40 protein-coding genes are annotated in these 40,827 nt (G+C 37.0%); 27 read left to right on the top strand and 13 right to left on the bottom strand.

The genetic code is table 11. From position 1 onward, the window contains the following. Positions 1-149 precede the first annotated feature (149 nt). Entirely contained in the window at positions 150-1,481 is a 1,332-nt protein-coding gene (locus V6256_RS08700; protein WP_341597815.1) for an MATE family efflux transporter, read from the bottom strand. A gap of 210 nt (positions 1,482-1,691) precedes the next feature. On the opposite strand from V6256_RS08700, the gene V6256_RS08695 reads away from it, so the two are divergent. The 5 genes from V6256_RS08695 to V6256_RS08675 all read left to right on the top strand — a co-directional run bounded on the left by V6256_RS08695 (position 1,692) and on the right by V6256_RS08675 (position 5,778). Further along, complete coding sequence (locus V6256_RS08695; RefSeq protein ID WP_341597813.1) at positions 1,692-2,615, top strand: ABC transporter ATP-binding protein; 924 nt, start codon at positions 1,692-1,694, stop codon at positions 2,613-2,615. Next, a complete protein-coding gene (locus V6256_RS08690) occupies positions 2,605-3,378 on the top strand; it encodes an ABC transporter permease (protein ID WP_341597811.1) in 774 nt (257 codons plus the stop codon). The genes V6256_RS08695 and V6256_RS08690 overlap by 11 nt, the downstream gene beginning before the upstream one ends. Then, a complete protein-coding gene (trmB, locus tag V6256_RS08685; protein WP_341597809.1) occupies positions 3,375-4,040 on the top strand; it encodes a tRNA (guanine(46)-N(7))-methyltransferase TrmB in 666 nt (221 codons plus the stop codon). The genes V6256_RS08690 and trmB overlap by 4 nt, the downstream gene beginning before the upstream one ends. A 72-nt stretch (positions 4,041-4,112) precedes the next feature. Next, complete coding sequence (msrP, locus tag V6256_RS08680) at positions 4,113-5,141, top strand: protein-methionine-sulfoxide reductase catalytic subunit MsrP (RefSeq protein ID WP_341597808.1); 1,029 nt, start codon at positions 4,113-4,115, stop codon at positions 5,139-5,141. Positions 5,142-5,160: 19 nt separating this feature from the next. Then, a complete protein-coding gene (locus V6256_RS08675; protein WP_341597806.1) occupies positions 5,161-5,778 on the top strand; it encodes a protein-methionine-sulfoxide reductase heme-binding subunit MsrQ in 618 nt (205 codons plus the stop codon). Positions 5,779-5,861: 83 nt separating this feature from the next. Here the strand turns inward: V6256_RS08675 and V6256_RS08670 are convergent, their stop codons facing one another. The 8 genes from V6256_RS08670 to dksA all read right to left on the bottom strand — a co-directional run bounded on the left by V6256_RS08670 (position 5,862) and on the right by dksA (position 12,846). Next, complete coding sequence (locus V6256_RS08670) at positions 5,862-7,001, bottom strand: glycerate kinase (protein ID WP_341597804.1); 1,140 nt, start codon at positions 6,999-7,001, stop codon at positions 5,862-5,864. Positions 7,002-7,157: 156 nt separating this feature from the next. Continuing rightward, complete coding sequence (gene panD / locus V6256_RS08665) at positions 7,158-7,538, bottom strand: aspartate 1-decarboxylase (protein ID WP_341597802.1); 381 nt, start codon at positions 7,536-7,538, stop codon at positions 7,158-7,160. Positions 7,539-7,606: 68 nt separating this feature from the next. Next, complete coding sequence (gene panC, locus V6256_RS08660; protein WP_341597800.1) at positions 7,607-8,455, bottom strand: pantoate--beta-alanine ligase; 849 nt, start codon at positions 8,453-8,455, stop codon at positions 7,607-7,609. A gap of 76 nt (positions 8,456-8,531) precedes the next feature. Then, a complete protein-coding gene (panB, locus tag V6256_RS08655; RefSeq protein WP_341597798.1) occupies positions 8,532-9,326 on the bottom strand; it encodes a 3-methyl-2-oxobutanoate hydroxymethyltransferase in 795 nt (264 codons plus the stop codon). Between the two features lie 60 nt (positions 9,327-9,386). Next, entirely contained in the window at positions 9,387-9,869 is a 483-nt protein-coding gene (folK, locus tag V6256_RS08650) for a 2-amino-4-hydroxy-6-hydroxymethyldihydropteridine diphosphokinase (protein ID WP_341597796.1), read from the bottom strand. Continuing rightward, complete coding sequence (gene pcnB / locus V6256_RS08645) at positions 9,862-11,310, bottom strand: polynucleotide adenylyltransferase PcnB (RefSeq protein ID WP_341597793.1); 1,449 nt, start codon at positions 11,308-11,310, stop codon at positions 9,862-9,864. The genes folK and pcnB overlap by 8 nt, the downstream gene beginning before the upstream one ends. A gap of 95 nt (positions 11,311-11,405) precedes the next feature. After that, on the bottom strand, positions 11,406-12,299 hold the full coding sequence (gene gluQRS, locus V6256_RS08640; protein ID WP_341597791.1) for a tRNA glutamyl-Q(34) synthetase GluQRS: 894 nt from the start codon (positions 12,297-12,299) through the stop codon (positions 11,406-11,408). A 97-nt stretch (positions 12,300-12,396) separates the two neighbouring features. Then, positions 12,397-12,846: an RNA polymerase-binding protein DksA gene (gene dksA, locus V6256_RS08635; protein WP_341597789.1), complete on the bottom strand. Its 450-nt coding sequence runs from the start codon at positions 12,844-12,846 to the stop codon at positions 12,397-12,399. Between the two features lie 238 nt (positions 12,847-13,084). Between dksA and hrpB the strand changes: the two genes are divergently transcribed. From hrpB to rlmF, 5 genes are all read left to right on the top strand, one after another. Further along, positions 13,085-15,562: an ATP-dependent helicase HrpB gene (gene hrpB, locus V6256_RS08630; RefSeq protein WP_341597787.1), complete on the top strand. Its 2,478-nt coding sequence runs from the start codon at positions 13,085-13,087 to the stop codon at positions 15,560-15,562. 63 nt (positions 15,563-15,625) lie between these two features. Then, positions 15,626-17,854 carry a penicillin-binding protein 1B gene (mrcB, locus tag V6256_RS08625; RefSeq protein WP_341597785.1) on the top strand — a complete coding sequence of 743 codons (2,229 nt, stop codon included), beginning with the start codon at positions 15,626-15,628 and terminating at the stop codon, positions 17,852-17,854. A 1-nt stretch (position 17,855) separates the two neighbouring features. Further along, the gene (locus tag V6256_RS08620) at positions 17,856-18,263 is read left to right on the top strand and encodes a SufE family protein (RefSeq protein WP_341597783.1); all 408 of its coding nucleotides are present in this window, start codon (positions 17,856-17,858) and stop codon (positions 18,261-18,263) included. A gap of 1 nt (position 18,264) precedes the next feature. Beyond that, positions 18,265-18,981, top strand: a complete 717-nt coding sequence (locus V6256_RS08615; RefSeq protein ID WP_341597782.1) for a DUF3108 domain-containing protein — start codon at positions 18,265-18,267, stop codon at positions 18,979-18,981. Positions 18,982-18,997: 16 nt separating this feature from the next. Next, positions 18,998-19,963, top strand: coding sequence for a 23S rRNA (adenine(1618)-N(6))-methyltransferase RlmF (gene rlmF / locus V6256_RS08610; protein WP_341597780.1), 966 nt, complete (start codon positions 18,998-19,000; stop codon positions 19,961-19,963). Between the two features lie 88 nt (positions 19,964-20,051). Here rlmF and V6256_RS08605 read toward each other — a convergent pair whose 3' ends face one another. Then, positions 20,052-20,630, bottom strand: coding sequence for an acetate uptake transporter (locus V6256_RS08605; RefSeq protein ID WP_341597778.1), 579 nt, complete (start codon positions 20,628-20,630; stop codon positions 20,052-20,054). Between the two features lie 269 nt (positions 20,631-20,899). On the opposite strand from V6256_RS08605, the gene V6256_RS08600 reads away from it, so the two are divergent. From V6256_RS08600 to V6256_RS08570, 7 genes are all read left to right on the top strand, one after another. Continuing rightward, the gene (locus V6256_RS08600; RefSeq protein ID WP_341597776.1) at positions 20,900-21,667 is read left to right on the top strand and encodes an ABC transporter ATP-binding protein; all 768 of its coding nucleotides are present in this window, start codon (positions 20,900-20,902) and stop codon (positions 21,665-21,667) included. Positions 21,668-21,738: 71 nt separating this feature from the next. Next, positions 21,739-22,512: an ABC transporter substrate-binding protein gene (locus V6256_RS08595; RefSeq protein ID WP_341597774.1), complete on the top strand. Its 774-nt coding sequence runs from the start codon at positions 21,739-21,741 to the stop codon at positions 22,510-22,512. Between the two features lie 290 nt (positions 22,513-22,802). Next, a complete protein-coding gene (locus tag V6256_RS08590) occupies positions 22,803-23,543 on the top strand; it encodes an ABC transporter permease (RefSeq protein WP_341597772.1) in 741 nt (246 codons plus the stop codon). A 2-nt stretch (positions 23,544-23,545) separates the two neighbouring features. Next, entirely contained in the window at positions 23,546-24,217 is a 672-nt protein-coding gene (locus V6256_RS08585) for an ABC transporter permease (RefSeq protein WP_341597770.1), read from the top strand. A 101-nt stretch (positions 24,218-24,318) separates the two neighbouring features. Next, on the top strand, positions 24,319-25,311 hold the full coding sequence (locus V6256_RS08580; protein ID WP_341597768.1) for a YheT family hydrolase: 993 nt from the start codon (positions 24,319-24,321) through the stop codon (positions 25,309-25,311). A gap of 206 nt (positions 25,312-25,517) precedes the next feature. Beyond that, complete coding sequence (gene udp / locus V6256_RS08575) at positions 25,518-26,282, top strand: uridine phosphorylase (protein WP_341597766.1); 765 nt, start codon at positions 25,518-25,520, stop codon at positions 26,280-26,282. 70 nt (positions 26,283-26,352) lie between these two features. Beyond that, positions 26,353-26,760 carry a cytidine deaminase gene (locus tag V6256_RS08570; RefSeq protein ID WP_424141055.1) on the top strand — a complete coding sequence of 136 codons (408 nt, stop codon included), beginning with the start codon at positions 26,353-26,355 and terminating at the stop codon, positions 26,758-26,760. Between the two features lie 43 nt (positions 26,761-26,803). Here the strand turns inward: V6256_RS08570 and V6256_RS08565 are convergent, their stop codons facing one another. Continuing rightward, the gene (locus V6256_RS08565; RefSeq protein ID WP_341597764.1) at positions 26,804-28,165 is read right to left on the bottom strand and encodes a hypothetical protein; all 1,362 of its coding nucleotides are present in this window, start codon (positions 28,163-28,165) and stop codon (positions 26,804-26,806) included. A 164-nt stretch (positions 28,166-28,329) separates the two neighbouring features. Between V6256_RS08565 and V6256_RS08560 the strand changes: the two genes are divergently transcribed. The 10 genes from V6256_RS08560 to V6256_RS08515 all read left to right on the top strand — a co-directional run bounded on the left by V6256_RS08560 (position 28,330) and on the right by V6256_RS08515 (position 37,686). Next, complete coding sequence (locus tag V6256_RS08560; RefSeq protein ID WP_341597762.1) at positions 28,330-28,500, top strand: XapX domain-containing protein; 171 nt, start codon at positions 28,330-28,332, stop codon at positions 28,498-28,500. 92 nt (positions 28,501-28,592) lie between these two features. Further along, on the top strand, positions 28,593-29,543 hold the full coding sequence (gene tal / locus V6256_RS08555; RefSeq protein ID WP_341597760.1) for a transaldolase: 951 nt from the start codon (positions 28,593-28,595) through the stop codon (positions 29,541-29,543). Positions 29,544-29,669: 126 nt separating this feature from the next. After that, positions 29,670-30,929 (top strand): NupC/NupG family nucleoside CNT transporter, encoded by a 1,260-nt coding sequence (locus V6256_RS08550; RefSeq protein WP_341597758.1) that lies wholly within the window; start codon positions 29,670-29,672, stop codon positions 30,927-30,929. A 125-nt stretch (positions 30,930-31,054) separates the two neighbouring features. After that, positions 31,055-31,828 (top strand): deoxyribose-phosphate aldolase, encoded by a 774-nt coding sequence (deoC, locus tag V6256_RS08545; RefSeq protein WP_341597756.1) that lies wholly within the window; start codon positions 31,055-31,057, stop codon positions 31,826-31,828. After that, positions 31,829-33,076: a phosphopentomutase gene (locus V6256_RS08540; protein ID WP_341597754.1), complete on the top strand. Its 1,248-nt coding sequence runs from the start codon at positions 31,829-31,831 to the stop codon at positions 33,074-33,076. 16 nt (positions 33,077-33,092) lie between these two features. Beyond that, positions 33,093-33,803 (top strand): purine-nucleoside phosphorylase, encoded by a 711-nt coding sequence (gene deoD, locus V6256_RS08535; protein ID WP_341597753.1) that lies wholly within the window; start codon positions 33,093-33,095, stop codon positions 33,801-33,803. A 152-nt stretch (positions 33,804-33,955) separates the two neighbouring features. Continuing rightward, positions 33,956-34,753, top strand: a complete 798-nt coding sequence (locus tag V6256_RS08530) for a nucleoside-specific channel-forming Tsx family protein (protein WP_341597751.1) — start codon at positions 33,956-33,958, stop codon at positions 34,751-34,753. A gap of 164 nt (positions 34,754-34,917) precedes the next feature. Continuing rightward, the gene (gene deoA, locus V6256_RS08525) at positions 34,918-36,252 is read left to right on the top strand and encodes a thymidine phosphorylase (protein WP_424141057.1); all 1,335 of its coding nucleotides are present in this window, start codon (positions 34,918-34,920) and stop codon (positions 36,250-36,252) included. Between the two features lie 97 nt (positions 36,253-36,349). Beyond that, a complete protein-coding gene (gene add, locus V6256_RS08520) occupies positions 36,350-37,351 on the top strand; it encodes an adenosine deaminase (protein WP_341597748.1) in 1,002 nt (333 codons plus the stop codon). Positions 37,352-37,470: 119 nt separating this feature from the next. Then, positions 37,471-37,686, top strand: coding sequence for a TIGR02450 family Trp-rich protein (locus tag V6256_RS08515; RefSeq protein ID WP_341597746.1), 216 nt, complete (start codon positions 37,471-37,473; stop codon positions 37,684-37,686). Between the two features lie 457 nt (positions 37,687-38,143). On the opposite strand, the gene V6256_RS08510 is transcribed toward V6256_RS08515, so the two are convergent. Both V6256_RS08510 and V6256_RS08505 read right to left on the bottom strand, forming a co-directional pair. Then, positions 38,144-38,863 carry a metal-dependent hydrolase gene (locus V6256_RS08510; protein ID WP_341597744.1) on the bottom strand — a complete coding sequence of 240 codons (720 nt, stop codon included), beginning with the start codon at positions 38,861-38,863 and terminating at the stop codon, positions 38,144-38,146. A 526-nt stretch (positions 38,864-39,389) separates the two neighbouring features. Continuing rightward, positions 39,390-40,724, bottom strand: a complete 1,335-nt coding sequence (locus V6256_RS08505) for a DUF2254 domain-containing protein (protein WP_341597742.1) — start codon at positions 40,722-40,724, stop codon at positions 39,390-39,392. Between the last annotated feature and the right edge of the window lie 103 nt (positions 40,725-40,827).

Below are 40,827 nucleotides of genomic sequence, written 5' to 3'. Positions count from 1 at the left end.
TATCATCTCCTTTGAATATGAACATTAGATCACATCTTTAACGGAATTGGTATTATAATTCAGCAACACATACATCACTTGATGCATGTGTTGGGTGATTACTTAGCTTTTACCTCGGCACAGCGATAAAGGAGAAAAGGGGGCGTATTTTAAACTAAACTTCTTTTCCACTTCCCACCCAACATTCTTAAGTGGAAGGGGACGCTTTTAATTATTTCTTCTAATAGGGTTAATGCGAATACCCAAAATACACTTAATTGCCAGTGAAGTACGAAGAGAGCTGAAAGAGGAACTATAATCAACCATTGTGTATAGGCATGTATTTTAAAAACATGTGTTGCATCTCCGCCTGCTCTTAATACATTGCCACAGAAAGTGTTAGTCGTTCTTACAAAAGCTAATATGAATAAAATTGGGACGAATTGCCAAAGGGTGTCCACTGTCTCTTGTTGAAGCTCTGGGTAAATGAGTTTGAAAAGATAAAACATTGTGACGTAAGCTAATGCAATGACAACACTGATATAAAATGAAACGCGCCAAGCTTTACTGATAACACCATCTACCAAATCTAATGATTTATTACCGAGTAATTGACCAACAATAATGCTGGTTGCTTGTGCCCAAGCCGTTGATAGTTGACCAGAGATTTTTACCCATGGTGCGATCAGTGTTAATGCTGCAAATTGATTAACACCGAGTTTTGCATAGATAAGCATACAAATACTAACCGCTATCACAGAGCTAACAAACGTACCTGCTATTGGTGTTGCATATTTGAGGTGATATTTAACGTTTTCTTTAGTCAGTTTTTGAGTATCAGTTTTTTTCTCATCTTGCTGTTTTAAATAGAACATTAATAAAAACAGTGTACGACAAGAGACTGCGACGGTACTACCAATTGCTGCGCCCACTAAACCAAGTTCTGGAAGCCCAATTAAACCGTAAATAAAGATAAGACTTACCACTACATTAACAGGAATTTCAATGATATTGGCATAAAATGGAATACGGCTATTACCTGTTGCATTAAAGTACACGGTAATATTTTGGGAGAGTGCTACACCAATAGTGACTAATGAAAAAGTTTGTAAGTAATGGTAAGACATTAATGCAATTGATTCGGAGTCTGCAATCATATTAATGAGAGGTTTTGATACAGTAAAAATAACAATAATACCAACCAACGATATAACACTGTTAACAAAACGTCCCGAACGAAAACCTTGGCTAACGGCTAGGTGATTTCCTGCACCAAAAGCTTGCGCGATAATAAGTTGCGTACCATTAGAAAAAGCAAATAAAAGACCTAAAATAATACCTGCTACGCTCGCTGCAATCCCCATAGCCGCTAATGCTTCTTCCCCTAGCGGCGTAACTAATACCGTATCAATAACTAATATTAATTGTAATAAAATGGCATTCATTGCGATAGGCCACGCTAGGCCGAATATTTTTTTATTTCCAGGGGCTTCTTTGTTCATATGTATTTGTAAACCTTAACTTCAATGGATCTAAATTGAGCTATTGTATGATGATTAATGTATTTTTTATAATAGCAAAGATCCTTGTTATTTGTCCGTTTAAACCTTATATCCTCATTATTTAATGATACAATTCTTGATTATTTATCTATTCCACTTATTACAGAAAAATCACTGTTTCTGTGCATATTTCATTAAGGCTTTTATTGTATGAATGCAATTGAACTGAACAATATTACCAAAACCTATAAAGGTGGGGTTATCGCTCTCAAAGGTGTTTCTCTGGAAGTAAAAGAAGGCGACTTTTATGCATTACTTGGCCCAAACGGGGCTGGGAAATCGACGACTATTGGGATTATTTCTTCTTTAGTTAATAAAACTACCGGCAGTGTTCGTATTTTTGGTTATGACTTAGACTCTCAACTAGAGCTTGCCAAAAGCCAAATTGGCTTAGTGCCTCAAGAGTTTAACTTTAATCAATTTGAGCCACCTCTACAGATATTAGTTAACCAAGCAGGTTATTATGGCACGCCACGTAAAGAAGCTTATATACGCGCTGAAAAGTACCTTAAGCAATTAGATCTTTGGGGTAAACGTAACGAGCCTGCGAGAGAATTATCTGGTGGGATGAAACGACGATTAATGATTGCTAGAGCATTAATGCATGAACCTAAATTATTAATTTTAGATGAACCAACCGCTGGTGTTGATATCGAGTTAAGACGTTCTATGTGGGACTTTTTAACAGATCTTAATAAGAAAGGCGTGACTATTATTCTAACGACACATTACTTAGAAGAAGCTGAAAGCTTATGTCGTAATATTGGGATTATTAATCAAGGTGAGTTAGTGATTAATACCAGTATGAAGAAGTTATTAAGTCGATTAGATAAAGAAACTTTTATTCTAGATGTTGATTCTTCGATTCAACTTCCTAAAAGTTCTGAATATAGTTTAAAGGCACTGGATGAATCGACCGTTGAATTAGAGTTAGCAAATTCTCAATCATTAAATGAAGTGTTTGAGTTATTAACTGCACGCGGTATTTCAGTCAAAAGCTTAAGAAATAAATCTAATCGTTTAGAAGAGCTATTTTTAGAATTAGTAAAAAATGGAGTTATCGATGCTAAATAAGCAATATATCATCGCAGTAAAAAGTATTTGGACAAAAGAAATCAATCGTTTTTTACGTATTTGGATACAAACATTGGTGCCACCGGCAATTACAATGTCTTTGTATTTTATTATCTTTGGTAATTTAATTGGCTCAAGAATTGGTGAAATGAACGGCTTTAGCTATATGGCTTTTATTGTTCCTGGTTTAATTATGATGTCGGTGATTACTAATTCTTATTCTAATGTAGCTTCTTCATTTTTCAGCGCTAAGTTACAGCATAATATAGAAGAGCTGTTGGTTGCGCCTGTTCCTAATTATCTGATTATTTTAGGTTATATTGGGGGAGGTGTTGCACGTGGTTTGATGGTTGGGCTAATTGTTACTTTAGTGTCACTGTTCTTTGTTGATTTACATATACACAATATCTTTGTATTGATCGTGAGTGTGTTATGTACTTCAATTTTATTTTCACTGGGTGGTTTGTTAAATGCCGTTTTTGCTAAAACATTTGATGATATTAGTATTATCCCTACATTTGTTTTAACACCGTTAACTTATCTTGGTGGTGTATTTTACTCAATATCCTTGTTACCTGAGTTTTGGCAAGGGGTGTCACATTTTAACCCTGTTTTTTATATGATTAATGCATTCCGATACGGTTTCTTAGGTGTATCAGATGTACCAATTATGTGGTCATTTGTTGTGATTTTTAGTTTCATTGCTGTGACTTATTCACTGCTTTATATTCTGTTACAAAAAGGCATAGGTATCCGCACATGATTGAGACAGTAGGTGATTCAAGAGTGATCACATCTAATCAACAAGGTTTGAATGAAAAGCTGGATGAAGTTGTATTAAAACATCTGCAACATGACTTTAAAAAGCCTTATCAAACACATACATTAGAAGCTTTTAAAGAAGTTGAGAAGTGGGTGGAGCAGCAAGGAAAGCCGATAATTTTTGACTCGTGTTGTGGTGTAGGTGAAAGTACTTATCATATCGCGAAGATGCACCCAGAGGCAATTATATTGGGTATGGATAAATCTGCTGATCGCTTGTCTAAGCACCCCCTTGATAAAGAAGACTTAGGGAATTATCAGCTATTACAGGTTAATTTAAATGACTTTTGGCGTCTTGCTGTAGAGGCAAATTGGACGTTATCGCATCATTATCTTCTTTACCCAAACCCTTGGCCTAAAGCTAAGCATTTACAAAGACGATGGCATGGTAGTGCTGTTTTTCCTTCGATAATTAAATTGGGAGGGCAGTTAGACTTAAGAAGTAATTGGTTTACTTATGTTGAGGAGTTTCAACGTGCGTTGGCATTAGCTAATATAGAAAGTGATACTGAACTTTATACTGCTGAAAAAGCCATTACACCCTTTGAAAGAAAATATTGGGCAAGCGGGCAAGCATCATTGCGCCTAACAAGTGACTTGTAATTATTTTAAATAAAATGAAATTAAATAGGTGTTTTATAGGTCTATCTTAACTCAACTTAGAGAGGGTTAGATATGCTTATAAAACACACTAAAAAATCCCAGTTAAAAGAATCCCAGCTTACCAGCGAATCCGTTTATAAAGATCGTCGTAATATTATTAAAGGATTAGGACTAACTGCTTTATCTGCACCTTTCACCTCTTTTGCTAACGCCAGTGTTTTTGATCTTTTTTCAAGTGATGATAAGAGTGGAGGTGGTGACAGTGGTACCTTTAAACGCACTCCATTAAATGCCACGAAAAACGCTGATTTCCAATCATTAACGCCATTAACCCCTGAAGATAAGATACTGCAATATAATAACTTTTATGAGTTTGGTACAGGAAAGGGCGATCCATCTCAATATGGGCAACAGTTTCAAGTTGATCCATGGTCATTGTCTATTGAAGGTTTAGTTGATAATCCAATGACACTTTATTATGAAGATTTACTGAAAAAGTTTGAGATAGAAGAACGCTTGTATCGTATGCGTTGCGTAGAAGCTTGGTCAATGAATATACCTTGGTTAGGCTTTACTTTAGCCTCTTTATTAAAGCAAGCAGGCATTAAATCAAATGCCAAGTTTGTGCGTTTTGAAACGGTTTACGATCCTGAACAGATGCGCGGACAAAAATCTCGCTATGTAGGCGGAAGTATTGATTTTCCTTACGTTGAAGCCTTAACCATCGCAGAAGCGATGAACCCGTTGGTCTTAATGTCAGTTGGTTTATATGGAAAAACCTTAGCCCCACAAAACGGTGCACCTATTCGCTTAGTCGTGCCATGGAAATATGGTTTCAAAAGTATTAAATCGATCGTCAAGATCACTGTCACCGATAAAATGCCGATCAATACATGGCAAGCAATTGGACCTAATGAGTACGGCTTCTTTGCTAATGTTAACCCTAATGTAGATCATCCTCGTTGGAGTCAAGCAAGTGAACGGTTTATTGGTGAAGGCAATGTTTTTCAGCAGTCACGAAAACCAACGCTAATGTTTAATGGTTATGAAGAAGAAGTGGCTAGCTTATATAAAGATATTGATTTAAAACGTTATTTTTAATTGTGACCGGGTATTATAAATGTTTAAAATTCCACCATTAGCGATCACCTTAATAAAAGCTATTATTCATTTAGCTTCATTATCTACTTTATTATATTTTTATATATTGATTGATAGTAATCGTTTAGGTGCTGACCCAGTTAAGGAGATGATTCACTTTCTAGGGAAAACGGGGCTCAACTACCTATTAATTACACTTGCTATTACGCCGCTTGCTAAACGTTTTAAACAACCGTTACTAATAAGATTAAGAAGGGTGCTTGGTTTATACAGTTTTGTGTGGATTTGCTTACACCTTACTGCATTTATTTGGTTAGAGCTAAATTGGCAAGTAGGTTTATTAATCGAGGAGATAATCAAACGTCCTTATCTCACCTTAGGTATGGCAGCATGGAGTATCTTATTACTATTAAGTATTACTTCTATAAATGCAATCAGAAAGCGAATGAAGAAAGCTTGGTTTACCTTACATCGCTGGGTATATGTCGCTCTAGTATTAGGAATAGTGCATTATTATTGGTCTGTAAAATCCGGTTTAATAGAACCAAGCATTTACATTGGTTTATCGCTTCTTTTATTAAATGAGCGCCGACAATACTTTAAGTCGCTTTATCATTCATTATTTAAAAAGCCATAAAAGAGCGATTTACAGTTTATTATTGTGAATTAAAGAGAAACGCTATGTTGATTTTTCAACATAGCGTTATTTCTATATGCTTTTTATAGGGCCTTTAAAGACCATAGTTGCGCTATATTTTCAGCGACATTTTCAACATTAACTTTTGCATCTGCAAAGGCTTGTTGTAATGTCATTGCTCCAGGTACTGAAGCAAAAACAGCATCAATTCCACAACCATAAACGGCTTGATGATCTTTTCCTAAACTACCTGCAATACCGATCACGGGAATAGCGTATTCTTTAGCAACTTTTGCGACACCCATTGGTGTTTTTCCAAAAACAGTTTGATGATCAATACGACCTTCACCGGTGATCACTAAATCAGTCTCTTGCATATCTTCATGTAACTTGACAGCTTCTAATACTAACTCTATGCCTGGTTTTAACGTTGCTTTAGCAAAAGCCAATAAAGCCGCTCCCATCCCACCGGCTGCACCTGATCCCGGAGTGTGTAAGACATCAATAGAGAGTTGCTGTTGAATACACTGACCATAATGTAGTAAAGCCTTATCAAGCAATGCTATATCTTGATCTGTTGCCCCTTTTTGAGGGCCAAATACATGGGTGGCACCACGTTCTCCACATAAAGGATTATCAACATCACAAGCAACTAATACTTCACAATCTTGGAGTCGAGGATCTATTTCGCTTGTGTCAATTTTGACGATATCTTGTAAGCCGGCGCCATTCGCTGTAATGACTTGGTCATTTTCATCTAAAAAGCGAACGCCTAGCGCACTCATCATGCCCATACCACCATCATTGGTTGCGCTACCGCCTAAACCAATAATTATCTTTTTAGCCCCGTCATCTAATGCCGCCTTAATTAACTCACCTGTACCATAACTTGAAGTAAGTTTAGGATCTCTAGCATGTTCTGGTACATGATGTAAGCCGCTTGCTGCAGCCATTTCAATAACGGCAGTATTAGAGTTATCACCCAATAATCCATAAAAAGCATCTACAGCTTTACCAATCGGCCCGGTAACTTGCAGGTTATTGACTTGTCCTTGTGTTGCATCAACTAATGATTGCACTGTCCCTTCGCCACCATCTGCGACAGGCACTAATATATATTGAGCGTCAGGAAAGACTCTTTTGAAGCCTGTTTCAATAGCGATACAAACTTGTTTAGCAGTTAAACTTTCTTTATATGAATCAGGTGCGATAACTATTTTCATGTTGTTCCCTCGACTGAAAAGTATAAATCCATTGATTTAACGTTATCACATTTTTTGAGATTAGCCGATGGTGTATTTTTAATTACAAAAAAGGAAAGGCAATAAAAAAGCCGTTAAATTGATATTAACGGCTTAGAAAAGAGGGGGCTTGTTCGATTAAGCGACTTGTACAGGTACGTCTTTACTTGTGCGAACAATATTATTATCTTGATCTAAGTACACAAGGTTTGGTTTATGAGTGGCAATTTCTTCTGCGTCCATACTTGCATATGTACAAATAATAACACGATCGCCAACAGCTGCTTGACGTGCTGCAGCTCCATTTACAGAAATGATTTTAGAGCCGCGTTCTCCTACTATTGCGTAAGTGGAAAAACGGTTACCGTTATCAATATTGTAAATTTCAATTTGTTCATATTCTAAAATGCCAGCTTGCTCAAGTAACTCTTGATCAATTGCGCATGAACCTTCGTAATTTAACTGTGCTTCAGTCACACGTGCTTGGTGTAATTTACCCGTTAATAATGTTTTTTTCATACAAAACCTTTAATTATTTTAAAATGTATCGATACTCAATGTCGGCGACGACAAAGTGAAATTTAATATTATAAATCAATAACTAAGTTATCAATCAATCGAGTTTCACCTAAGAACGCAGCCATTAATACCACTGCTTGTTTACTATTGGCATTTAGTGGCGTTAATGTATTTGGTTCAACAACATGGATTTTATCTGTTTTAAAGCCAGCTTGATCTAAGATTTGACTAGCATCTTTGATGAATTGTTTATAATTTCTTAGGTCCGCTTTGATGTTGTGAGCGAGTTCGGTCATCACACTCGCTAGGTTGGGAGCTATTTGTTTTTCTTGAGCTGTTAATTTGCCATTTCGAGAGCTCATTGCTAAACCACTTTCTTCTCTTACGGTATCCACAGGGATAATCTCAATTGGCATAGCCAGATCAATTACCATCTGTTGGATAACGGCGAGTTGTTGGAAGTCTTTTTTACCGAAGCATGCGAGGTCAGGCTGTACTAAATTGAACAGCTTAGCAACAATAGTACTGACTCCTCGGAAATGACCAGGGCGTAATTCACCTTCTAAACGGTCAGAGATAACCGGTACTTCTACAAATGTTTGAGCGTTTAAACCATTTGGGTAAATAACATCAGCGCTAGGCGTAAACACAATATCAACACCAGCTTCTTTTAATTTACGGCAATCTTCTGTTAAAGTTTTTGGGTAATTAGCAAGGTCGTTGGCATTATTAAATTGTAATGGGTTAACGAAAATACTGACCACGCTTATGTTGGCGTATTCCTGCGCTTTTTTAACTAACGTTAAATGACCTTGGTGTAAATTGCCCATTGTTGGCACGAAACCAATTTCATGGCCTTGGCTTTTAAGCTTTTTAATTTCATTACGAAGTTGCTTTGGATCTTCAATGATTTGCATTACAAACCCTTAATCAGTATTTTGTCTATTCAAGTTTAATCACTCAGTGAATAGGTTTTTATCAATCTTATTTAGACTAGAAAAAGCTATGTTCAGCACCTGGGAAAATTTTGTTTTCTACTTGCTCTTTATAGAGTTCGACAGCACGTCTGATATCACCGGTTTCAACTAAGAAATTTTTAGAAAATTTTGGACAAAAACCTGCAGAAATACCAAATGCATCATGCATCACTAAAATTTGTCCATCAGTCTCAGTTCCTGCACCTATACCAATCACTGGGATATCTAAAGCCTCAGTAACACGTTTTGCTAGACCAACAGGCACACACTCTAGAACAAGCAATTGAATACCTGCTTCTTGTAAAGCAAGCGCATCATGGATTAATTTATCAGCTTCTCCCTTTTCACGACCTTGTACTTTATAGCCTCCAAATACATTGACAGATTGCGGCGTTAACCCTAAATGGCCACAAACAGGAATGCCTCGTTCAATTAAGCCGGCGATTGAGCTTGATAACCAAGTACCACCTTCTAACTTCACCATATTGGCGCCTGAGCGCATCAGTGTCGCTGCATTATTATAAGTTTGTTCAGGGGTGGAGTAAGACATAAAGGGTAAATCAGCAATGATTAATGACTTCTCAGTCGTGCTTGCCACTGAAGCTGTGTGATAAGCAATATCTTCAACAGTGACAGGCAGGGTTGAGTCATGCCCCTGTAGTACCATACCTAGTGAGTCGCCCACTAATAAAACTTGAATACCTGCTTGATCAAATATAGCAGCAAAGCTTGCATCATATGCTGTAATACAGGTGATTTTTTCTTGCTCTTGCTTCATTTTAGCTAAACGAGAAACGCTTATTTTAGCCATGATTGCTCCTAACTAGCTGTCGTTGATTGGTCAGTGATTTTACTGGGGGAATCAATAAATTCAACTGGTAATAGAGGTTAAACCATTTTTGTCGCAACGTTTAAGCATTTCGCTTAAAGCAGTCCCGTCAGGCATGGTTAATTCTGGTGCGATTTCAAATAAAGGATATAGTACAAACTCGCGTTCCTTCATCCCATAATGTGGGACAGTTAAGCGAGGTTGATCAATTATTTGATCAGCATAAAGTAGAATATCCAAGTCTAACGTTCTTGGTCCCCAACGCTCTTCTTTGCGTTCTCTACCTTGTGATTGTTCTATTGCTTGTAATGCATCTAATAACGCAATAGCAGATAAGTTAGTTTCTATTGCAGCGACTGCATTAATATAGTCAGGTTGATCTTGAGGGCCCATTGGAGCACTGCAATACAAAGACGAGCAACTAATTAAACTCGTCTCTTTAATATCATTAAGTGCTGTAATGGCTTGCTTTGCTTGCTGAATAGGATCCGCTTGATTACTGCCAATTGCAATATAACTAATCATGTTTTTTGCTCGCTGCAGGTTTACGTTTAGGTTTACTGTAACGGCGCTTTTTCGCTGGTTTGTTTGCATCAGGCTTAAATTCTTTAGCCTTGTTAACGTTATTACGCGCATAGTTATGCTCGGGTAGTTTGTTATGTACTTGGTACTCTTCCCACCATGCTGTTAACTCTGCTAATTCGCGACTTTGTTCAACACGAGCACGTAAAGATAAAAAGTCAAAAGCTGCTCTAAACTTTTCGTGTGCATAAACACGTTGAGCACGTTTGCCGCCAAACCTTGGTAAGCGCTGCTGTAATACCCAAATATCTCTGATTGCGGCAGTAAAACGTTTTGGAATAGCAATGGTTTTAACTTGGATATTTAATACTTCGTTCATTGCCAACATAAATGCATCGTGTAATTCGATACCACTTTCAAAGCTCATCTCTTGAGCGCGTTGCTCAAGTGGGTACCAAAGCATAACTGCATAAATATAAGCTGGTGTAACACGTAAACCTTTAGCAATGCGTTTGTCAGTATCAATTAATGCTTGTTCAATCATTTTAGTGGCTTTGTCATCTTCACCACCTTTAAATAAAATAGGGAACAAGACTGGCAATAACTTATATTCTTTTAACAGGCGGTAGGTTTCTAAGCCTTGCCCTGATAATAAAAGTTTGATCACTTCATCAAAGTGGCGTGCAGGTGGAATATCTTGCAATAATGACGCTAGGCGACGAATTGGCTCTGCACATTCATCGCTTATTGAAAGGTCCAATTTAGCTGCAAAGCGAATTGCACGTAACATACGTACAGGGTCTTCACGATACCTGACTTCAGGATCGCCAATTAGAGTTAAACGACGTTGAGCTAAGTCATTCATGCCACCACAGAAATCATAAAGAGAAAAGTCTGCAATATCATAGTATAAAGCATTGACGGTGAAATCACGGCGCTCTGCATCTTCTTCTAAAGACCCATAAACATTATCACGTAATAACATGCCTTCTTGAGATTGTTTTACTTTTTGTTTGTCTTGCTCTGCTTGATCATGATGGCCACGGAAGGTTGCAACTTCAATGATTTCTCTACCAAATAAAATATGCGCAAGACGAAATCGTCTTCCAATTAAGCGGCAGTTTCTGAACAATGCTTTCACTTCTTCAGGAGTTGCATTTGTGGTGATATCAAAATCTTTTGGTTTTAAACCTAATAAAAGATCGCGTACTCCTCCACCGACGAGTAGTGCTCGATAACCTGCATTATGTAAACGATATAATACCTTGAGTGCATTTTCATCAATATCGTTTCTAGAAATAGAGTGTTCAGAGCGCGGGATCTTATATTGATCTAGCGACACTTTTGTATCGGTTGTTTGTTTCTTTTGAAATACTTTTTTTACGAGTTTGCTTAAGCGTTTAATAGCTCTGTCCTCTGCATCTATATAGATGGAATTAGTCATAAAATAATGCGCTTATTTTATGTGCGATGAATAGTAAAAACAAATTAAATTTAAATATAGTAAAAGTGTTTCTATTTCAAACTGTTAATTAGTCTCTAAATTGGAATTTCTTGTTTTTTGGGTACTTTTTGCAATGACCAGTTTGCTATTGCCCAATTTAATACTTCTCTACAAGTGTGTTGAGGTATATGTTCAGGCACCGTATGACCTAAAAAAGCTAATACCTGTTTTAATGTCGGCACTGGATCTTGTTTATTAACAGCAACTGCATGGTTTTGTTTAGATAGTTTTAGCCCTGGCTCTGTCACTGCTAGTGGTAAATGAACATAAGTTGGGATATCTGCATCGAGTAACCGATATAAACTTATTTGTTTACCTGTTGTTTCAATGAGGTCTGCACCCCTGACTATTTCCGTGACACCTTGTTGTATATCATCAATAACGACTGCGAGATTGTATGCATATAAGCCATCTTTACGCTTAATAATAAAGTCATCATTAATTTGTGTTGGATCTAATGGCAGGTGGCCCTGTAATTGATCGATAAAGTAAGTTGTTTTGTTATTGATAGAAGATAAATTAATGCGTAATGCATTGCCAGTATGCGGATTTTGCTTATCACGGCAATCACCTTGATAATATCCACCACGTTGTTTAATCATTTTACGGGTACAAGAACAGGCATAACACAGCCCTCTACTCTTTAAATTATTAAGCACTTGTTCATAAAGGTGACTTTGTTGATGCTGATAAATAACCTCACCGTCCCATTGCAAACCATAAGCCTGTAACGTTTCTAAAATATCTGCGCTAGCACCTTCTACTTCTCTAGGAGGGTCTATATCTTCGATACGGACTTGCCAAGTGCCTTGTTGTGATTTGGCTTGCAAATAACTGCCAACGGCTGCAACTAAAGAGCCGAAGTGAAGGGCACCGGAAGGGGAAGGGGCAAAACGGCCGATATAAGGTTTATTATCGTTTAACAACATCTATCCTAAAAATAGAAAACGGCTAGCATTGGCTAACCGTTTTAGGTATTTAAAACAAAACAACTATTTACTTATAGCACTTTGAAGGCTGCCAGATTTAACCGATGCTTTGTTTCTCTTTGATTTCAGCTAATGTCTTACAGTCAATACATAAATCAGCAGTAGGACGAGCTTCTAATCGACGAATACCAATTTCGATACCGCATGATTCACAAAAACCAAAATCATCTTCTTCGATTTTTTTCATTGTTTTTGCAATCTTCTTGATTAAGCGACGTTCACGGTCACGAGCACGTAACTCTAAGCTAAATTCCTCTTCTTGCGTTGCACGGTCAACGGGATCTGGAAAATTAGAGGCTTCATCTTTCATATGATCAACAGTACGGTCAACTTCTTCACGTAGTTGAGTTGTCCAAGCTGAAAGAATGTTGGTAAAGTGAGCGCGTTGATCCGGACCCATGTATTCTTCACCAGGTTTTTCTTGGTAAGGCTCTACTCCAGCGATTGCTAATATACCGAGAGTTTTTTTGCTTGTAATTACTGACATAAATTTTCCTTCCTGGGATGCGTCTTGAAGCAATTCTTAAAGGCATCAAACGATTATAAATATAAACAATAGATTGAACAAACTTTGCTAAAATAGAGGCATCAGTTTTTTTCGGCAGTATCTATAGCAAATTCAATATTCTAAGTCAAACAAATAATTACAGTGATTACATGAGATAATGCTGACTTTTTGATTGTTTTTTGACCGTTATTTTTTAATTTTAAGGCTTGTTTTATCCATGTTACCTATTAAAAGTGTGTTATCTGATCTTAAAAATCAACTTTTGGTTAAATCACAAGTTATTCTGCAAGCCCCACCTGGTGCCGGTAAGTCGACTTACCTTCCATTAATGATGTTAAAAGAGAAGTGGCTTTCAGGAAAAATTATTATGCTAGAGCCTCGACGCTTGGCTGCTCGTAATATTGCTTGTTATTTAGCCAATCAGCTAGGGCAAAAAGTTGGAGAAAAAGTAGGCTATCGTCTTCGTGGTGAGTCAAAAGTGAGCGCTCAAACCCAACTTGAAATAGTCACAGAAGGTGTTCTGATTCGGTTATTACAACAAGATCCTGAACTCTCCGGTGTGGATTTAATTATTTTTGATGAGTTCCATGAAAGGAATATACAAGCAGATCTTGGCTTGGCACTGACCTTAGATGCACAATCAAGTCTGTGTGAGGATATATCATTATTGATTATGTCGGCGACCTTGGATAATCAAGGTTTACAGGCTCATCTACCTGACGCTGCTTACTTAAGTTGTGAGGGGAGAGCTTTTCCAATTGATTATGTTTATCAAACAGTGAAAAGTAATGCGACTCGACGTGATAAGCAGCAAGCATTAGTTACCTTAATTAAACGAGCTTACCAAGAGCAACAGGGAAATATTCTTGTTTTTGCGGCAGGCGTTAAAGAGATTATTGAATGTTGTCGTGAGTTAGAGAGCTGGATAAAAACAAATAACCTTCCAGTATTATTGGCACCTTTGTATGGCAGACTTAGCTTAGATGAACAGCAAAAAGCAATACAAACGCCACCGAACAATATCAGAAAAATTGTTGTTTCAACCAATATAGCAGAAACAAGCTTAACGATTGATGGTATTACTGTCGTTGTTGACTCTGGTATTGAACGGAATTTTCAATTTCAAGCACAAACGGGTATTGGTAAGTTAAAAGACCAAATGATCAGTGAAGCAAGTGCTATACAAAGAGCAGGACGAGCAGGGCGGTTAAGTGCTGGTACTTGCTATCGATTATGGGCAAAAGAAAAGCGTTTAACGGCACAAAATGAATCACCTATACTGAACAGTGAATTAACCTCATTATTACTAGAAGTTAGTGCATGGGGTGTCTCTGATACAAATCAATTACCTTTTTTGACTCAACCTAATAAACAAAATGCTCAAATAGCTAGGCAATTATTGCAGAGTTTAAAGGCGATTGATGACAAAGGCCGATGCACCAAACATGGCGAACAGATAATTGAGCTAGGTTTAACGCCACGTTTAGGGCATATGTTGTTATCTGCACAGCAATTAGAAATAAAATATCAACAATCCGGGTTAGTGGCGTTAGCTTGTTTACTTTGTGCATTTTTAGAAAGTAATGAAAAAAGCAGTGATGATATTGTCAGTGAGCTTAGTTCTGTTTCATATCAAGTTACAACACAATATCAAGTATTGTTAAGAAAATGCGCTGTTACTGCACCTTCTATTTTACCAACTGCTTATTGTGGTGTGTTATTAGCCATCGCATTTCCTGACCGAATTGCCGTGAACCGCGGAAACAATAAAAGTAATGAATATTTATTAAGTAATGGGGTTGGTGTTGGTTTAATGCAGAGCTCTGTCTTGGTCAATGAAAGTATGCTGGTGGTTGCTGACCTTGCATTACCAGAGTTGCAAACTAATAGCCTTATTTTTAAAGCTTGCCCTATTAATTTAGAGGATATAAAAGTATATCTTCCTGATTATTTAGAAAAGGTTAATTACCTTAATTGGTCTTTGAAAAATAATAAACTTATTGCTGAACGACGTTTAATGCTAGGTAAAGTGGTTATCCATAAAACGCCCTTATCTAATGTCACTCAACAACAGAAGTTAGATGCCTTGTTGAATGCGATTAAACAGGAGGGGTTATCGCTTTTATATTGGAATGATGTGAATCAATCTTTATTAACACGTCTACGTTACGCTTCTTTACAATATCAGTTGGCCGGTGATAAAGAGATGGTTGATTTTAGCGAAGCGACTTTATTAAGTGAGTTAGATGAGTGGTTAGCGCCTTTTTGTCTTTCGATAACGCAGCCAGAGCAATTTAAAAAAATAGATCTAAAGTCTGCATTATTATCTCGCTTAACTTGGCCTCAACAACAGAAGTTGGCTTCGCAGTTTCCAGTCACCTTTACCGTACCAACTGGTTCGAAGATAAAACTACAATATCGTGAACAATTGCCGCCTTTATTATCCGTTAGAATGCAGGAGTTATATGGCCAAGTTGACACGCCGACTATTTTCAATGGACGTATTAGTTTGCAAATTGCGTTATTATCGCCGGCCATGAAAACATTACAATTAACGCAGGATTTACATTCTTTTTGGTGTGGTGCTTATAGCGAGGTACAAAAAGAAATGAAAGGGCGTTACCCTAAGCACTTTTGGCCCGATGATCCAACGATTGCTATGGCGACCTCTAAAACTAAAAAATATTTATCTTGAAACATAATGTTAAGATATGAAATATAAAAGCAATTAATAAAAAACGAGTTAAATAAATCTGTTATGGCAAAAACCCCGAATAAACCGACGGCAAAAACACCCACTAAAAAAAGTGTTAAAACAGCAGCATCTAAAACGACGGCAAAGAAAACGACAGTTAAAAAGACCACTGCAAAGAAAAAAGTATCTACGCCAAAGAAAGCTAAACTTCCGCTTAAAACGCGCTTATTAAAAGGCTTATGGTCGATTACCTGGAAATTAGGGTTAGCCTTTATTGCTTTTATGGTTATTTCTGGGATTTATTTCGATAAAAAAATTGAAAACAGAATGGATGGTTCAACTTGGACATTACCTGCGACACTTTACGCTCGTCCATTAATCTTAGAGAAGGGGGTGTCATTATCTAAGAGCACGTTAATCAGTGAGCTTAGATTGCTTAACTACAGAGCGGTTAGGTCGGTGCAAGGCGCTGGGCAATTTGCGGTACAAGGCCAACAGGTTGTTATCTACAGACGTGCTTTTAACTTTCCGGATCGCGTCTCACCTGCACAATTAGTTTATGTTAATTTTGATGCAAATGGTGTGCATAGCCTAAAAAATCAAAAACAGGTGGAAATTAAACGTTTTCGCTTAGATCCTTTGTTATTAGATAGATTGAATAGCAAACAAATTCAAGATCGTGTTTTTGTTCCATTTGAAAAGATACCTGACTTGTTTATTAATACTCTTATTTTGATGGAGGATCGTGACTTTTATCATCATCAAGGTATCTCTCCTTTAGCTATTTTACGTGCGTTTATTGTCAACTTAAAAGCAGGACGAACTTTACAAGGCGGCAGTACATTAACGCAGCAATTAGCTAAAAACCTATTTTTAAGTCGAGAGCGTAGCCTTTGGCGTAAGTTTCAAGAAGCATATATCGCGGTACTGATAGATTATAAATACAGTAAAGATAAAATATTGGAGTCCTATTTAAACGAGGTTTATCTAGCCCAAAATGGCGCAACAGGTGTTTATGGTGTGGAGTTAGCGAGTGACTTTTATTTTGCTCGTCCTATCGATGAATTACGTGTTGAGCAAATAGCATTAATGGTCGCGATCATTAAAGGACCATCATATTATAATCCAAGGCGTAATCCTGAACGAGCGTTAGCGCGAAGAGACTTGGTATTACGTTTAATGTTACAAAATAATTATATTAGTACAGAGCAATATCGAATATCTGTTAAAGCACCTTTAAATTTAAGTAATGCTAAAGCACTTAATAATCGTGCAAATCCTGCTTTTGTTAGTTTACTGCATCGTGAACTAGAGAAAGAAGTGCCAGCGCGCATTAGCAAGCAGAGTGGTTTATCTATTTTTACGTCTATTTCTCCTATTGCCCAGAAGCATGCTGAAATGGCCATCCAAAATGGCATCAATAAAGTACAGAAAAAAAATCATAACGATTTACAAGGTGCAATGGTGGTTATTGATCGTAAATATGCCGAAGTACGTGCCTTGGTATCTGGTAAAGATGTTAAATTTAGTGGCTTTAATCGCGCCTTAGATGCAAGCAGACCAATTGGCTCTTTAGTGAAGCCGGCAGTGTATTTAACCGCACTAGATAATGGGTATCACTTATCAGATAAACTAAATGATAGAAGTATTGTCCTAAAGAATAGTACTGGGCAACGCTGGAGGCCTAAAAATTACGATAGAAAATTCCGAGGTGAAGTGACATTAGAAAAAGCACTGGTTAGTTCTTTGAATGTGCCTACGGTTAACTTAGGCATGAAGATAGGTTTAGATAATGTTATCGAAAGCTTATATAAAATGGGGGTTGAAGAAAAAATCCCTGCTTACCCATCTTTAGTATTGGGAAGTGTGTCATTATCGCCATTTCAAGTGGCACAAATGTATCAACCCATTGGTATGAGTGGCGTTTATAAGCCGTTAACAATGATTAGAACTATTGTATCAAGTCAGGGGATTCCTCTTTATCAGCGAAGTGCATCGGCTCGTCGCATTTTTTCAAGTGAAGCGGTTGGCGAGCTATCAACGGCTTTACATAAAGTGACCACTGAGGGCACGGCTCGTAGTCTAAGGTGGCGTAATCCAGGACAGTATTTTTATGGAAAAACGGGTACAACGAACAACCTAAATGATAGCTGGTTCGTTGGCTTTGATCAGGATGAAGTGGTAACAACTTGGGTTGGAAAAGACAATAATAAAAGTGCGGAGTTAACCGGTAGTAGCGGTGCATTGGTATTATTTTCAGGTTATATGAAAGAAAAAATAGGAAAAAAATAACGTGCAACTTAACGACGTACATAACAGCGAACAGTTGCAATGCTTGTTCGATGAAAATAAAGGTTGGGATAAGCAATATCGCTTGATTATTCAACTGGGTAAATTATTAACCCCTATGCCAGAACCGCTAAAACTAGAGGAGCATAAAGTTAAAGGCTGTGATAGCAGTGCTTGGTTAGTGATTTCAGAGAGAGATGGACACTATGATTTTTTAATGGACAGTGATACGCGTGTGGTTAAAGGGTTAATGAAAGTGGTTTCCTTGATGTTTCAGGGCAAAACAAAACAACAAATAGCATTGGTTGACTGTGAAGAAGTTTTTAGCAATTTAGGATTGTTACATCACTTAAGTCCATCTCGTGCAAACGGCATCTTTGCTATTATTAAAAAAATTCAAGGAGTTAATTAATTTGAATACAATTCGATTTTTTATGTTTATCAGCGGGTTATTGTTGTCATTGAGCCATGCCCATGCAGCGACGGTTGAAAAAGGTAAACCCAATCAACGTTTTACTTATGAGGTTTCTTACTTAGGTATGTCAATAGGTGAAATGACACAAGCTTACCAATGGCAAGGCTCAAAGGTATCTGTCGATTCTGCTGCAGATTTTTCTTTTATGCTTTTTTCCTTTGGAGGGAATCAACAGTCAGAGTTGGATTGGGATGAAGACAAAGGGCTTTTCTATAGTCGTTATTTTCAACGTGAAAGTGAAGGGTTTAGTACGGTAAAAATGACTGCGACATTTGATCAACTGGGCCAGAGCACTGAAATTGTAAATAATGGTGAAACATCAACTTTCACAAGTGATGGAAATCAAATTGTGGATTTTAATGCGATTAATTTACAAATTAGCGAAGGCTTGAAAAGAGGTCAAACGCTGTTTGAGTTTTATATGCAAACCTCTACTAAAGTGTCCCATTACTTTTTTGAAGTAAAAGGAAAAGAAATGGTGAAAACACCGTTAGGCGAGGTCGAGGCTTATCGAGTAGAGCAAATAAGAAAAAGTGATCGCACCTTCGTTACTTGGTTTGCACCTAAGTTTGATCATCAAATGGTGAAGTTCGAATATCAAAGAAGAGTCTTAGACATAGAAGGCGAATTAATTGATTACCGTAATGACATTTAAATAGATATAAATAATAATGAATAAAGCTAAGTTTAAAAAAGGGCAATTACACCCACGTAATAAACATCAAGGTCGTTATGATTTTCCTGCTTTAGTTCAAGCATGTCCTGAGCTGTCGAAGTATTTAGTGTTAACGCCAAGAGGTGAAGATAGCATTAATTTTAGCGATCCTAAGTCAGTGATGCTGCTCAATAAAGCATTATTAGCCTATTTTTATCAGATTGACTTTTGGCAAATCCCAGCGGGATATTTATGTCCACCTATTCCAGGAAGAGTGGATTACATTCATTATCTTGCAGATTTATTAGCTGGTAGTGTTGAATCTGGTTTGCTCACAGGCAGTCAAATAAAGGGGTTAGATATTGGTTGTGGTGCAAATTGTATTTATCCTATCTTAGGGGCCCGTAGTTATGATTGGTCCTTTGTTGGAGCTGATATCGATGCGCTTGCCGTTAAAACTGCGCGCTTATTAGTAAGCTCAAATGTAAATCTGAGAAACAAAGTGAGTATCCGTGAGCAGAAAGAAAAAGATAATATATTTACGGGCTTAGTAACAAAAAATGACCGCTTTGCTTTTTCTATGTGTAACCCTCCTTTTCATGCTTCTATGGAAGAGGCTGCGTCCGGGACACAATTAAAATTAAAGAATTTAAATAAAAAAGCAAAGCCAGCTGAGACCAATCATAAAACGGATAAAGTGACGCTTAACTTTGCGGGTCAGGCGCATGAATTGAGTTGTGCTGGTGGAGAGATTCAATTTGTGAAACAAATGATCAAAGAGAGTTTATTGTTTAAACAACAAATTTGTTGGTTTACTTGTTTAATCTCTAAAAGCGCTAATCTTGCTCCGCTTAAACAGCTATTGGAGAAGCAAAATGTCCAGCAACTGAAAGTGGTAGAAATGGCTCAAGGGCAAAAGATAAGTCGCTTTATTGCTTGGACTTACTTAGATCAGCAGCAACAAAAAGATTTTTTTGCTTAATTTTTCTTTAATAAGGTATGTTACTGAAGGTGCAGTATACAGACAAAAAAACGAGCTAAAAAGCTCGTTTTTTATTAATTGTAAGTTGTTATTTTTCGCCGATAGGCAATACAGTGCGGCCAAACTGCTCATTGATGACTTCTGCCATTGCTAAGTAGATAGCACTTAAACCACAGATAATGCCTTCGTAACCAGCAATTTTTTTAATTAATGCTGAATGCGTAATATCACCCAATGCTAATAAGAAAAATAATACGGTTAGGCTAGCAAAGATAAACTGTAATACACGATTACCGCGCAATGTACCAATGAACATAAAGCCTGTGAAAATCCCCCACATGATTAAGTAACAAGCCATAAACGCATTTGAAGTTGCTTGAGTAGGGCCTGTTTCTAAACCAAGTTCAGGTAATAAAAGTAAAACCACCAGGCTTATCCAAAAAAATCCGTATGACGTAAATGCAGTTAAACCAAAAGTATTTCCTTTTTTAAACTCTAAAATACCTGCAATAACTTGAGCAGCTCCTCCGTAGCATAATCCCATGGCCAAAATCATGGCACTGATTGGAAAAAAACCAGCATTATGGATGTTTAGTAGGACGGTTGTCATGCCAAAGCCCATTAAACCTAATGGAGCGGGATTGGCATAATTATTTAATTGTGACACGATATTTCCTTTTATTTGATTAAGATAAGTAATGGCGGTGGAAAATAGCATGAGCGGGGTTATTGTAAAGGAATATGTTTTAAATCACGCATAGAATTGTTTTTAATCAATTCTATAGGGAATATTTAATTCACTATATTTTTATAAAAAATAAAAAATTAAGCTATTGTACATTTTGTTTTGTTGGTGCATTGTTAAGGATTATAAAATTATTATTCATAAACTAAAGATCATAAGCGATTAACTGCTTATTAATGATGGCAATGACAATGAAAGCACCTACACTCTCGATAAAAAATCTGCACAAGTCTTTTGCTGATAATCATGTTTTGAAAGGAATTGATCTTGAAGCGCATAAAGGGGATGTTATCTCCATTTTAGGCTCTTCAGGATCTGGGAAAAGTACCTTATTACGCTGTGTTAATTTATTGGATATCCCTAGTTCAGGCGAGATTCTAGTAAATGGTGAATTAATTCAGATGAGGAAAGATAAAAAGCACGGTATTGTACCTGCCTCAATCCAGCAAGTTGAACGTATACGTAGTCGCCTAGCAATGGTATTTCAAAGCTTCAACCTTTGGTCTCATTTGTCGGTGATTGAAAATGTTATCGAAGCACCTGTACATGTATTAGGTGTACCTAAAAAAGAGGCGATTGTTAAAGCAGAAGCTTTATTGCAACGTGTTGGACTTTACGAACGTAAAGATTATTACCCAGGACAACTCTCCGGTGGTCAGCAACAACGCGTGGCAATTGCACGTGCTTTGGCTGTTGAGCCGGAAGTCATGTTATTTGATGAGCCAACATCGGCTCTCGACCCTGAATTAGTTGGGGAAGTGCTCAATGTAATGCGAGACCTAGCTGAAGAAGGTCGTACTATGTTAGTGGTCACGCATGAAATGGCTTTTGCCAGAGATGTTTCTAATAAAGTTTTATTTTTACATGAAGGTTTAGTTGAAGAGGAAGGAAAACCAGAAATTATTTTTGAAAACCCTTCATCTGAACGTTTTAAACAGTTTATTTCTACGGTTTATTAGTTAGCAACTTAATTAACAAACTGTAATTACATTAATACAATTAGTTATTTATCATAAAATAAGGAAATACAATGAAAAAACTTAGCTTATTAATCGCCCTATGCGCTTTTGCCTTTAACTCAGCTCAAGCCAAGGAATGGAAAGATATCCGTATTGGTGTTGAAGGTGCTTACCCTCCATTTAGTAAAACAGAAGAAGATGGTTCTGTTACTGGTTTTGACATTGATATTGCCAATGCATTATGTGCAGAACTAGAAGCTAAATGTACGTTGGTTAAACAGGATTGGGATGGGATTATTCCTGCCTTAAAAGCACGTAAATTTGATGCGATTATTGCGACAATGGACATTACAGAAGAGCGTAAGAAACAAGTTGCTTTCACTAATAAATACCAGCATATCCCAGCACGTTTTGTTGCTAAGAAAGGCACTGCCTACGAGGGAACGGAAGAGTTCATGAAAGGTAAAAAAGTAGGTGTGCAACGTGCAACTACAATGGACTTATATATTTCTGATAACTTCCCTTCTGCTGAAATTAAACGTTACGGTTCAGCTGATGAAGCTTATTTAGATTTAATTGCTGGCCGTGTTGATTATGTAATGGCTGATTCTGCTGCTATTACTGATGGTTTATTATCAAAAAAAGACGGGGATAAATTTGAGTTTGTTGGCCCTAAATTAAATGACCCTAAATGGTTTGGTGAAGGTGCAGGTATTGCTGTTCGTAAAGAAAATAAAGATTTACAAGAGCAATTAAATAAAGCAATTGCAGCGATCCGTGCAGATGGTACTTACAAAACGATTCAAGATAAGTACTTCACTTTTGATGTTTACGGTCAAGAATAAGTTGTATATGACTGTTAACGCTATGCTTTAGACTAACAGTCATAATAGGGCGCTTTACTTGATAGTGATCAGTAAAGCGCTGTTTTTTTAAAGTAGTAAATCTACTTATTTGTTTTAACTACTCACTAAATTTCATCTATCACTTTTATATAAATGAAATAAGTCAATTCCGAATGTAAGTTGCTTTAAATAATTATTTTTATCAAAGCCGACATAACAGAAAATATTTATTTTAAGTAATCACCTTAGTTAGCTCATTTGCAGGTTAACTAAAATTAAAAGAAGTTAATATGTTCGATTTATATGGATATCAAGAAATATTTTTGGAAGGAGCCTGGCTAACACTGCAAGTTGCATTGTTATCTTTATTGCTGGCCATTTTTTTAGGGTTAATCGCTGCCCTTGCCAAAATCTCTCACTCTACAATTTTAAAAAGTCTCGCGACACTATATACCACCATTATACGTGGTATCCCTGATCTTATTTTAATGTTATTAATCTTTTTTGGCGGTCAAATGCTGATTAATAACTTGAGTTATAACTTAAATGAATGGATCAATGAAACCATGACACAGTATTATCCAAGTCATGAGTGGACATCTTATTTGCCTGATTATATCGATATCAGCCCTTATTTCGCGGGTATTGTGACCATTGGTTTTATTTTCGGGGCTTATATGGCAGAAACGTTCCGAGGTGCAATTCAATCTGTAGATAAGGGACAGTTAGAGGCTGCTACTGCTTATGGAATGAATAAATATAAGCGCTTTACGCGTGTTATGTTCCCACAGATGATGCGTCATGCTTTGCCTGGTTTAGGTAATAACTGGTTAGTTTTATTAAAAACAACGGCATTAGTCTCTGTTATAGGGTTACAAGATATGGTGAAAATTGCGGGTGATGCATCGGGTTCTACGCAAAAACCATTCACTTTTTATTTGGTAGTTGCATTAGTTTTTCTCTTCTATACAGCCATTTCTTCCGTTGTGCTTAATTGGGCAGAACGTCGATACAGTATCCAAACGAGGTAAATATGGATTTTTCAATTATTATAAATGAATACCCATTTTACTTAAGTGGTTTATGGACGACAACTTGGTTAGTCGCTACTTCGTTATTGATCGGTTTGTTGATTGCTATTCCCGCAGGGCTTTTACAAGATCATTCTTGGTGGATTATTAAGTGGCCAATCCGCGCTTATATGTACTTTTTTCGAGGCTCACCTTTATTAGTACAATTGTTCTTAATTTATTACGGTGCTGCTCAATTCGAATCTTTACGTGAAACATGGGCATGGGAGTTCTTACAGGAAGCGTGGTTTTGTGCTTTGCTAGCCTTTACTTTGAATACGGGTGCTTACACTGCTGAGATTGTTCGTGGTGTCGTTGCAACGGTTCCTGAGGGCGAAGTTGAAGCTGCAAAAGCGTACGGAATGAATCGTTGGAAAACCTTAAAACGTATCATTTTACCTAATGCTTTACGCCGTGCGTTGCCTGCCTATAGTAATGAAATTATTTTTATGATCCATGGTAGTGCTGTTGCTGGTATCGTCACTATTGTTGATATTACTGGTGCTGCTAGGGTTGTCAATGCGCGTTATTATGCGCCTTTTGAAGCGTATTTAGCTGCCGCTTTGTTATATATGTGCTTAACATTTACTGTTATTTATTTATTTAAGCTATGGGAAAAAAGTTACCAACATTAAAAGTCGCGCTATTAAATGAGTGTTTTGATGATTCATGACACTCATTTCCTGAAGCGCATCTTTGTCTATTCAGTTTTATTTACTTATTAAGTTGAGCTTTAATGAAGTCATTTACTCCTCCTAAAGGACTTAAAAATAAACACCTCCAATCGATTTTATCCAGTACAGGCCCTCGTCAATTTTTTGAGAAAAGGCGTTGTAAAGCACTAATTAATTCATCAATACCTGAAATTATCGTCACCCCTCAAAATATTAAATTAGCTGGCTGTTTATCAAAAACAACTAAGCCACGTAAAGGGATCGCCATTCTCTTGCATGGTTGGGAAGGCTGCACTGAGTCCCTGTATATGTTATCAACCGGACAAGCTTTTTTAGATGATGGCTATGATGTATTTCGTTTAAATTTTCGAGACCATGGTGGAACCCAACATTTAAATGAAGGGTTATTCAACTCTATGTTGTTGGAAGAGGTACTAGAAGCGGTTAAATACTTAGCGGCTAAGTATGGCGGTCAACATAATGTGTTATGCGGTTATTCGTTAGGTGGTAATTTTTGTTTACGTATTGCCAACTTAGCGGTAGCGAAAGAACTCAACATTGACCAGGCGATTGCTGTTTGCCCTTTATTAGATCCGCCAACGACAATGGAAGCATTAAGTAATGGCTTGTTTATTTACGAGCAGTACTTTGTTAAAAGATGGAAAAGCTCATTATCAAGGAAGCTTAACTATCACTCATACTTGGATTACAAAGGTAAACTTAACGAATTAAAGTCATTACAGCAGATGAATGATTTTTTTATTGTTAATTACACTGAGTTCAACACAGTTAATGAATATCTGAAGGCTTATTCATTACTTGGGGATACATTACAAACATTAAGCATACCAACTACGATCATTTCGACTGAAGATGACCCAATGATCCCTGCTTCACAATTAAGTCAGCTATACCCATCTCCTTTCTTATCATTTGACTTACAAGCGAGTGGTGGTCACTGTGCTTTTATTAAAAACTGGAAGTTAGAAAGTTGGGTGAACGAGCGAATTATTTATCATGTCCAACAACAATTTATAGCCAGTGAAGACTTTTAAACCACATATTTTGTGTATGAACTTATTGTGTTCATTCTTTTGATCATTGTATCGATCTAGATCTCACTTTATTAGTGAGTTACTCCATAGACTGATTGCCTATTCACAATAAGTTTTTAGCTAAGCGTATTCGTTTTGTTTAAAAATTTATAAACTAACAATTTAAAACGACGATACAGTATTACCGTTTATCAAGGAGAAAGTTTATGTCTGATGTATTTCACTTAGGTTTAACAAAAGCGATGTTAGACGGTGCAACTTTAGCAATTACACCAGGAGACCCTGAGCGTGTTAAGCGTATTGCTGAACTAATGGATAATGCTACTTTTTTAGCAAGCCATCGAGAATACACAGTATATTTAGCCTATATAGAAGGCCTGCCGGTTGTAGTTTGTTCTACCGGTATTGGCGGACCTTCAACGTCCATTGCGGTGGAGGAGCTTGCACAGTTAGGTGTACGTACTTTTTTACGTATCGGTACGACGGGAGCGATACAACCGCATGTGAATGTGGGTGATGTTATTGTGACACAAGGATCGGTACGTTTAGATGGTGCGAGTTTACATTTTGCGCCAATGGAATATCCAGCAGTAGCCGATTTTGCTGCAACGACTGCAATTGTAGCAGCTTGTCGCGAAACAGGTATTGAACCACATGTTGGAATAACAGCCTCGAGCGATACTTTTTACCCAGGACAAGAGCGATACGATACGGTTTCAGGGAGAGTAACACGCCAGTTTAAAGGGTCTATGCAAGAGTGGCAGGATCTTGGGGTGCTAAATTATGAAATGGAATCGTCAACTCTGTTTACTATGTGTGCATCACAAGGGTGGGCTGCAGCTTGTGTCGCAGGCGTTATCGTAAATCGTACTCAGCAAGAAATTCCAGATGAAGCGACGATGAAAAAAACCGAGTCAAATGCGATTGCTATTGTCGTTGCTGCTGCTAAGCAGTTATTACAAACGGCTTAGTTTTTATAATAGTAAACTTATTTTACAAGCGACTTATATAAACAGACTTCTTTTAAAAGAGAATATAAAAATGAAAAAGAATTACTTTAGTGAATTAGAAAAGCTATTAGATAATAGCTCAGCTCCCTATTCAGGGTTTAGTGTTGCCTCTATTGTTGTGTGTAAAGATGGGCGTGAATTTAAAGGTGTTAATGTTGAATCTGCAGCTTACCCAACGACAATCTGTGCTGAGCGTAATGCTATTTTTACCGCTGTAGCGGAAGGGATTGCTAAGGGCGATATTGAATCGGTTCATATTGCAGCACGTAATGCGGAAGGGCTTTTAGTGACCGCTCATCCATGTGGTTCTTGCCGACAGGTAATTGCAGAGCAATCAATGAATGATTGTGTTGTTTATAGCTACCAGTCTGCTCAGGATTATACTGAAAATGCCATTGCTACTTTATTACCTTTTGCCTTTTTAGGTGAAGAGTTATAATTTTTAATGGGCTAATTAAAGGTTAACCACTATTCGTTAGCCTTTAATATAAGTGATCGGTTAAATGGATTGCTTCATCTAATAATTCCATTGGCGTTAAAGTATGCTCACTTAAGGCCAGTGCCATTGCTGTACTTTTTCCTTCACGCTGCTGGCAAAAATTAAATAAAACACGCAGAATCTCTGAAAAATTGGCAATGGTATTAAAACTATTTAAGCCTTTATTAAGGTGTTTTTCTAAATAATTATAATAACACTTCAGGTTGTCAGTTTGCTTTAAATCGAAAGCGGGTGCGTCATCCAATACTTTAGTAATAGGGCTATAAGCACCTAACTTAAAGCTAAACCATCTGTCATTCCACCATCCTATTTTTGTATTATTCAATATTTTTTGAGTATTAGAAAAAGGTAAATAATAAAACACATCTGCTCGTGCTTCTTTTATCTCTGGTGAAGCAGACATTAATGCCGCCGCTCTGATACTACTTTCTAATTCAATATAATGGCGGTATCGTTGGCTTTGTTTAACAAACCCTCTTAATAGCGAAAAATGCACATAAACAAGTTTATTTGGGTAAACAAGGTTGCAATGCTTGATCGGCTTTAATTCACCAATCAGTAAGCATTCAAAGTGTTTTCGTTGCAAGGTCTGTTGATAATGATAAGTCAGTTTATCCTGGACATTATCAGCTGGGGTATCCTTTATAATAGTATCTTCCTTACTATTATAAATATCTTGTGGAGGAAGGCTTTGTTTAGTGAGGTTTGTTGATTGTAATAAAATATAACCACTATTAGCTTCAGATGTCATTAACGTATAAAAGCCACGTTGATGATTTAAGTGTATTATTTTTCCTTCAGTCTGTAAGCCAATATAATCTCTTGGTATTTTATCTTGCTCTTTTAGGCGACTATAGTTGGTTAATAAAATCGCCAACTTTTCCAGGTAAAAATAATATAAGCGACTCGATAAGCCTGTTTTCTTTATCGCATTATTAATATCTAGGTTATCAACAATAGTACTTAAAACACTTCGCATAGCGTCTATGTTTTTATGCTTTCCTAAGCTATAAATTCGCTCACAGCTATTACATTTTAATCTTTGTGTACCTGCAGGCGTGAAACCATGTAGCTGTGCTGTATTTTTTTCATTAAAGAAAAAGTAGCGATAACAATGCTTACAATGTGTAATTTTTCTAGAAAAGTGAAACGATAGTTTTTCTTCAATTAAATTTGCTATTAATTCATTGTTAACCCAAGGTGGGTTACTACCACAAGCTTTACACTCTAATGATAGAAAACCTAAGCGCTTACTTTTATAGATATAATCTTCACTTTCTACCACCCCAAAGTTTTTGCAACTTACTGTTTTGCAAGAGTTAAAGTCTTTTCTTAATGAAAACATGTTATCGCCTAGTCAGGAAGTTTATGTGTCCAGATAGCATAAACCACATATTTTGTTAGTGCCAGTAAATGTAAAGGTTGCAAAGTTAATTGTAGAGAGCTAGGTCACGTTTTAATACAGCACTAATGCCTAATATTTGCTCATTGATAAACAAGGATACAAATATGCAAGAAGTAATTTTAGCGCTAATCGCAGGGCTTGTTGTTGGATTAATATTTGCTTTTTTGAAGCTTCCATTACCTGCTCCACCTGTTTTGTCAGGTATAATGGGAATTGTTGGTGTTTATATGGGGGGCATGCTTTACCAACAGTATATTGCTCCGCTATTTTCATAAGTCGTTATCGTAGGCATTGGGCAGATTTCCTGCGTAGATTAAAGCATTAGAATTACTCATTACAAATTTAGTAACAAGGATTAGGAATAACAATGAAAAGTAAATTAGAGCAGTTACGTGAGATGACAACAGTGGTGGCAGATACCGGTGATATTGAAGCAATTAAGCAATATCAACCAGAAGATGCAACAACCAATCCATCGCTTATTCTAAAAGCAGCATCGATTGAAGCTTATGCTGAGTTAATGACAAGTGCAATTGATTATGCAAAACAACAAAGCGACAACAAGCAACAGCAAGTTGAAATCGCTTGCGATATGTTAGCGGTTAACATTGGTAAAGAAATTTTAAAAACCATTCCTGGTCGTATTTCTACTGAAGTTGATGCGCGCCTTTCATACGATACAGAGGCAAGTCTGATCAAGGCTCGTCAGCTAATCAAAATGTATAATGATGCAGGAATAAGCAATGATCGTATTTTAATTAAGCTAGCAGCAACATGGAATGGTATTCAAGCAGCTAAAGTTCTTGAAAAAGAGGGTATTAACTGTAATCTCACGCTGCTTTTTTCATTCGCTCAAGCGCAAGCATGTGCAGAAGCTGATGTGTTTTTAATTTCACCGTTTGTTGGTCGTATTATGGACTGGTATAAAGCGAAACAAGGTGTTGATTTTTGTGCATCTGAAGACCCGGGTGTTTTATCGGTTACTAATATTTATAACTACTATAAAGAGCATGGTTATAAAACAGTGGTAATGGGTGCTAGCTTTCGTAATACAGGAGAAATACTTGAACTTGCTGGTTGTGACCGATTAACCATTAGTCCGCAACTATTACAAGAGTTAAAAGATTCTGAAGGTATTGTCGAAACTAAGCTAGTTGACAAAGGGGAAGTGAAATCGAGACCAATTGCTTTAACTGAGTCACAATTCTTATGGGAACATAATCAAGATGCGATGGCAGTTGAAAAGTTAGCAGAGGGTATTCGTAATTTTGCAATTGATCAAAATAAATTAGAAACCATGATTATGGAAAAATTATAAAACTTAATTTACGTAATGGGATAATTTCAACGTTATTTCAATAAATGTACTTGTCGTCAGGGTACAACAATATGAATGGTGACAGTATTGTCACCAAGCCCAACAGGGTATTAAACGGAGTAAAATATGGAAATCATTATGGGTTTAGTGGGTATTGTCAGCCTACTATTAATTGCTTTTATCTTTTCTAAGGATAAAAAGTCCATTAACTATCGAACAGTAGGTGGTGCCTTTGCAATACAAGCTATCATACCTGCTCTCGTTATTTTTACCCCTTGGGGTGTTTCTTTTCTGCAAGCAATTACAGAGGGAGTACAAGGAGTTATCAATAGCGCAAATGCAGGGGTAAGCTTTTTATTTGGCGGCCTAGTTTCTGGGAAGATGTTCGAAGTATTTGGTGGTGGTGGCTTTGTCTTTGCTTTTAAAGTATTGCCTATCATTATTTTCTTTGCATCATTTATGGCGGTCTTATATTACTTAGGAATAATGCAATTTATCATCAAAATCTTTGGTGGTGCATTACACAAGTTATTAGGTACCAGCAGAACTGAGTCTATGTCAGCTGCAGCAAATGTGTTTGTTGGCCAAACAGAAGCGCCATTAGTGGTTAAGCCGTACATTAAATATATGACACGTTCTGAGTTATTTGCTGTGATGTGTGGTGGTTTAGCATCTGTTGCTGGTTCTGTTTTAGTTGGTTACGCATCTTTAGGCGTTAGCCTTGAGTATTTAATCGCTGCATCTTTCATGGCGGCACCTGGTGGATTATTAATGGCTAAAATATTAGAGCCAGAAACTGAAAAAGCCAAAGAGATCACTGCTGAAGAGCTAGCCGCTGCTGAGGAAGAAGAAGATAAACCTGTTAATGTTATTGATGCTGCTGCATCAGGTGCTTCATCAGGTCTTAAGCTTGCCTTAAATGTAGGTGCTATGTTAATTGCATTCATTGCCTTAATTGCGCTTATCAACTCTTTATTAGGGACGTTTGGCGGTTGGGTTGGTTTAGAAGCATTAACGCTAGAGCAAATCTTAGGTTACTTATTTGCACCTGTTGCTTTCTTGATTGGTATCCCATGGTCTGAAGCGGTTAGTGCGGGTAGTTTATTAGGTCAAAAACTCGTTGTGAATGAATTTGTTGCTTACATCAACTTCATTGGCATTAAAGAAGCGATGAGTGAACATTCTCAAGTGATCATTACTGTTGCGTTATGTGGCTTTGCTAACTTATCGTCAATGGCAATCTTATTAGGTGGACTAGGCGTATTATCTCCATCACGTCGTCCTGATATCGCTCGTTTAGGTTTAAAAGCGGTAATGGCTGGTACATTATCTAACTTAATGAGTGCAACCTTAGTAGGTATCTTCTTTGCATTAAGCATTATGTAATATAAATACCCTTTTATTGAGGCACTAAAATTGGTGCCTCAATAATGAATTTTAGGCGTTACCTTTTATGTTGAGTATCGACATAAATGTTAAAACTTAAATACATACAACCAAAGGATCTTCGAATGAGTGATTTACAAAAAGCGGCAAGCCTTGCTGTTACGTTAATGGATCTAACGACATTGAATGATGATGATACTGATCAAAAGGTAATTCAGTTATGCCATGACGCGAAATCACAAGCGGGCAATACTGCAGCCGTCTGTATCTATCCTCGTTTTATTCCAGTTGCGCGTAAAACACTAAAAGAAATTGGTGCAACAGAAGTCAAAATTGCAACAGTGACTAACTTCCCACATGGTGGAGATGATCTTGAGATAGCTTTTGCTGAAACTAAAGCCGCTGTAGCTTATGGCGCAGATGAAGTGGATGTGGTTTTTCCGTATAAAGCATTAATTGCTGGCAATGAGGGCATTGGCGCAAAATTAGTAGCGGGTTGTAAAGCTATTTGTGGTGATGCGGTTTTATTAAAAGTTATCATTGAAACAGGTGAACTGAAAACAGACGCATTAATCACAAGAGCAAGTCAAATTTGTATTGAAGCGGGCGCTGACTTTATCAAAACATCAACGGGTAAAGTACCGGTTAATGCAACACCAGAAGCGACTAAGTTAATGTTAGATGCGATTAAAGCCTCAGGTAAAAAAGTAGGCTTTAAAGCGGCTGGTGGTGTTAAAAATGCTCAGGTTGCTAGTGATTATATGCAAATTGCACGTGATGTCATGGGCAATGATTGGGTAAACTCAGATAATTTCCGTTTTGGTGCTTCTAGCTTGTTAGCGAGCCTATTATCTGAAATTAATTTAGCAGAGAAACCAACTGAAACAGGAGGTTACTAGATGAAACGTACTATTTTCTTATTACTTGACTCATTAGGAATAGGGGCTAGCCATGATGCTGATAAATTTGAAAGCAGCTTAGCAGACGGCACAACCTTTAATGATGTTGGTGCAAATACCCTGGGTAGCATTGCTAAGTTATGTGCTGCAGGGCAAGCAGATATCGGACGAAAAGGTCCTTTGTTTATCCCTAATTTAACTAAGTTAGGATTAGCACATGCTTGTAAAGGTAGCACTGGTGAATACCCAATGGGCTTAGATGAATCAATTGAGCCTATTTCAGCCTATGGCCATGCTCAAGAGATCTCAACTGGTAAAGATACGCCTAGCGGACACTGGGAAATTACAGGTGCTCCTGTTTTATATGAATGGGGATACTTTAAAGAAAAACAGAATAGCTTTCCAAAAGCACTATTAGATCAGATTGTTGAGCGTACAGGTATTTCGGGCTACTTAGGGAACTGTCATTCATCGGGAACGGTTATTTTAGATGAGTTAGGTGAAGAACATATTAAAACAGGTAAGCCTATTTTTTACACTTCAAGTGACAGTGTGTTTCAAATTGCATGTCACGAAGAAACTTATGGTGTAGAAAAGCTTTATGCTCTTTGTGAGACTGTGCGTGAACTATTAGAGCCTTACAATATTGGTCGTGTTATTGCTCGTCCATTTATTGGTGATGCACCTGGTAACTTTGCTCGTACAGGTAATCGCCATGATTATTCTGTATTACCACCAACCAAAACACTGCTTGACCGCATGCAAGAAAGCGGCGGAGAAGTTGTTAGTATCGGCAAAATATCAGATATTTTTGCTGCTCAGGGTATTACACAGGCGATTAAAGCAACCGGCTTAGAAGCTTTATTTGATGCAACATTACAATCATTAAAAGACGCTAAGAAAGAAACGATTATTTTTACTAACTTCGTTAATTTTGATGCTGACTTTGGTCATCGCCGTGATGTCGCAGGTTATGCTGCTGCGCTTGAGTACTTCGATACTCGTTTACCAGAGCTACTTGCAGTATTAGAAGAGGATGATTTGTTAGTGCTGTCAGCTGACCATGGTTGTGACCCAACCTGGCCTGGTTCAGATCATACTCGAGAGCATATCCCTGTTATTTTTTATGGGGAAGGTGTACCTGCAGGCTCTGTTGGATTACGTGAAACATTTGCTGATATTGGTCAAACCATAGCAGAACATCAACAATTACCGGATCTAGAATACGGTATAAGTATTTTTAAATAATTAATGGAGAAGTAAGATGGCAACACCTCATATCAATGCAGAAAATGGTGATTTTGCAGAAACAGTATTATTACCTGGGGATCCTTTACGTGCAAAATATATTGCAGATAACTTCCTAGAAGATGTTGTACAAGTAACAGACGTACGTAACATGCTAGGTTTTACTGGTACTTACAAAGGTAAAAGAATATCAGTAATGGGTAGCGGAATGGGGATCCCGTCTTGTTCTATCTACGCAACTGAGTTAATTAAAGACTACGGCGTGAAAAACTTAATTCGTGTTGGTAGTTGTGGCGCAGTAAGCCGTGATATCAAAGTACGTGATGTGATCATCGGTATGGGTGCGTCGACGGATTCAAAAGCAAACCGTATTCGCTTTGCTAACCATGACTTTGCAGCTATTGCTAATTACGAGTTATTAGAAAAAGCCGTAAACTCAGCGAAAGCACATGGTATCAAAGCACAAGTAGGTAATATTTTTTCTGCTGATACATTCTATACACCAGAGCCAGAAGTTTTTGATGTGTTAGAAAAATACAACATTCTAGGTGTGGAAATGGAAGCAGCTGGTTTATATGGTGTTGCTGCTGAATACGGCGCTAAAGCGTTATGTATTTTAACTGTATCTGACCACATTCGTACAGGTGAGAACCTGCCTTCGGATGAGCGTCAAAACAGCTTTAATGAAATGATTTTAATCGCACTTGATTCTGTTATTGCAGAGTAAAGTACGATGACGAAAAGTCCTACTATCTTTTTTGATAGTAGGCAGGCTGCCTATCACTAGCCAATAATAATTAAGGTGTTAGCAGTTATCTATTTGACGTTACATATAATACTGACGAGAAAGTATTTTTTACAATTAAAAAGGAATTTATCATGAAAAAAACATTACTTGCATTAAGTCTAGCTTCTGCCGCAATACCAGCTGTCGCAGCAGATTACAGCGATGGCGATACGCATAAAAATGACTTTAAATGGATGCAAGCAAATCTGATGTATGCTGTGAATGAGTTACCTGGGGAATCTGACCATGACTATTTAGAGCTTGAATTTGGTGGCCGTGCAGGAATATTAGATTACTACGGTTATGCTGATGTATTTAATTTAACAAATAGTGACTCTTCAGATAAATCAGGACAAGATAAAATCTTTATTAAATTTGCACCACGTATTTCATTAGATGGTTTAACGGGTAAAGATTTATCATTTGGTCCTGTTCAAGAATTATATTTTGCTACTTTATTTAACTGGAGTGGTGGTTCTAGCGCTGATTCAGTAAACAACTCTTTTTGGGGGCTTGGTTCTGATGTGATGGTTCCTTGGTTAGGTAAAGTTGGTTTAAACTTTTACGGTTTATATGATTTAAATGAAAAAGATTGGAACGGTTACCAAATTTCTACTAACTGGTTTAAACCATTCCACTTTTTCTCGAATGGTAGTTTCTTATCATACCAAGGGTATATCGATTACCAATTTGGTGTAGATGATGACTTTGGCGCGCTTTACACAAGTAATGGTGGAACGATGTACAATGGTATTTATTGGCATTCAGATCATTTCTCTGTGGGTTATGGTTTAAAAGGCTTTAAAGATATATATGCACTTAAAGACGGCGGCCTAGCTGGTAAAACAACAGGCTTTGGTCATTACTTTGCAGTGACATATAAGTTCTAAGCTTATTTAAATACGCTTAATTATAAAATGACTAGGTTATTGGTTATCTAGTCATTTTTACTTTTAGTAGCAATCAATACTGAGTTTTTTGTAAATAGATAGCATTATATTTACAAAGTACTTAGCCAATCCTCATATTCCCTCTATTTACGGAGTCATACATGATCCTTGTTCCTCAAGAAATTATTCGTCATAAACGTGATGGGAAAGTATTAACAGCGCAAGAAATCAACTTTTTTATTCAGGGCATTACCGATAACAGTATCAGTGAAAGTCAAATAGCCGCTTTTGCGATGGCTATTTATTTCCAAGATATGAATATGGAAGAGCGTGTATTAATTGCCTCTGCCATGAGAGACTCTGGTGAAGTCTTGGATTGGTCTTCATTAAACTTAAATGGCCCAATTGTTGATAAGCACTCAACGGGTGGTGTAGGTGATGTAACATCATTAATGTTAGGTCCAATGGTTGCTGCTTGCGGTGGTTACGTGCCTATGATTTCAGGGCGTGGGTTAGGACATACCGGTGGCACCTTAGATAAATTAGATGCTATTCCCGGTTATCAAACCACAGTCAGCAACGATCATTTCAGAAAAGTGGTGCAAGAGGCTGGGGTTGCGATTATTGGGCAAAGTGCCAATTTAGCTCCTGCGGATAAGCGTTTTTATGCAACACGTGACATTACTGCAACCGTTGAATCAATTCCATTGATCACCGCTTCTATTTTATCTAAAAAACTTGCTGCAGGATTGGATGCCTTAGTGATGGATGTAAAGGCCGGCAGCGGGGCATTTATGCCGACTTATCAGCAATCACAAGCCTTAGCTAAGAGTATTGTTGCGGTAGCAAATGGTGCAGGGTGTAAAACATCGGCATTAATCACCAATATGGACCAAGTCCTAGCAAGTAGCGCTGGTAATGCAGTAGAGGTACGTGAGGCGGTACGATTTTTAACTGGTGAGTATGTTAATCCAAGGTTACACGAAGTGACCATGGCATTATGTGCAGAAATGTTAGTATCAGCAAACTTAGCTGACAATACTCAACAAGCACTGGTTCAATTACAAGCCGTGTTAGATAATGGTAAAGCTGCTGAAACCTTTGGTAAAATGGTGAGTGGTTTAGGCGGACCAGCTGACTTTGTAGAAAAGCATGAGCAACATTTACCCAAAGCTGCACTGATTAAACCGGTTTATGCCACTGAAAGTGGTTACATCAATCATATTGATGCGCGAGATATTGGGATGTCAGTCGTTAATATGGGTGGTGGTCGCCGTGTTTCTAGTGATAGCATTAATTATGCTGTAGGCCTAAGTGAATTGGTTAGTATTGGTGACAAGCTAGACAAAGGCTCTCCAGTGGCGATGGTGCACGCGCAAACGGAACAGCAATTTAAAGAGACAGAGAAAACGATTTTAAGCGCTATTCATTGCACGCCAGAGAAAGCAGCAGCGGAACCACAGGTTTATGAAACATTCCGCCATCAAGTAAATAGCTAAAAAATTTAGCGAAATAATTAAATGTGTAAGGAGTGAACCTATTACGCATTTATCATGTATTAAATATTCAAACAGTTTCAAGACAAAGGAATAACAAATGATTACTAAAAACCTACCTTTAACCGATATTCATCGTCATTTAGACGGTAATATCCGCATTGAAACGATTTTAGAATTAGGTCAAAAGTTTAATTTAGCATTACCAGCAACGGATAAAGAAACATTACGTCCTTTTGTACAAGTTGTTGAAACACAGCCTGACTTAATGGCTTTTCTATCAAAATTGGATTGGGGGGTTGCTGTATTAGGTGATTTAGATGCATGTTATCAGGTGGCGTATGAAAATGTAGAGGACGCTAAAAATGCATTAATTGATTATACGGAATTACGTTTTTCACCATATTACATGGCAATGAAACATAACTTACCTGTACAAGGTGTGGTAGAAGCAGTTGTTGCTGGTGTTGCAGCAGGTAGCCGTGACTTTAATGTTAAAACCAATTTAATTGGGATCATGAGCCGTACTTTCGGTGTAAAAGCATGTCAATTAGAGCTGGATGGACTGCTTAGCCAAAAACAGAAGTTAGTGGCTATTGATCTAGCTGGTGATGAGCTTGGCCAACCTGGAGAGCAATTTACAGAGCACTTCAAGCAAGTGAGAAAAGCTGATTTACGTGTCACGGTTCATGCTGGCGAAGCTGCAGGCTCTGAAAGTATATGGCAAGCGATTCAAACATTAGGTGCTGTGCGTATTGGCCACGGTGTAAAAGCACTTTCTGATGCAAAATTAATGGATTATTTAGCGGATAATAAAATTGGTATTGAGTCTTGTATTACCTCTAATATTCAAACAAGTACGGTGGCTGATATCACTAATCACCCGATTAAAACATTCCTTAATCACGGCATAATGGCTTCAATTAATACTGATGATCCAGCTGTGGAAGGAATCGAATTACCTTATGAGTACGAGGTCGCTGCGGGTAAAGCTGGTCTTACATTAGCGCAAATAAAACAAGCACAAATTAATGGTTTAGAGATGTCATTTTTATCTGATTCAGAGAAGAAGGCATTAAAAGAGTTAGCGCTTAATCGTTAAACTGGCTTGCTAGTTTAAACTTAGGATTATTGGTACGGTTAAACTATTAATTTTTAACGTTATTAAATGTTTAAAGCGCTTTGATTAGCGCTTTGTTATTTATATTATGGTGGTTATAAATGAATAAAATAAACCCTAAAAAATTACTAAAAAGTAAATGGACTGCTGTTAAATCGATTAATAAAGAAAAGCATTTTTTAGTGACAGAAGTTGAGTTTGATGAGGAAGGGGTTGTTGTTTTATGTATTTTAGAAGCGATTATTTCTCATAGAGCGACAAGCATTGATTGGTCTGATCTAAAAGATACAACACAATGGATACAAGGTTGGAAGTAAAGCTTTGGTTTAATATTAACCAATGATTCTCATCTAAATTGCCATTTAAAAAAGCTTTTCTGCAAATAATGCAGGTAAGCTTTTTACAAGGTTTACTTCTCTAAGCATATTTTTTGCACTTCTAAAAACAACTTTCTATACATAGATTCTATATTATCGACACCTACACAGCAGACTTCTGTACTTAGCCTACGATCTAAGGCGTCTCATTTCTGGCTATTTTTTTAATAAAAAGCCAGTCAAGAGCTCTTGGTAATGTATTTTTATACCAATTATATTAAATAAGTGATCTAAATTTTACGCAGAAAAAATGACTTAGTTTAAGGCGTAATTTGAGTTAAATAGTTGTTCTATTTGCGAAAATTACAACGAAGAAATAAGTTATTTTAGCAAGTAAAATAGATCAGTTAATTAGTGTGATTGGTATTATCATTGACTCGATACCTTATATAACTTGTTAAAAGTTAATTAAGTTGATAGAGCGAAATTGGAAGGTTGACCAATCACTTAATAGTTTAATGACCTCATTGATAGGGGGCGCAATATAGATCAGCCCAATAACAGCAATAAGAGTAACGAGACTGAGCAGTTTATTATCCCATTCAACTACCTTTAGAGCAGTACCAAATGAACGCTTAATCCTTACATTACTCAAGTCAACGCTATAGAGCTCATCTAATAGGAGATGCACTAAGCCACCTAATAAAACAAAACCACCACAAAGCCAGGAAAAGGCAGCAGAATCAATAATAACTTGGTTATTCAATTTCCAAGTGACTTGGGTAGTGAGTAAGGCACTAAATAATAAAAACAATAAAGAGTGACAACTACCTCGGTGTACTGTTATTTTTTCAAAAATAGGGCGGAGAATATATTTCATAAAAGCAAAGACTAATAATGGAGTAAAAATAAGCTCTATAAAACTAACATGAATAAGCGGATTACTTGTTATGTAGCGTAAAGCGAAAAATGCACAGCTAAAGGCGAATAAATTAAAGATGGTATTCAATGAGGTAGAGTTATCTGAGTCAATATCAGGTAATAAACCACCAATAGAGCCTAGAAACCATAACCATAGTGCATCGTTTAAATTAATATGATTGGCTGTTAATAAACTTGCGGAACTAATGCCGGTGACGATCACTGCGGTATTAAGGTGTGTACTAAAATTTGCCATTATTGTTCTTATTATTTAAAAAGTGACGTATTCTACCAATGGTCAAGACAGCGATTCAATAGCGGATTTTACTTTAATATCAAGTAGTCTCATAGTGGCCTATGCATAATACTGAGTCGTTAAATTTAAAAGCGGTGTGCGTGTGATGAGTTTGTCACTTATGAAGATTCGTCATCGATATTTCATTTGCAGCTTAGCCATTGTAGATTCATCGTTAAAGTTTAAGGGCGAGGGATCTTAATACCAATCACACTAATTAACTGATCTATTTTACTTGTTAAAATAACTTATTTCTTCGTTGTAATTTTCGCAAATAGAACAACTATTTAACTCAAATTATGCCTTGAACTCAGTTATTTTTCCTGCGCAAAATTTAGATCACTTATTTAATATAATTGGTATAACTACATCAAAACGAATATTTAAAAGTATATAAGCGCTAAGGACTACCCCCTATATACTTTAAGATAATTGAATTACACGCCGTATCTTTATAATGTCGGAGTAAGCTTACTATTAATTGCCTTTATAGAGATGGGCTAAGCTTAGTTAAAATAGACGTTATTTTATGGTTGATTTGGTTTAAATCTTCTTCAGCTAAAGATTGTTTATTTTGTTGTTCTTTGATCATCTTCGTTTGACGGATAACAAAATTTTGTTGCTCAGCATTACATGAGAAATACATTAGCTGACTTAATGAATCTAATAACTTAAGAGTGACGACTGCATTATTATTAGCTTCTTGCCTTATTTGGGTAAAGGCTGCTTCAGCAATATATTCGAATTTTAAAACTTTATTATCTAATCTTAAGATACCTTCTTTATCAAAGTATTGTTTTTCAGGGAAGGCTCTTTTAGTTAATGCACATAAGGTTGAATTTAATTTATCGATACAGGTAATCGCTGTGTAAGGGTCATTAATACCAGGAGAAAGAGCACGAAGCGCTATTTCTACTAATTGATGAACTGCAAATTCAGGGTCTTGCACTGGCGTTCTATAGGCCCCTAAAGTGATTAATGCCAATACCTCTGCATCTCTGTCTTTATTAATTTTTGTATCTGCATGTATGATTGCTATTGCAGTCCCCTTGAGAACAAAGTCTCCGGGTTTAAAACAGCACTCTATAAAGACTTGTTTGTTAGTCGCAAGTGTTAATAAACCTTCGAGGTCAACCGTTTGGATATAACCACTACACTTTGAAATGACATTTAATTGATGATCATGTACGGTAATTCGGGCATTTGAGTTAGCATGTTCAGCCTCTTTATGAGGCACTGAAATAGAAGGGAATAAGGTTTCAATATGATTTTGTAACTCTAAATATACATCTTCAATAACAACGTCAGCTTGAATGGATTTGGCGATATGATGAATAAAATAAATAAGTACACCGACACTGATCCCAGTCATGATGATGGTGATAATAACTGTTAGAACAGGTTTAAAGTCATAAGGTGATTGAAAACTAATGGCGCAAAAAATGAGGATGCAAAATAAAAAGTTTGAGATAAAAGCACCTAGTACAAGCTGTGTCCCCTTATCCATCATGAAGTTACGCAATAAGCGTGGGCCAAATTGTGAAGATGCTAAAGTCAAAGACACTACTGTGATAGAGAATACAATACTGGTTACAGTAATCATTGCTCCAGCGATTATGCCTAATAGCGAGCGAATAGCATCAATATCCATTTGATTAATTAATGGAAGCGGTGTGTCCATATTGTTAATAAAAAACGCATCAATATAAATAGATATAATAGCGAGTAGAATAGAAGATAGAACCATAATGCTTGGCACAAACCAAAAACTAGTACGTGCTTTATCTATGGCTAAAGCATATTTTGTAAAGTTAAGCTTCACGTTAGATTCCTTTCTTAATTAAACATTATGATTTGAGAGTCTATAATCCTAATAATACCAATCACACTAATTAACTGATCTATTTTACTTGTTAAAATAACTT

Source organism: Psychromonas aquatilis (genome assembly GCF_038155185.1).
GTDB classification, from domain to species: Bacteria; Pseudomonadota; Gammaproteobacteria; order Enterobacterales; family Psychromonadaceae; genus Psychromonas; species Psychromonas aquatilis.
Note: the sequence above shows the minus strand (reverse complement) of the source record. Positions and strands in the feature narration are given on the sequence as shown.

Coding starts and splice junctions, on each gene's coding strand:
- mrcB (WP_341597785.1), top strand. CDS start 15,626: ATGGCAAAAACCCCGAATAAACCGACGGCAAAAACACCCACTAAAAAA.
- V6256_RS08690 (WP_341597811.1), top strand. CDS start 2,605: ATGCTAAATAAGCAATATATCATCGCAGTAAAAAGTATTTGGACAAAA.
- V6256_RS08595 (WP_341597774.1), top strand. CDS start 21,739: ATGAAAAAACTTAGCTTATTAATCGCCCTATGCGCTTTTGCCTTTAAC.
- V6256_RS08580 (WP_341597768.1), top strand. CDS start 24,319: ATGAAGTCATTTACTCCTCCTAAAGGACTTAAAAATAAACACCTCCAA.
- V6256_RS08670 (WP_341597804.1), bottom strand. CDS start 7,001: ATGAAAATAGTTATCGCACCTGATTCATATAAAGAAAGTTTAACTGCT.
- pcnB (WP_341597793.1), bottom strand. CDS start 11,310: ATGACTAATTCCATCTATATAGATGCAGAGGACAGAGCTATTAAACGC.
- dksA (WP_341597789.1), bottom strand. CDS start 12,846: ATGTCAGTAATTACAAGCAAAAAAACTCTCGGTATATTAGCAATCGCT.
- udp (WP_341597766.1), top strand. CDS start 25,518: ATGTCTGATGTATTTCACTTAGGTTTAACAAAAGCGATGTTAGACGGT.
- panD (WP_341597802.1), bottom strand. CDS start 7,538: ATGAAAAAAACATTATTAACGGGTAAATTACACCAAGCACGTGTGACT.
- deoC (WP_341597756.1), top strand. CDS start 31,055: ATGAGTGATTTACAAAAAGCGGCAAGCCTTGCTGTTACGTTAATGGAT.
- V6256_RS08600 (WP_341597776.1), top strand. CDS start 20,900: ATGAAAGCACCTACACTCTCGATAAAAAATCTGCACAAGTCTTTTGCT.
- V6256_RS08565 (WP_341597764.1), bottom strand. CDS start 28,165: ATGTTTTCATTAAGAAAAGACTTTAACTCTTGCAAAACAGTAAGTTGC.
- V6256_RS08695 (WP_341597813.1), top strand. CDS start 1,692: ATGAATGCAATTGAACTGAACAATATTACCAAAACCTATAAAGGTGGG.
- V6256_RS08550 (WP_341597758.1), top strand. CDS start 29,670: ATGGAAATCATTATGGGTTTAGTGGGTATTGTCAGCCTACTATTAATT.
- hrpB (WP_341597787.1), top strand. CDS start 13,085: ATGTTACCTATTAAAAGTGTGTTATCTGATCTTAAAAATCAACTTTTG.
- V6256_RS08560 (WP_341597762.1), top strand. CDS start 28,330: ATGCAAGAAGTAATTTTAGCGCTAATCGCAGGGCTTGTTGTTGGATTA.
- panC (WP_341597800.1), bottom strand. CDS start 8,455: ATGCAAATCATTGAAGATCCAAAGCAACTTCGTAATGAAATTAAAAAG.
- gluQRS (WP_341597791.1), bottom strand. CDS start 12,299: ATGTTGTTAAACGATAATAAACCTTATATCGGCCGTTTTGCCCCTTCC.
- tal (WP_341597760.1), top strand. CDS start 28,593: ATGAAAAGTAAATTAGAGCAGTTACGTGAGATGACAACAGTGGTGGCA.
- msrP (WP_341597808.1), top strand. CDS start 4,113: ATGCTTATAAAACACACTAAAAAATCCCAGTTAAAAGAATCCCAGCTT.
- V6256_RS08590 (WP_341597772.1), top strand. CDS start 22,803: ATGTTCGATTTATATGGATATCAAGAAATATTTTTGGAAGGAGCCTGG.
- trmB (WP_341597809.1), top strand. CDS start 3,375: ATGATTGAGACAGTAGGTGATTCAAGAGTGATCACATCTAATCAACAA.
- V6256_RS08530 (WP_341597751.1), top strand. CDS start 33,956: ATGAAAAAAACATTACTTGCATTAAGTCTAGCTTCTGCCGCAATACCA.
- panB (WP_341597798.1), bottom strand. CDS start 9,326: ATGGCTAAAATAAGCGTTTCTCGTTTAGCTAAAATGAAGCAAGAGCAA.
- folK (WP_341597796.1), bottom strand. CDS start 9,869: ATGATTAGTTATATTGCAATTGGCAGTAATCAAGCGGATCCTATTCAG.
- add (WP_341597748.1), top strand. CDS start 36,350: ATGATTACTAAAAACCTACCTTTAACCGATATTCATCGTCATTTAGAC.
- V6256_RS08510 (WP_341597744.1), bottom strand. CDS start 38,863: ATGGCAAATTTTAGTACACACCTTAATACCGCAGTGATCGTCACCGGC.
- V6256_RS08540 (WP_341597754.1), top strand. CDS start 31,829: ATGAAACGTACTATTTTCTTATTACTTGACTCATTAGGAATAGGGGCT.
- V6256_RS08570 (WP_424141055.1), top strand. CDS start 26,353: ATGAAAAAGAATTACTTTAGTGAATTAGAAAAGCTATTAGATAATAGC.
- rlmF (WP_341597780.1), top strand. CDS start 18,998: ATGAATAAAGCTAAGTTTAAAAAAGGGCAATTACACCCACGTAATAAA.
- V6256_RS08585 (WP_341597770.1), top strand. CDS start 23,546: ATGGATTTTTCAATTATTATAAATGAATACCCATTTTACTTAAGTGGT.
- V6256_RS08675 (WP_341597806.1), top strand. CDS start 5,161: ATGTTTAAAATTCCACCATTAGCGATCACCTTAATAAAAGCTATTATT.
- V6256_RS08515 (WP_341597746.1), top strand. CDS start 37,471: ATGAATAAAATAAACCCTAAAAAATTACTAAAAAGTAAATGGACTGCT.
- V6256_RS08700 (WP_341597815.1), bottom strand. CDS start 1,481: ATGAACAAAGAAGCCCCTGGAAATAAAAAAATATTCGGCCTAGCGTGG.
- deoD (WP_341597753.1), top strand. CDS start 33,093: ATGGCAACACCTCATATCAATGCAGAAAATGGTGATTTTGCAGAAACA.